This window comes from Methanobrevibacter thaueri, from assembly GCF_015062915.1.
GTDB lineage: Archaea > Methanobacteriota > Methanobacteria > Methanobacteriales > Methanobacteriaceae > Methanocatella > Methanocatella thaueri_B.
On the sequence record NZ_SUTJ01000004.1, the window covers coordinates 112,447 to 168,999 of the forward strand.

Sequence of the window (56,553 nt, forward strand, 5' to 3'; positions counted from 1 at the left end):
AAACAGGTTGAAGGAACTGACATCAAAGTCTACACCCACTCCGAAATGCTACCTGCACACGGATACCCTGGACTCAACAAATACGAAAACCTCGCAGGTCAACTCGGTGGAGCATGGCACGACCAAAGAACAGTCTTTAAAAAATACAATGCGGCAATTGTTGGAACCAGTAACTGTGTATTGCCAGCACTTGACTCCTACAAGGAAAGAATGTTCACAATGGATGTAGCAAAACTCGAAGGAGTAAAAACAGTAGAAGATTACGACTTCTCAGAAGTAATTGAATGTGCAAAATCATTAGGATCATTAGAACCAGAAGAATTAACCACAATCACAACCGGTTGGAGTGCAGGAGCTATTGTAGAGCATGCTGACAAAATCAAGGAATTAGTCTTAGACGGTAAAATCTCAAGATTCTTCGTAGTCGGCGGATGTGACAAAGCAGCAAAACACAACGACTACTACAGGGAATTCGTACAAAACTTACCTGAAGACACAGTCATCCTAACATTAGCATGTGGTAAATACAAATTCAACGACCTCGACTTAGGTGACATTGAAGGTATTCCAAGATTACTCGATGTAGGTCAATGTAACGACACCATCGTAGCAGTTGACGTTGCATTAGCATTATGCGAACTGTTCGACATGGAATTAAACGAATTGCCATTAACAATCGTTCTCTCCTGGATGGAACAAAAAGCAGCAGCAGTACTCTGGGCATTACTCTACCTCGGAAAAACCGACATGTGGATTGGACCAGTTCTCCCTGCATGGTGTAACGACGATATCTTAAATGTTTTAGTTGGAAACTATAATTTAACTCCTACTTCTGGCAATGCTCTTGTTGACATTAAAAGAATTATGGGAGAATAAGTTATGAGTGATTTAAAAGCAAAAGCATTAGATATACAAAAATTAGTTGAGTATCAAGATGATACAGTAGTCAGCCGTGAAGTAATCAAAAAAGAGTTAGGTACAGTAACATTCTTTGCCTTTGATCAAGGCCAAGGATTGTCTGAACACTCAGCTCCTTTTGATGCAATGGTTCAGGTAATTGACGGTGAGGCTGAAATTACCATTTCCGGTGAAAAGCACACCGTCAAGGCAGGTGAAATAATCATCATGCCAGCCAATGAGCCACATGCGCTTCAAGCTGAAAACAGTCCATATAAAATGATTTTAACCATGATAAAAAGTGATTAAATTCATTTTATCTTTTTTTTACTTTTTCCACCAGACCATTATCCAATCGGCCTTATCCTTGACGTTGAAGTATTTTCCATCCTCAAAGGTTAAAATCCTTTCAAGATAATCTCTTAACAATTCCTTTTCCTCATTGGAATACAAGTCAAGGCGGAACTTTCCATTGTCCATTGCCTCATCTATGCTTTCATATTCACGGTAATTGTTCAAGTCAAACCTTTCGACGTTTGCATAGATTCCCATGTTGAATAATATGTTAAAGAAGTAATTGTAATCCGGAAAATCCTCTGTCTTTATACCAAGTTCCTTATCGAAGTCCTTTTCGATTTTCTTGTTTTCCGGTCCGAAGATGGTTATGAAAACGTATTTGTTAGCTATTTTATCCAATTCAGCCAGAACATCTTCTATTGGGATGATTCCATTCAATGACCTTGAGCAGACCACCACGTCAACGTCTCCTATCTCCTCATAGGTGATTTCCTCAATAGGCTTTAAAACAGTTTCAATATTGGTGATGTTATTCTCATTTGCCCTTTTTTCAAGATATTCAAGCATTTTGGGGGATGAATCAAGGCCTATGACCTTTTTTACTCTCTTGGCCAGTGGTATTGTGACTGATCCCTCTCCGCAGCCGACATCAAGGACAACATCATTCTCATCCAAGATTAATTTATCAAATAATGCATCCTGGTAGTCATCCTTTCGGGTTCTTTTGAAAAATCCAGGTGCAGCCTTGTCCCAGTCCTTATTGACCTTGCCTTCCAGCCTTTCAGCCCAAAAGCCTGCCCAATCTATTTCATTAGGGTTTTCAATACATTGTTTCATATTATTGTCCTTCCTTCTAGAACGTTCATGTAATCTTCATAATTCTCTTTTAAAAGCTCAGGAATGTCCAGTTCATATGGACAATTGTCAACGCATGCGTAGCATTCAATGCAGTCCTTTGTCTTGTGCATGGTCTGTTGGGTTTTCTCATCCATGTTAGGCTCTGTCGGAAAACGCCTAATCCAAAGTGACATTCTAGCGCATAGGCTGATGTTGATTCCTTCAGGGCATGGCATGCAGTATCCGCATCCTCTGCAGAAATTGTCACCAAGCACTTTTTTATCCTCTTCAATATCCTTCTGCAGGCTTTCGTCCACAAGAAGGTCGCTTGGCAATGACAGGAACTCTTCAAGTTCGCTCATGTGCTGAACTCCCCAGATTGGAAGCACATTGTCGAATTGATTCATGTATGCGAAACTGGCCTTTGCGTTTTTGAGAAGTCCTCCGCCCATTGCCTTCATGGCAATGAAACCCACATCAAGATCCTTGCACTTTTGAACAATCTTTAACTCTTCCTCTCCACTTAAATAGGAGAATGGGTACTGCAGGGTTTCATAAAGTCCGCTGTCAAGGGCCTCATGAGCGATAGTGATTTTATGGGTTGTGATACCGATATGTTTGATTAATCCTTCCTCTTTTGCTTCAAGCATTGCATTTGCCATTTCATCACCCTCTTTTGGGCAGAATGAAATGTTGTGGTGCTGATACAGGTCAAGGTAATCAGTTCTTAACTCCTTAAGGGAGGTTTCAAGATCATTCCAAAAGTCCTCTGGAGCCTCGGCAGCAGTCTTTGATGCCAGATATATTTTGTCTCTGACATCCTCAAATGCCTTGCCCAGCTTTTCCTCACTGTCAGTGTAGAAACGTGCAGTATCGTAAAAGTCAATTCCTGATTCATATGCCCTATTCAATATCGCAAGTGAATCATCCATGTTTCTTCTTTGAATCGGCAGTGCGCCAAATCCAATCTTGTTCACTTCTAGATTAGTTTTTCCAAGTCTCACATTATCCATAACCGTTCATTTTTAAAATAACATATAAAATGATAATTATGATTAGGATTATGATTGATGTTCTTGCTGAGAAGAATTTTGTCTTTTTGAATTCCTTGTCCTTGACTTCTCCGGTTTTCATAATCCTTTCCTTTTCAAAGGAACATTTCTGATAAATCTTTTCAATGTCATTAGGCAATCTTCCATGCTCGTTCAGCATGTTGATGGTCTTGTTCAAGTATTTAACCGCTTCGCTGTCATCGCCCATGTTGACGCAGCAGAATGCCGCCTTATGGTTGAAGTTTGTGACCAGTTCCAAATCATCATCAATTTTTCCTTCATACTGGATGCAGTTCTTATAGCATTTCAGAGCTTCCTTATATTCCTTCAGTTCATATAACGCATCGCCTTTTGCATTGAATGCGATAATTGTGTCTTCCTGAAGCAATGCCTTGTCAAGATACTCTAGAGCTTCACGGTTTTCACCGTTTTTCTGAAGCATCTGGCCCATGTACAAGTCTGTCTTTTGATTTGAACCGAATTGACTTTCATACTGCTTGATGCTTTTCAAAGCTTCATCATAACGCTTTGCCTGAATCAATAATTCAATTCTGGCCATTATTACTTCTTTTTTTGACAATCGTGGCTTTTCAATGCTTGAATATGACTTGTACTTGTCCACTGCCTTATCCATATACTCAAGGGCTCCATCAACATCGCCCTTGTTGAACCTTGACATTGCCTTGTCGCACAATGCATTGATGGAGCGTGGCTGCTGTTCTAGATACTCGTCAAAGTACTTTTCGCCGTAATCCCCATTGTCATGAGTGGAATCGTAGTACTGATAGTACATTCCCTTCTCTTCAAGTGCAGGCAAATGTCCGTTTTCAATTAATAAGTCTAAAATAGCTATGTATGATTCAGCATCATCTTTCCCGTGTCTTTTCCTAGCTAATTTAAGAGCTTCTTTTTCATTTCCTTCGCTAATGTATTTCTTAGCGCTTTCAACATATTCGCTCATTATACCATCCTAATATTTAAGTAATTTTGATTGAACAACTACTCTCACTATATTTATATATTTTTAGTTAAATAAATAATAGTACTTATTTTTATTAATTTAAAACTGTGATGATTAAATGAATGATTTAGAAGAAATTATCTATAAGCATGCTTTACTCAATGCAGCCAAACATAAGGGTTCAGCAAATCCAGGTGCTGTAATGGGTTCAATCATGTCAAACGAACCTGAACTCAGAAGTAAGGCAAAAGAAATCGGTCCAATGTCCGGTAAGATTGTAGCAAAAGTAAATGCATTGTCTCCAGAAGAGCAACAGGCTGAAATGGAAAAGTTAGGTGTTGAAGTTCAAGACAAAAAACCTAAAGCAAAGGAAAAAGGCCTTCAGGAACTTCCTGGAACACATGAAAACATCGTATTGAGATTTGCTCCAAACCCAAGCGGACCGTTGCATATCGGACACTCACGTGCAGCAGTTCCTAACGCCGAATACGTTAAAAGACATAACGGTAAATTGATTTTAAGGATAGAGGACACTGACCCTAAAAGGGTATACGAACCTGCATATGAGATGATTCCAGAGGATTTGGAATGGCTTGGAGTCAATCCAGATGAAATAATCTATCAATCCGACAGGTTTGAAATATATTATGATTACGCACGTCAATTGATTGAAAAGGGTGCAGCTTACATGTGCACATGTGACGGAGGGGACTTCAAGGAATTGAAGGACAATTGCCAAGCATGCCCATGCCGTGACAACACTGTTGAGGAAAACCTTGAATTATGGGATAAATTCGACACCATGGAAGCAGGTGAAGCTGTGCTTCGTGTAAAAACAGACATCAAGCATAAAAACCCTGCAATCCGTGACTGGGTTGCAATGAGACTTGTTGATGAAACCCATCCAAGACTTGGCAACAAGTACAGAATCTATCCTATGATGAACTTCTCCGTAGCTGTGGATGACCATCTCATGGGACTCACACACGTTTTAAGGGGAAAAGACCATCTTGCAAACACTGAAAAGCAAAAATACCTCTATGACCATATGGGTTGGGACGTTCCTGAATACATCCACTATGGCCGTTTGAAAATGGAGGACATTGCACTCAGTACCTCAAAGGCAATGGCTGGAATTGAAGATGGAACATACTCAGGATGGGATGATCCAAGACTTGGAACACTCAGGGCTATTGCAAGACGTGGAATTGACCCAAGAACCATCTACAACCTGATTACTGAAATCGGTGTGAAAATGGCTGATTCAGCTATCAGCTGGAAAAAGATATATGGTTTGAACCGCAATTTCCTTGAACCAATCGCAAACAGATACTTCTTCTGTGAAGACCCTGTAAAGATTGAGGTTGAAGGATATGAAGACGGAAAAGTAGATATTGAAAGACCACTTCACGCAGACCACATGGACAGGGGCAACAGGCACTTGCCGTTTGACGGAACAGCATACCTTGCAAAATCCGATGTGAATGATGGCCTATTCAGGCTGATGGATGCAGTCAATGTTGACATTAACGGTGAGGATGTAACATACCACTCCACCTCATTTGAGGATGCACGTGAAGCAAAAGCCAGAATCATCCAATGGGTGCCAGTAGATGAGAATGTCAACGTTAAAATAGTGATGGATGACGCATCCCTCAAGACAGGGCTTGGTGAAAGCGCACTCAAGGGCTTGACAGTCGGTGATGTCGTACAATTCGAAAGGGTTGGATTTGCGCGTCTCGATGAAGTCACTGATGATGAAATGATATTCTACTACGCTCACAAATAGGTGAAACAATGACCATGTTTACAAACGGATATTCAACACTGCAGATGCCTGAAGGCTTTGAGGCAGTCAACACCAAGGATGAGTTCAATGAACTCTACCTTGTCAACACCAAGATTCCAATGTCCATCAAGTATTCAACAACACCTACACTCGTGGGGCTTCCAAACATAAAGGAGGACTTTGAAAAGAATATTGTCAACAATGACAGGATTGAACTAGTCAATTCAGATTTCATTGTCATAAACGATAACATTTACTATATGATTGTCTCCTCATTTTCCGACGGCGAGAATGAGCTTAGACGCAATGAGTTTTTGTATGTGGAGGACAGCAACCTTTACATATTTGAATTCACCTATCCTTACGCTGACAGGGAATTGGATGATTTCTATCTAAACATTATCCGATCTTTAAAAATCAGTGTTCCAAAATACATTGTTGAGGATGGTGGATACAGGTTGAATGAAATGGATTAAAAAAAAGAAAAGTTTTGTAAAAAGATATTTAATATATCTTTTTCACATCACTTGGTTTTATTGTAATATTTTGACGTCTGTACTTAACAGATATATCATCACCGTTAATGGCATAAACCTGACTTGAATAGGTTTCGCCTAAGTGATTGAAGATGATTTCATCTCCTTTTTTAAGAACGACCTCATTGTTGTTCAATTCTATTTTTATATTGTCTCTGGAAGGTTTGCTTTTTATTGCACCGACTTTTGGTCTTGCCAATTCTGGTTCCGGTGAATTTTTAGCCATGTTGAACACTCTTCTGGTGTTTGCTTGCCTTAACCTTTCGTCATTGTCCATTTGATGTAGCTGGTTGTAGTCAGCGTCAAAGTCAATGTGTCTTTCATTTATGATTGGTTCGTATGGGTCGTAGTCATTAACGTTTCTGATGAATGATTCCCCATCATCTTTTTGAGGGATTTCCTCATTTTCCTGAACGAGCTTGTCTTTAACTTCCTGGAATATTTTGGATCCTTTGATTTTGTTTGTGATTTTGTCCAGGTCTTTTCTGTAGTCAAGATCCATTGGGTCATCTTCAAATAGGTTAGCGTCATCAATTGAAGCACCCATTTTGTAATCTTTTTTATCATCAACTTTGCTTGGGGTCTTAAGTGCAGGCTCTTCGATTTCTTCACTTTCCTGTTTCAATAGGGTTTCAGTGATGTTGTCATCTTCGGAAATGCTTTCAATGGTCTTTTCGCTTTCTTCGGATGCGCTGCTGATTGCCTCATCAATATCCTTTTGTGATGCTACTGACGGTGCTTCACTGGATTTTGTATCTTTAATTATGTCGCTGATTTTTTCCTCTTTTTCCTCGTTGATGATTTCTTCAATGAGAGGTTCTTCAGTTTTGTTCTTGATGCTTTCCTTTATCTCTTCAAGTTCAGGGTCTTCGCCTTCTTTCTTGATTGTTTTGGATTCTTTTTCCCTCTCACTGTCTTTTCTTTTTGATTCTTTAATCAATTCATCAATTGTAAATAAGTCTTTTAATTCGGTTGTGTCCTTGTTATTTTGAGTCATAATATCCATCTGGCTTTGTTTAATTGGTTCTTGAAACTTTTCAACTGTATTATCATAATTAATAAGTACTTGATTTTGTGATTCATATTCGAAGTTGTTTAATGTAATAGGTTCAACTTCGGGAACAATATAGGCATCGTTTTTAGGGGATGCCGGTTCTGATTTTCTAAATAAGTTATGTGATTTTTGAGTCTGTTGGGTGTTCTGTGGGGATAAACTACGTCGTTGGTTGGAAGGCTTTTGTTCATTATTGTTGCCGCTGAGTGAATTGATTGTTTGCTTACCAGCGTTCAATGCGCTGTTTATGCTTTCACTGCTTGGCAGTATTGATCCTTCGTCATTTTCTAACTCATCGCCTCTATAGTGCAATTTGACTAAAATTATTGCGATAATAGCGATGAGGGCTATAGTTATCCAAAGTATTATGGTAATGTCATTCATAATTTCCCAACCCTTATTTAGTATATTTATATTTATGTTATATTCATTAATTTAAATATTGTTATAGTCAATGTAATTTTGATAAAAATGGTTTAAAATAAATTTTACATTCTGAATTATTTCCAATTCACCTATTGAAATAGTAAATAATAGTTAACATGTTTAAAATAACTGGTTTAAGATTATTCTAGTGTAACTTCATTATCAAAAAGTTTTAGGTTAAATCCAACATTCTCATAAATTATTTTTCAATCACTTAATTTATATATTGCGAAAATAAAATATAAATTAGATTAATATTTATGAGGATTAATCATGGTTGTTAAAATAAATGAAAACTATCTAAAATTGAAAAGCAGCTACCTCTTTGTAGAAGTGGCTAGAAGAGAAGCGGAATTCGCAAAAGCAAATCCTGATGCAGACATAATCAAAATGGGTATTGGGGACGTAACCAAGCCTTTAGTGCCTGCAGTAATCGATGCATTCAGAAAAGCAGTAGACGAAATGGCAGATGGTGAAACATTCATGGGATACGGTCCGGAACAAGGATACGGATTTTTAGCTGAAGCTATCATTAAAAACGATTACAACAAATATGGAATCGACCTTGACACCTCCGAAGTCTTCATTAGTGACGGAGCAAAATGTGACACAGGTAACATTCAGGAAATCTTCGGAATCGACAACAAGATCGCAGTGACTGACCCTGTTTACACAGTATATGTCGATACCAACGTAATGGCCGGAAGAACCGGTGAAATGGGTGACGACGGTATGTATGAAGGTTTAACATACCTCAAATGTAATGCTGAAAACGGTTTCGTTCCAGAACTTCCATCCGAACCTGTTGACATAATCTACTTATGTTACCCTAACAACCCTACAGGTACCACTTTAACCAAAGACCAGTTAAAAGTATTTGTAGAATACGCAAAAGAAAACAAGGCAATCATATTATTCGATGCAGCATATGAAGTGTTCATCAATGAAGACAATGTTCCTCACAGTATTTATGAAATTGAAGGAGCAAAAGAAGTGGCTATTGAATTCAAGAGTTTCTCAAAAACCGCAGGATTCACCGGTACCCGTTGCGCATACACTATTGTTCCTAAGGAATTGAAAGGATATGATTCCGAAGGAAATGAAGTGGAAATCAACCCATTATGGAATAGAAGACAAACCACAAAATTCAACGGTGCATCCTATCCTGTCCAAAGGGCTGCTGAAGCAACATACTCTCCTGAAGGCCAAAAACAAATCAGGGAAGTCGTTGACTACTACATGGAAAACGCAAAATTAATCCGTGAAAGCTTAACCGAAATCGGCCTTGAAGTCTACGGTGGAGTAAGCTCACCTTACATCTGGGTTAAAACCCCTAACGACATGGATTCCTGGGACTTCTTTGACATACTGTTAAAAGAAGCTAATGTTGTCGGAACTCCAGGTTCAGGATTCGGACCTAGCGGTGAAGGTTACTTAAGACTCACAGCATTCAACACATTGGAAAACACTAAAGAGGCAATGGATAGAATTTCAAAACTAGAATTTTAGGTGTTATAATTGAAAATAATAGAAAAACCAGTTCAGATTGAAGAAGGAGATTCATTTAAAATATTATTATCAAAATATGGTGCAATTGCACTCGACAAGCAAGAAAACTTATCAGAATTAATTGGAGATGAAGCTGGCGATTTGGACATCGAAAAAGGCACATTGACCTTTGGAGATATTGAGTTTCCCGTTCAGATTTTAGGATTTTACATGCAAGACTCACAACAATGGTCTTGGGCATGGGACAATGAGGACATCTTCGGTGGAGATTTAATCAAATCCGCAAATGAAATCAAGGCAATCGGAGAGGAATTCGAAATCAAGGAATTCACCTCCCCAATTCTCAATGCAGACTTTAATGATTGCCACACTTTGGCAATGACCGCTACAGGCATTTTGAAAATGGATGCTTATTATGGGGTTTCAGAAGAAGGATTGGACATCTTTGTGCTTATCAAATCAGATTTAATCGAAGAGATTAATTCCCCTAAAAAGTTCAGGGACACTTTCTACACTTTCCAAAAGAACTTCAACATCTACCCAAAAATAGCATTCGAATCATACACAAAACTTAAAGGTTATGGTTTCAAGCCACATGATGATTTCGCCCTTGCAAAAATCGGTGAAGCCCGTGTAATGGCAGGATATACCGAAAGGGGAAACGTTACAAGACTTTTAATCTTTGGTGACGATGAAAGGTGAGGATATGGGCCCGGATTTAGTTGAGGAAATAGACTATCTGATAGAATTGCTCACTAAATCAGGATTCTTTTCAGTTGGGGAAATCATAGAAATATTGGAAGACCAGTTCATAGAAGAGGAGATTGATTTTTCAAATCATGAAATCTCATTAAGAGATTCTTCTAATGAAAATTTCTCAAAATTGGAAAAGGCATTTAAAAAGTTGGCTAGCGAGAATATTGTAGCTATCCATAACTGTGGCTTTGACATTGAGGAAGGGGTCAGTGACGCATTTGAGCTTCAGGTTCACTTGCTCAACAACAAATTTGAGGCTAAAGGCTTTTGTTTTTACACCTTTGAGGATGTTGAGGATGCGGTGTTTGATGATAAGCTGAAAATCACCTTTGGAGATTTTGAAAACGATGAGGCAAAGGCCTTGGAAATAGGTAAGGCAGTTGCAAGAACCTTGAAGGATGAAGGATTCGCTATCGATTGGGATGAGACTGTTAACAACCAGATTGAGATTGATCCTTTTAATTGGGACAAATCCTATGATAGTGAAAAGGAATATGAAATTGAAGGAGCATATGAAGTGTTTACAACCAGTCAGGTGTTAGAATGAATGTAAGATCTTTAAAGTTAATCCGTGATGTAATTATCAATTCAGGCAAATGGGCATCAATAGAAATATCCCAGGACTCCATTTACATTGAGTTCAAGGATGTTGAGCTTGGAACTCCAAAGCATGACGAGGAGTTTTCATTGACCGTCAGGTTTGCAGGGGATTCATTTTTCACAGCATTCTACAATAACATCTGGGATATTGAATTCATGTCAGGATACAACTTCAAGCATCAGTTGCTGAGTGAGGAAGTGTATTTTGAAGTCAAGGATATCAAGTTCATTGATTTCGAGTATCTCAATACTTTCTTCTATAATTTCAAAAAGGAAAAGACCATTTCAAGCGTGGATGATTTTGACATTCACAACATCAGAAATGACTTTTTCATGCTTGTAGAAACAAAGGACATTGCCTTTGTCGTTGGCGGAAATCAAATGGATTTCTTCTCACCGTTCGAAAGGCTTGATGATGCTTCATTGAGAGAGTTGTCCAATCAGTGGATGCTTTACTTCCTGAATTATCATATGAAAAGAAACCTTATCAAGGACCCAATGTGTGAAAATCATCCGTTGAGATATACTAACAAATAACATCATATTGTTTTTAAGAATATCTGTTAGCAGATTAACTTAACGGATATTTTACTTAATTTATTTTTCATGCTCGTATTAATTATGAGCTCTCTTTTTAATTAAAACAATACTTTTTTCTTGCAATATTTTCCCATATTTTGAATGTTATTCAAAAAGCTTTTTAATTATAAATTATATAATATTATTGTTATGAAAATTTTACAAGATTTTCAACTATTAATGATTAAGGAGTTATTAAATGACTTGTAGTATTTTAGTTGGTGGAGCATGGGGTGATGAAGGTAAAGGAAAATGTATAACTTACCTTTGTGACAATGACAAACCAAGCATAATAGCTCGTGCAGGTGTTGGACCAAATGCAGGGCACTCCGTTGAATTCAATGGAGAAAAATACGGTTTAAGACTAACCCCATCAGGTTTCGTACATACCGGCGCTAAACTCATGATTGGTGCAGGAGTGTTAGTGAATCCGGATGTGCTGTTTAACGAATTTGAGAACTTGAAAAAATATAACGTAAAAGAAAGAATGTGTGTCGACCCAAGATGTGCAATCATTTCAAAAGAACATCTTGAAAGGGACGTTAAATCAGAGCATTTGGCTAAAAAGATCGGAAGTACTGGTTCAGGATGTGGACCTGCAAATTCAGACAGAGTATTGAGAACAATCGACCTTGCAAAAGACATTCCAGAACTTGAGGAATACATTACCGATGTGTCAGTTGCATGTAATGAGGCTATTGACAATGGTGAAGACGTATTCATTGAAGGTTCACAAGGTTTTGCTCTTTCACTTTACTACGGAACATACCCATTTGTAACAAGTAAAGACACCACTGCATCAACATTTGCAGCTGATGTGGGTGTCGGCCCAACTAAAGTTGATGAAGTCATTAATGTATTTAAATCTTACATTTCCCGTGTTGGTGAAGGACCATTCCCAACTGAAATGACTCAGGAAGAAGCTGAAAGCAAAGGTCTTGAGGAATACGGTGTTGTAACCGGAAGACGTAGAAGAATCGGATACTTTGACATGGAACTTGCAAAAGAATCATGCAGAATCAACGGTGCAACACAAATCGCTTTGACCTGTGTTGACAGATTATTTGACTGTGCACGTGTTCAAGACTATGATCAATTGTCCGCTGAAACCAAAGCGTTCATTGAAGACATTCAAACAGAAACAGGTGTGCCAGTAACCATCATTTCAACCGGGCCTGACTTAAAAGACACTATTGACTTAAGAAAAGAATTATTATAATTCTTTTTCACTATTTTTTTTTAATTTAATCCTTTGATAAAAAAAGAATTTTTTAGAATTAGAACTTATTTTTAGTATTTAAATATAAAAAAAGAAAAAGGGTTTTCGACATTTAGTCGTTAGCTAAATTGTCGAAGTATCCTTGGATGAATATGACTGGTGTTCCCTTATCACCGGAACCGCTGGTCAAATCACATAATGAACCGATTAAGTCGGTCAATACTCTTGGAGTTGTTCCTTCAGTAATCATTTGGCCGGTCAAGTCAGCATCCTTATGTTTGATTTCCTCTTTGATTGCTTCTTTAAGCTCATCGCCTTTCAAGTCAGCAAACTTGTTATCGGAAACGTATTTCAATTTGATTTCATTTGGATATCCAACTAATCCGCTGGTATGTGCAGGTGAAACGACAGGGTCAGCCAATTCCCAAATCTTTCCGACAGGGTCCTTGAATGCTCCGTCACCGTAAACCATTACTTCAATCTGTTTTCCGGTAATGTCAATCAATCTTTTTTGCACTTCATTTACCAGTTTGTCACCGGTTATTGGGAATAATTTTAATCTTTCTTCTGTAGCCTTGTTGGAACCGAGCAAACCGAAATTAGGGTTGTAACCTGAATCACCGATTGGTTCGCTTAAAACTTGATATAATCCGTATACGTTGGCACCTAAATCCCTAAGAAGTTTTGTTGATTTTTCCCTTGTGTGAATATCACAGGTCAATACGTCTTTGGTATAGTCAAGTATTGTTTTAATGTCGTTTGAAAAGACAAACTCTACTTCACAGTCTTCGCTTTCAATCAGTTCACGGTAAAAGTCAATCATGTTTATTCCGGTGAACGGATGTTTCCATGATCCGAAAGTTTCATTGTATTCATCTTCGGAAATCACGCTTGCTAAATTAAATTCACTTTCATCTAAAATGTCTTCATCTAATATTCCATTTCCAACTTCATCTGCAGGGAATGAGGTCAGTAATGTGATTTTGTCCATTCCTCTTGCAATACCTTTTAGAATTATTGAAAACCTGTTCCTACTTAAGATTGGATTTACAACTCCAATGCTTTTGGATGGGAACTTGTTTTGAAGGTCTTGTGCAACATCATCAACGGTCACATAGTTTCCTTCTGAAATTCCTACAACTGCTTCGGTAATTGCAACAATGTCCTTGTCCTTAAATTCAAATCCTTCACTTTCTTTTGCAGCCATCAATGAATCTACGACTATTGTGGCTAGATCATCGTTTTCCTTAATAATTGGTGTCCTTATTCCACGTACTACGGTACCAACACATCTCATTTTTTATTCTCCTTATAAGTGTTGGAATGAAAAATCCAACAACCCATATATTTTATATTTTTAATAATATTTATATTGAATGATTGAAATTATGATTGAAATCTTATGGCTCTGTTGATTTCATCCTGTTGAATATTGTTGAAAATATCAGAACAAGCACAATAAGTGTGATGTCAACCATCAGTTCGAATTGTTTGGCGTTCTTGAACCACCCCACCCTTAAGAGGGTGGGGATTCCTGAATTTTTTTTCATTTGATTGGTTAATTTTAATGTTTTTTCAGGCTATCCCCGTTGAACCAGCGGTTTAGTATATTAATTGCGGCGTTTATGTCTCTATCATGTGTTTTTCCGCAGTTTTGACATTTCCATTTGCGTGTTTTGACTTTTAACTCTTTTTTTATGTGTCCGCAGTGGTGACATGTTCTGCTTGTGTTATGGCTTTTTACGAATTGTACGCCGTCTGCTTTGGGTTTGTAGAGTTGAAATTTGTCTTTTAGTCTTTGTATGAATCTTGATAGTGGAAATATCATGTTCTGCTCTCCCCCGATTAAAATTTTGATATTTGCATAGTTTTTTTCAAAGACTATGGTGTCGTATTCTTGAACTAGTTTAAAGGTTAATTTTTCAATGTAGTCTTTTAATCGGTTTGTTCTTTTGTTGTACCATTTTAGTAGTCTTTTTTGTAGTTTTTTCCATCGTCTGCTTCCTTTTCTGCATTGTGACATTAATTTGTTGATGTGTTTGATCATTTGGTTTTCATGATCAACATCAAAAAATTCCTTCTGCATTTCGCTTGTGACTAACCATCCATTTTTATTGGAATTAATATCACACCCAATGTATTTTTCAGTTAATTCTAGATGTTCTGGTGGATTTGTTTCTATGTTGAATGATGCATAGTGATTTAATCCATCATAGTATACTGTTATGCTGTTGAATTTAGTGTCTGGGTGGTTTAGTAAATCCAGATATTCTATGCTTGTGCTGAATGTTACTTTTCCATGTTTTCTTAATGTTAGTGTGTTGTTTTCTACTGGTCTTTTATCTTTTCGCACGGTTTGTCTGAAGCTAGGTCGTGTTTTCTTTTTAGAATGATAAACTGGAGGATTATGCCTTTTGCTTTTATGACAATTTTTAAAAGATTTATGCAAATCATCACGTGCCTGCTGAAGACTGGTGGACTCTGTATCGTTTAGGTAGGGTAATTCTTTTTTAGTTTCTTTTAAGAATTGATTTAATTCTTTTTGAGTTGGAATTTCAGTAGAATCCTCACCATGTTCGGCTTTGTATTTGCTTAAAAGTTCATTATATGTTTTACGAGTACAACCATAGTTCTTTTTAAATTCTACTTCTTGTTCGGGAGTTACATGAAGTTTAACAATCAATCCTCGAATAAAATCACCCATAAAAAAATCCACATCCTCTTCTCAGTTTTACATTTATTGATTATTCATGATCTAAAAAAAAGATGAAACTAAAAGAAATTTTTTTCTTTTTGACTCTTTTTTTAAACCCACAATTAATATTGCACAACATATCCTTTGTAAATTAATTCTATATAAAAAAAGAGCAAGAGCATTTGGACAATAATCAAATAACATACTCAGAACAATTTTTCACACCCAAAACAATATTACAATCAACATGAAAAAAAATGCATACTGAAAAAAAATCATGTAAAAAAAAATAACATCTATAAAAACACAAAATAAATAAAAATAAAAGTTATTAAAAAAGATAGTACACACAACAGTGCAATTCATTCACGACCTAAAGAGGTTGTGGTATTCTTGCATTATAAAGATAAATCAATACGATAGCTATTGAAAAAATCATTATCCATCCGATATATTCGAATTTCGGATTTATCGACTTAAAGATTTCAGAAAAAGACCGCTTGAACGAAAATCCTATACCATATTCAAGTATTAAAAAAGGAATTCCCATAATTGCTATTGCAATAAAGTATGGAATGAAAAAGGAGCCTCCACCATTGGAATATACTATATAGCTGAATCTCCATATGTTCCCAAGACCTATTGCTACTCCAATCATTGCAAAAATGAATGTTAATGTTGAATCCCATTGTCCATATTCACTCATGGGTTATTATATATACAATAATGTATAAAAAGTATTCATTTCATTGAATATTCTTCATAACTTTTAAACATTTTTCATGTCTAAATGTAATATATTTTTTGCTAACTTTTATTAAATCCTGTTTTCAATATAATACCATGTACCAGGATATGATAATCATTAGAGGAGCAAGGGTTCACAATCTCAAAAACGTAGATGTTGACATTCCCCTTGGAAAAATCGTTGCAATCAGCGGAGTCTCAGGAAGCGGAAAATCATCATTGGCATTGGGTGTGTTGTATTCGGAAGGTTCAAGAAGGTATCTGGATGCACTATCCACATACACTCGAAGAAGAATTTCCCAGTCCAAAAAGGCCAGTGTCGACTTGATCCAGTATGTTCCCGCAGCACTGGCGCTTCACCAGAGGCCCAACATTCCTAACATCAGATCCACTTTTGGAACATCAACAGAACTTCTCAGCTCCCTTAGATTATTGTATTCAAGATGTGGAAACTATACCTGTCCGAACGGACACCTGCTTGAACCTACTTTAAGCGTTGCCCGTGAAATGCCTATAGTGTGTCCTGAATGCGGTGAGGAATTCTATGGTCTTGGTGCTGAGGAATATGCATTCAACTCCGATGGGGCATGCCCAACATGCAGCGGAACAGGTTTCATACGTGACGTTGACGATACAACATTGGTAATGGATGAATCCAAGACATTAGAAGAGGGTGCAGTGGATGCATGGAACCAGTTTGGAATTTCCTGGATGTATCATGTTGCAGGAGAGCTTGGAGTAAGGCTTGATGTTCCATTCAGGGACTTGACAGATGAGGAAAAGGACATTGTCTATAACGGTCCTGCCGTCAAGAAATACATTAACATCCCATCAAAAAACGGAAAGCTATTCGAATTGAATGCTGAGTACAGGAACGCTCATAAGGCTATTGTGGAGGCTTTGAAAAACGCCAAGACTGAAAAGGGTTTGACCAAAATCAGCAAATTCCTCACCACAAAGGTCTGCAGTGACTGTGAAGGAACAAGGCTAAACGCCAGAGCCAGACAAACCCTTCTTGGAGGTAAAACCCTTCCTGAAGCATGCAGGATGAACCTTAAGGAACTGGTATTGTGGATTCCTGAAGTCATTAAGGGATTGCCTGATGAGATGAAGGACATGGCAAAAGCCATCTCTGAAGAGTTCATGAACGATGCTAAAATACTTCTTGACTTGGGATTAAGCTACATTTCACTTGACAGGCCTTCAAACACCCTATCCACAGGAGAACTGCAAAGAGTGCAATTGGCAAAGACATTAAGAAACCGTACAACCGGAGTGCTTTATGTATTGGACGAACCTTCAATAGGGCTGCATCCAGATAACGTCAACGGCCTAATCAGCGTCATAAGAAAACTGGTTGAGGATGGAAACTCAATCATTCTTGTTGACCATGACGTCAAAATCCTTTCCATTGCAGATTACATGGTTGAAATGGGTCCTCAAGCAGGAGCCGACGGCGGAAACATCATCGCTCAGGGAACATTAAAGGAGATTGAAAGCAATGATGCATCACAAATCGCACCATTCCTTACAAACTCAGAGAACATTATCATCAGGGACAAGTCAGGTGAAATTTTTGAAAAAGGCCACATTAACATTAAGACTGATGAGATTCACAATGTAAAAGGTATGGATATTGACATTCCAAAAGGCAAGCTTACAGTTGTAACTGGAGTTTCCGGAAGTGGAAAGACCACTCTTCTTTTAGAGGCATTATATCCTGCAGTGAAAGCCACAATTGATGGTAAAGAATTGCCTGAAGGAGTATTAGACATTGACTGTGAAGGAATCAAGAAAATTGACCTGATTGACAGTGTTCCAATAGGAAAGAATGTTAGAAGCACTGTTGCAACATACTCTAAGGTGCTTGACGATTTAAGAAGAGAATTTGCCAAGCTCACTGATGAGTATAAGATGGCTGACTTTTCATACAACACTGGAAAATTGAGATGCGAAACATGCAATGGTACCGGTAGAGTATCAATGGATGTTCAATTCCTTCCTGACGTTGAAATAACTTGTCCTGAATGTGACGGACTTAGATATGATAAAAAGGTTGATGAGATAAGGTATAATGGTCTTTCAATTGCTGATATTATGGGACTGACAATCGACGAGGCTCTTGAGGAACTTTTCGGCCTTGACAAGGTCACAAAGAAATTGCAGAAACTTTCCGATTTGGGTTTAGGATATCTGACATTAGGCGAAGCCACACCTAGCCTTTCCGGAGGGGAGGCACAAAGGCTGAAGCTTGCATCTGAAATAGGCAAGTCACAAAAGAACTCCATTTTCATATTCGATGAGCCTACAATAGGTCTTCATCCATTGGATGTGAAACGGTTGATTGATGTGTTTGACCATCTAATCGATAGGGGAGCAACAGTCATTGTCATTGAACACGATTTGGACTTGATTGCCAATGCAGACTACATTATTGATATTGGAATTGATGATGAATACTGTGGTGGAGACATTCTTGCAAACGGAAGTTTGAATGATGTAATCAACTCTAAAACTAGTCTGACAGGAAAATACTTGGCTGAAAAAGATTTGATTTAGGTTTATTGGGTTTACTCGAATAACTTCAATATTTTTTTTAAAATATAAATATAACAATTGTTAATATTTATTATTGGAGTTGAGAAAAAATGGATTTCATAAGACAGACTGAAGTGATTCAATGGAAAGACGGTGAATATAACGCAATCAAGGAAAATAGTGTTGATGATGAATACACATATTTGTTCATTGATTATTTGCCTCCAAGGAAGTTTTCAACATATCCTAAGGATTTAAAAGACTTTGCAATTGGATATTGTCTTGGAGAAGGCCTTATAAAGGATTATTCAGATATTGAATCTATAAAATTGGATGGAACAAATGTGCTTGTGACAACAAAGCTATCACATGATCCTGAAGAGGACCTTGAGCAGGAGGGAATTGTTCAGGAAAGAAAGGGAAACTGCGAACATGCATGTGTATGCAGACTTTTGGAATATCAAGGGGTAAACTCCGATAATGCAGGAGGAATACGTTCAGAATTGAAGACAATTGAACCCATCACTTCCGATTTGACAATTGATGCAACACAAATCATAGCTGACATCAAGCACTTGACCGATGAGGCTAAAATCTGGCAGAAGACCGCTGGAGTTCATGTGGCGCAACTTAAATACGAGGATAAAATAATAATTCGAGAAGATGTAAGTCGTCATGTGGCGGTTGACAAGGTGATTGGGGCAGCGTCAAAAGAGGGTTATGACTTTTCAAGATGCTACATTTCTTATAGTGGAAGAATGCCTGCAGACATGCTCATTAAAGTGATACGTGTTGGCATTCCAATAATAATCTCAAATGCTGCGCCTGCATCATCAGGTATTGATGTGGCTGAAGCGGGAAACATCACAATGGTTGGTTTTGTGCGTGACAACAGATTTACTGTCTTCACCGCTCCTGAACGGGTGAATCTAAAAAAATAAGAAAAGTTAAAGTTCATCCATAAAGAATGAACTTAAGTCTAATAAGTCAAAAGTCAATATTTTTGGAGCTACGGTGACTTTACCTACTCCTGTTATAATTTTATAGGCTTCCATCGCTTCAAGACAACCTATCAGGTTAGGTGTTGGTCCGATTACTGGTGGAACGCCTGATGTTACATTTTTCAAATCATCAATTGTTTCTTCATTCAATTCCTTGCCTAGGGATGGGAGGTTGAACATTTCCTCATAGCTTTTTTCACTGTTTGGCAGGAATACTGTAATTTGGCCTAATGTTCCGTGAATTGCACCGTGAATGTATGGAATTCCTTTTTCCTTTGCCTTTCTGGATACGATGACTCTTGTAAGGACATTGTCAAGGGCGTCAATGACAATATCTGAGTCTCCAATGATCTTGTCGATATTGCTTTGGTCTACATGCTCATTATAGGAGGTGACTTTAACGTATGGATTGATTAGTCTGACCTTTTCTGCTGCAACGGCATTTTTATCAAGACCCAAATCAGCTATTGAGGCTAATGTCTGTCTGTTCAGGTTTGACAGGTCAAATGCATCCTCATCAACAAGAACCAATTCGCCGATTCCCATTCTTGCAAGCATTTCAATGGTTTCGCCTCCAATTCCTCCACAGCCGATTACTGTGATTTTGGCATCTTTGAATCTTTCCTGTTCACTTCTAGTTACTATACTCATTTGACGGGAAGCTATTTCCCAGTATCCGTCTCCTATGTATCTTGTTGGCATGTTATTCACCTATATTTCGTCTAATAATTTTTAAGATGTCCATGAACTTGTCTAAAGCATCTTCATAACTATCAAAATCATTTCCGCTTATCAATCCATTCTGATTAATAGCAATGTTTTCTAGTTCTATTTTATTTTCGCTTTCATTAATAATTTTGTCCTTGATTTGTTCTTTTGTATTCTCAAGGTTTATAGTAAAGGGCAATTCATATGAAAATGAGCCGTCATCATAATCTATCACAATCTCTTCGTCATCATCAATTTCGGTTAAATTCAATTCGACGTTTTCAAAACCCTGTAGGGTTAGCTCGTCAGTGATCTGTTTAAACTTATCCTCATTTTGAATTTCGAAGATGTTGTCCACTTCAATCATTGCAGTCTCTCCCCTGTCTCTGACCTTGACAATTTCACAGCCTGTGTTGGATAGGATGTAATCCTCACAATGGCTTATTCTGTTGATCTTTTCGCTTGTTGTCCTTGTGCCTGTTGGGATTCTTGTTGCAAGACAAGTGGTTGATCTGGAATAGGGAATGTCATTTTCCAGCAGGTATTCATGAATTTCCCTTGAAGTCAGTTTGGCTTCAATCAAGGGGGTCTTGAATTCCTTTTCATATGTTACAAGAATGCCTGGTCTGTCGTTAACCAGGTCGCTGATGTTGTTTCCATCGCAAATGAAGTCAAATCCCTTTTCGCTTGCAAGCCTTTTGATTTCACCATACATCAGGCTGCGGCAAGTGAAGCATCTTTTTGAGTCATTTGAAAGGAAGTATTCATCTTCATAAAAATTAATATCAATTATTTCATGTGTGATTCCAAATGATTCTGCAGCGTTTTTGACGTTTTCAACAAAGCCGGTTGGGAACAGATGGTTGTCTATGGTGATTGCCAATGTGTCCTTGGCCACTTTTGATGCCAGATAGGCTATCAGTGTGGAATCCGCACCGCCGGAAAAGCCAATCGCTACTTTTTCATCTTCCAGGATATTTTCAACAATATTAATTTTCTCTTCTAAATTCATTCTATCACATTAGTATCTGTAATTGAAAATTTAAATAGTTAAGAGCATCGGGAGAGAGATGCTCTTTAGATTAATGGGTTATATGGGAACGTTTTTTATAAGATATGTTTTAAGGAGTTAATAACCCATTAGTCATGTATAACTTGGTATTTTTGGAGATTATTGAATTGATTTATTTGAAGTTCGATATTACTGTTTTGTCAAGTTATTTTTTCTTAATATTGCCCGAGATTATGGAAAAAAGTAGAATATAAACTATATAACAATAGTTATTTTTTTCCACAACATTAAGTTAGTCATATTACTATATAAATATTTTGAATTTTCAATTAGTTGCGTTAAACGTTGGTAAATTATTTTTAACGGGCATTGCATTGTATGCCGAAATATTTAAAAGAAATAAGAATTATATAACAATTGTTAATATAATTGGAAAAAAGGTGATTCAATGGATTTCAATTTAAGATATAAGAAACTCAATGAAACAAGGCCGTTGGAAGAAAACTACACAATAAAAAACCTGTTGGATGATTTGGAGCTATCTTCCCAAACAACAGTCGCTAAACAGAATGGCGATCTGACCATCGAGGAGAGTGTCATTAATGATGGTGATGAAATTCAACTCGTTCAAATAATATACGGTGGTTAGAGTTACTTTTGAGCAATAACCACTAATATATAATCATTTTCCTTAACGTAACTTTCAACACTTTTAAAACCGGCATCAAGCAAATACCTTTCAAGTTCGGGCGAGGTATAAACGCTCATGCCCTCAACTGTCGCCAGCCATTTCTCATCATCCGGATGGTTACCGTCTGTCCCCTGAGCAATCATGAATCTGCCATTAGGCTTGATGACTCTTGAAACCTCCTTGAAGGTCTCCTGAATTTCTGGCCAGAAATATATGGTTTCAAATGCGGTTGCAAGGTCATATCTTTCATCCTCAATTGGCATGTCGCTGACATCCGCCTGAATGACGGTGCATCTTCCATTGTCAACCGCATCCTTGTTTTGTTTAATTGATGAGGCTACAGACACTTCGGAGTAGTCAAGCCCGTCAACATTATTTGAGGTCAATTTCAGGAACTTTTCAATGTTGACCCCGCCTCCGCAGCCAATGTCAAGTATCCTTTCATCCCCATTGACATCAATGCATTCAAATGCAAACTCGGAAATCTCCCTGTGGTTTTCATTCATGTTTTCAATAGTCTCTAAACCCTCTTCTCCATGGGGCTTCATGCATTGGGTAATCTTTTCGCCAACCATAATCAAAACCTTTATAATAATTTTTTAAATATATAATATTGGTGATAATATGGATAATAAAATTATCGCAATAATTATAGCAATCATTGTGATTGCAGTTGGCGCATACTTCGTTTTGGGAGGTGGCGGTGAGGAAGTGACTATCGGTTACTTACCATCCGACCATGATGCGGCATTGTTTGTCGCTGATGCGCAAGGTAAATTTGCAGAAAACGGAATTAACACCAAATTGGTGCAGTTCAATAATGGTGGGGACTTGATGACTGCCATGGCAAGCGGGGACGTTGATGTGGGATATGTAGGTATCACACCGGTATTGTCATCCATTGCAAATGGAGTTCCGGTCAAGGTAATCTCAGCAGCACAGACAGAAGGGTCTGGAATAGTTGTGGCCAAAGACTCAGGAATCAATTCAGTTTCTGATTTGGCAGGCAAAAAGATAGCAACACCTGGTGAAGCATCAATTCAGCACATGCTTCTTACATACTATCTGGAGCAGAATGGAATGTCCATTAAGGATTTGAAGGTTTCAGCAATGAAGGTTCCTTCAATGAATGATGCACTCAAAACCAACAAGATTGACGGTATGATCACATTTGAACCGTACGTATCAATTGCAGAAAAGAACGGCGCTAAGGTTTTAGCAGGTTCACAGGACATTCTGCCGGACCATCCATGCTGTGTTGTGGTTGCATCTGACAAGTTCATTGAGAACAATCCGAATGAAACACAAAAGATTGTGGATATCCATAAGAATGCAACCGATTTCATCAACAACAACACTGATGAGGCTGCAGCATTGCTGCCTAGCGATATCGTAAGTGATGTTGAAGTTGAGAAAGTGTCTATGGCAAGTTTCCCATTCATTTCCGGTCTGGACGACTCCTATAAGCAGGACGTCATGGACTTCATGGATTTGGAGGTTGACCTTGGCATATTGAAAAAACCGCTTTCTGAAGATAAAATTTTTTGGGAAGGTAGTTAGATTCTAATTACCTTTTCTCTTTTTTTTTAGCAAAATTTTTATATACTATAATTCATATAACATATGTTATTGCAATATAACAATTGTGATAAACCAATTATAGGAGGAGAAAATATGTGCGAGATTTTTTGTTTTAATTCAGATACGCCAAAACAGATAAACGAATGCTTGGAATGTTTTTATAATCACTCAGAAGAACATCCCCACGGTTGGGGATTAGCAACTATGCAATCAAATGAATTTGTTATTACAAAAGAACCTATAAAAGCAACATGCAGTCAGCATCTAAAGGACATATTATCAAATCCTGTAGTTGGAAAGAATGTGTTCGCTCACATCAGGTTAGCTACGGTTGGTGAAATAATATCTCCCAATTGCCACCCATTTACCGAAGCAGATGATAACAACAGATCATGGATGTTAATTCATAATGGAACCATTTTTGATTATCCAGAACTTGACAAATACAAAGATAAGGAGAATGGGGACACTGATTCTGAGCGAATACTCTTATACATTATAGATAAAGTGAATGAATTTGAAAGCGCAAAGGGCGCACCTTCAACCATAAAGGAACGCTTCAACTTATTGACCGGAATAATATCAGACTTGTCAAAAAACAACAAGCTCAACATAATGATTTACGATGGGGACTTGACCTACATCCACTCCAACATGAAGGAATCGTTGTACTACCTTAAAAACGATGAGGGATTTTTGGTGGCCTCAACCCCAGTAAATGACGATGATAATTGGAAGGAAGTTGAGATGAACAAGCTGTTCGGTTTGATTGACGGTAATATAGTGTTTGAAAGCGAGGAGCATGACAATGAATTCATTTTCACAGAATTTCATGAAAAGGCAATAGAAGAATTTTTGAAAACAGTTAATCAGGATGGTAATGATGATTAATAAAGAGATGGTTAGAAATAAATTGTATGAAGAGTTTATAAAACCAACCAATCAGAACAAGAATTTCATAGGCATTGAAATTGAAATTCCAATTATTAATCTTGATAAAAAAGCGGTTGATTTCAATGTTGTACATGAAATAACAGGCAAGTTCCAAAAGCAGTTCGCTGACTTCAAAGCCGATGGCGTCGATTATGACGGCAACATATTTGCCCTGAAAAATCATTTGAATGATGATATAGTCTGCTATGACTGTTCCTACAACAACATTGAATTCGCAATGGGTCGTGAAAGGGATCTGTTCTCAATCAATGAGAGATTCAGCGAATATTACTCATTTGTAAAGGAATCCTTTGAAGAGCATAACCACACATTGACAGGAATGGGAATCAACCCATACAGGAAATACAATCTCAATGAGCCGATTCCATCAGAAAGATACCTGATGCTTTATCATCATCTGAAATCATTCAGGAATTACGCCAATATTCCAATGCATTTCCACAAATACCCGGAATATGGAATGTTTTCATCAGCATCCCAGGTTCAGCTTGACGTTACAAAAGAAAACCTGGTAAAGACAATCAATGTATTCTCAAAAATCGAGCCGATTAAGGCGTTGCTATTTTCAAATTCAGTATTATACGGTGAAGATAACCGATTTACTTGCTTTAGGGATGCACTGTGGGAGTACTCAACCCATGGTGTAAATCCTCATAATATTGGAGTCTATGACGTTGACTTCAAGGACTTGAATGACCTTCAATCATATCTGGAATCATTAAATATCTATTGCGTGATGCGTGATGGTGCATATATCAACTTCCCGTCTATGAATCTTTTGGAATACTTTGCACAGGATTACGTTTCAGGTGAAATCTATTGCAATGGAATGTATCGCCAGATTGACATCAAGCCATGCATCAACGATATTAAGTACTTAAGGCCGTTCAAGTTTATCAATCTTACATTCAGGGGAACCGTTGAATTCAGAAGCATATGCACACAGCCGATACGGGATTCAATGTGCGTAGCTGCATTCCACTTGGGACTTAAGGATAAACTGGATGAGCTGGAAGACATCATAACCAATGATACCGTATTGTATCACAGGGGATACACTGCAGGGGAACTTAGAAAGCTCCTGATTCAGGAAAAACTTCCCGAATTCATTAATAAAAATGATTTGTGCCGTTTATCAAAGGACATTGTTGATCTCTCCTCCGATGGACTAAAGGAAAGAGCCATAGGTGAGGAGATATTTCTAAAACCATTGTATGATAGAATTAAAAAACATTCAAATCCTGGAAAAGATTTAATTCATTTGACAAAAAATGGAATGGATATTGAAAAAATCATCAGGGATTATGGAAAATTAGACATAATTATATAAGTTAATTAAATACAAATTTAATCTTTAAGTGAGGATGTAAATGATTTTAAAGAATTTAGCTAAAATACCCTCAGATGAAATTTTGGAAGGTTCATTTGGAATAGAATGGGAAAGCCTGCGCGCCAATGCGGATGGTAAGTTGTCCCTAACACCGCATCCAGCTATTTTTGGTGATAAATTAACAAATCCTCTGGTCACTACTGATTTTTCAGAAAGTCAAATCGAAATTATCACTCCCACATTCGACACCATTGAGGAGGCGTTTTCCACATTTTCCCTATTGTCTGACCTGGTAAATTCATCTCTTCCAGATGATGAATACCTGTGGTTTCAGTCAATCCCATGTATCCTGCCGTATTGGGACCAGATTCCAATAGCCCAATACTCTGAGGAGGGGGAGGCCTCTCAAAAGTACCGTGAGGAATTGGCTAAAAAATATGGTGTTAAAAAGCAGATGATTTCAGGAGTGCATTTCAACTTCTCATTTACAGACAGCTTTTTAAAGAAATTGCACTCAATTGAAAACTCCAAATTATCATTCAAGGAGTTTAAAAATCAAGTTTACCTAAAGATAGCCAGAAACTACCTTAGATATTGCTGGCTGATTATTTATTTGACCGGTTGTTCAATAGGATCTCATAAGACTTTTTCCAACGACTGCATTCACCTGATGGATGCCCAGGATGAGCACGGCAGCTATTATTCAACAAGGGGGCCGTCATTTAGAAATGCATCCTGCGGATATAAGAACCTGAAGGAATTATGTCCGTCATATGATACTGTTGAGGATTTTACAGCTGATATTCAGCAATTCATCGATGACGGCGACTTGTCAGAGGCCAAGGAGCTCTACACCCAAATCAGGTTGAAGCCTAAAAATCCTAAGGACATGCTCAAGTCATTGAACAGGGATGGAATAGAATACATTGAGATAAGGACATTAGACATCAATCCGTTCTATAAGTGCGGCCTTGTACTGCACGACATGAATTTCTTGCATCTCTTTTTGATTTACATGTATGTCAAGGAAGAGTCAGACTATCCTCTCTGGCAAAAGGAAGCCAAGATAAATGAGGAGAATGTTGCTGAAAAGGCCTATGTAGATTCAATGAGGCTATTAAGAGATGGTGAAGAGGTAACCCTAAGGGAATGGGCGGCTGAGATTATCAATGAGATGTATGGAATGTGTGAGGTGCTGGGCATTGACCAGGATAGCACATTGAATCTGATGCTTACCCGTATTGCAAATCCTGAGTTCACCTATGGAAAGAGACTTTTGAGGCTCATTGAAAAGGACGGTTACATCAACGCTCATATGAAATTGTCCAAGAACAACAAGAACATAAGCATTCTCAATTTGAAAAATATAGGGAATGTCAACTGCTCAAAGTATGAAAAATATGTCAATATAGCGCTTGTTGGCAAATAATCATAAAAAACTTTAAATATTATTTTTTTAAATATTACAAATAGGGATTCAAATATAACAATTGTTAATTATAGTTAAATAATTGCTTGTCTGTTAACTTTAAAGCAAGATATATATAATATACAAGTTAAATAAATTACTGTAATTTAATATTAGAATTAAATGGTGAAAAACATGAATAAAAAGATTACATTTATTTTTGTGTTAGCACTCGCTGCACTTCTCGTAATGGGTTCAGCTAGTGCAGGTCTCTTCGACTTTTTGGGTGGAGGAGATGACACAGTAAAGATCGGTTACTTACCGTCCGATCACGACGCCGCATTATTCGTGGCTGACGCACAAGACTTATACAAACAAAAAAACATTTCCACTGAACTTGTTCAATTTAACAACGGTGGAGATTTAATGACTGCTATGGCCAGTGGTGACGTGGATGTAGGTTATGTTGGAATCTCACCTGTATTGTCCTCAATATCCTCAGGGGTTCCTGTAAAAGTTATCTCATCCGCTCAAACTGAAGGTAGTGGAATCATTGTAACTTCCGATTCTGGAATTGCAGATGCTAAGGATTTAGCTGGAAAAACTATTGCAACTCCTGGTGAAGCATCCATTCAACATGTATTACTTGCATCTTACTTGAAAACTAATGGAATGTCCTTGGATGACATTAACGAATCTGCTATGAAAGTTCCTTCCATTAACGATGCTTTAAAAACAGGTAACCTTCCTGCAGCAATCACTTTCCAACCTTACGTAAGTTTAGGTGAAACTGACGATAACATTACAGAATTCGTTGACTCTTCTGAAATCATGCCAGGACACCCATGCTGTGTTGTTGTTGCTTCAGATGACTTCATCAAAAACCATGAAGACACTGCAAAAGATATTGTGGCAATTCATGAAAATGCAACCAAATACATCAATGAACAAATCAAAGCAGGTAAAACTGATGAAATAGTCAAATTATTACCTGACGACATTGTTGCAGATCCTGCAGCAGAAGCTGATTCCTTAGAAAGCTTCCCATTCATCTATGGATTAGATGACGCTTACAAAGCAAATGTGGATACATTCCAACAATTAGAAGTTGATTTAGGAATCTTAAACCAAACAATTTCCCAAGATGATTTATATTGGGAAGCATAGTTAATTTAACTATGCTTTAATTTTCTTTTTTTTTAAAAATCAGTACTTTTCATATTCTGATTTCAAATCGACCATGGCCTTTTTTGTCTTTTCATCTGAAACCTTTTCAATGATTCTTTGATTTTCAATCAGAATATCCAGATACTCTTTTCTTTTCTCCTCATCAACGATTTTATATCTTCCGAAGTTGACCAGACTCTCAATCAGCTCAGACAGGCCTCTGTTGAACGCTTGAGCATTATCATCGTTAATGACGAAATCCCTGATTTTTCCGGTTATGAAATAGATGTCGTTATCCGCTTTGATTGGGAAATTTTCAGGGGTCTTGATGTCAATGTCTTCAACATCAACAATAATGTAAGCTGGGGTGTCTTTAATGATGGCAATGTCAGTATCATCAGTATAATATTCATCGCCCAAGCAATCTAATGTGGCATATGTGAAAACCAGTGGATCTTGTGTGATGTTAACTACATACTCCCTGCTTTCCAGAATGTTTTTCAATGTTTTTGACCCTTCAAATATGTGGCAGTGGACCATGTCCTCGCCCAGGTACTTGAATGCAAAAGCGCCAGCATTTTTAACACCATCGCCGCTGATTGTTGTGATAATGCATTCATACTGCAAGTCCTTTTCAATTCCAACTTTACCTAAATCGTAATCCATATTATTATCCCTTAAATGCGTCAGCTATCTTGTTGAGGTTTCTAAAGACATTGATCAATTTCATGACAACATCATTAATCTCGCTGTTTTCAATATTTCCTAAAATTTCAATGTATTGTGGAAATGTCTGCTTTCCGTTTTGGAAAAACAGATAGTACTCGTTCACATTGATTTCATCCTGATTCAAGTCATCAACGATATCTTTATATAGCTTTTCCAATTCGGCATGGCTTTCTTCAAGCAGATTCCTGATTTCATTAATTTCTCCATTATCCTCCAGTTTCTGAAGGGCAGTGTTTAATCGGATAATTGAGAGTGTATATGATTCCAAATCGATTTCACCATACATAATATCACCATGTATGTAAGAAAAAAATAAAAAAAGAGAGAATTTCTCAGTTGAGAAATTATAATTTGATTTTAATATCGAGTGCGGATGAACCTTCTTCGTAAACGAAGATTGGGTTAATGTCCAGCTCGGATATTTCTGGGAAGTCTAAGGTCAATCTAGCTACTCTCTTGATAGCTTCTTTGACTTCTTCAACATCGCAAGGTGCTTCTCCACGGTATCCTTCAAGCAGTTTGGATACTTTGGTTGAAGCGATTTGCTCTTCGATTTCCTGTGAGCTCATTCCTTTAGCCAGGTTGAATGATACGTCCTCAATGAGGTTTACGTAGATTCCACCCATACCGAATGCAATCATAGGACCGAATTGCTTGTCACGAATCATACCTACAATGACTTCCTCACCGGAATCCATCATCTTTTGCACTTCTACACCGTCAGGTATGATGTCTGGGTGAGCTGCTTTAGCGTTAGCGATGATTTCCTCATAGGTTGCTTTTGCCTCTTCAGCACTGCTGATTCCAACTTTTACACCGCCGATGTCGGACTTGTGTAAAATCTTGTCGGATGCGATTTTAAGCACAACTGGGAATTCCATTTCTTCAGCAAGTTCTGCAGCTTCATCAGCACTGGTTGACAGTTTGATTGGTGCTGCTGAAATTCCATAGGCTTCAGCCACTGCGTATGCTTCACTACCGAGCAATGTGTCCCTTCCGTCAGCTTTAACTTTATCGAATATTGCTTGAACTGCGTCCTTGTCGACATCATCGATTTTTTCAATAACGTCATCGTATTCACGATCTTCCAGTCTTGCGAATTTAACCATTGCTTCAAGTGCGGTTACTGCAGTTTCAGGGAATACGTATGTTGGAATACCGTTTTCTCTTAATGCATCGTTTGCATCTTCGAATGATGGTCCTCCCATGTTAACTACGATGACAGGTTTGTCGAATTTGTTTTTCTCTTCGATGATTGCTTCTGCAATTCCGTCAGGGTCAGCGGATGCTGTTGGACAAACCATTACGATTAGACTGTCAACGTCTTCATAGCCGAGAACGAGTTCTAATGATTCTTTGTATCTGATTACTGGTGCGTCACCTAATACGTCAATAGGGTTTTTGGCACTTCCTTCTTCAGTTACGCATTCTTTAAGTTTTGCGGTGGTTTCCTCATCGAATTGAACGAGGTTTAAACCGGCTTTTTCCATAGCGTCTACGGTTAATACTCCTCCACCACCTGCGTTTGTGATAATTGCCACATTGTCACCTTTTGGAAGTGGTGCTTTTGAGAATGCTAAACCGAGGTCGAAGAGTTCTGCCATGGTTTCAACACGCATGATTCCGGATTGGTGGAATGCTGTGTCGAATGCAAGGTCACTTCCTGCCAATGCACCTGTGTGTGAGGATGCAGCTGCTGCTCCTGCACTACTTGAACCGGATTTGAGCACGATAATAGGTTTTTTATGTGCGGTTTCCCTCATGGTTCTTACAAAGTCATCGTCATCAGAAATGGATTCTAGGTAACAGATGATTACATTGGTTTCATCGTCTTCTGCTAAGTATTGTAATAATTCTATTTCACTTACTCCAGCCTTGTTTCCTAGACTGATTACTTTACTGAATCCGATACCTGAGGTTACACTCCAATCGATGATAGCTACCATCATTGCTCCACTTTGGGAGATGAATGCCATGTTTCCTTTTGGTGGCATCATTTGTGAGAATGATCCGTTTAATGGAGTGTGGGAATCTGTTATTCCTAAACTGTTAGGTCCAATAATGTTTATTCCGTATTCTTCACCAAGTGCGGTTAATTCAGCTTCTAGTTTTGCCCCTTCTTCGCCCACTTCTTTAAATCCTGCGGTAATGACTACCATGTTTTCAATACCGACTTCACCACATTCTTTAACAGCAGTGTTTACAAATGGAGAAGGAATAGTAATGATTACTAAATCAACTTTTCCAGGCACGTCTTTAATGTTTGCGTAAGCGGTTTTTCCGAGGATTTCACCGCCTTTTGGGTTTACTGGATATATTTCGCCTTCAAAACCATCGTTAATGAGATTGTCCACGATGATGTATCCTACTTTTCCAGGTGTATTGGATGCTCCAATAACTGCCACAGATTCAGGTTTAAACATCTTATTGAGATCTTTCATTAGTTTCTCTCCTGTTGTTTTTATATTTTCATGTTATATTATCATGATAAATAATTAACAATTAATATAATAATATTTATGTCATGTTATTATTTAAAGATATTGTTTAAACATTCAAAAATCCGAATAATTTTGTTTTGACTGTTTTAATTGTTTTAAATAATTTTTAAAAGGATTAATATAATTGTTTTTTCTAACTAATTTCATTAAACTATATAATGTATGATAATTATAATTATATATAAATAATAAAAGATTGATATTTTAAAATTTTTTTTTTAAAATAAAAATATCAAATTAGGAGATATTATGAGCTTAATTATCGCTTATGTTGGAAAAAAAGGATGTGTAATGGCGAGTGATAAAAGAAAGATAGGATATTTTGGTGATAGAGAAAATTTAAAGTTACTAGAAAGTGAATTGTATGATGGACGCATTTCCAATGATGAGGATTTCCTGAAAAGAGCTAAAGAGCTGGGAATTTCAACAAAGATTACCGACGATGCCAATAAGCTGAAAATTATAGGAAAGACCATTCGTGGAGAGGTAAGTACTAAAGGAACATTTGAAACAAGAAGAAGGCGTATTTACGGAACCACCTACGGTTATCAGATGGTGGAGCTATTGGGATCAGACACTGAATCCCGTAAGGCAGGTAAAAGCGGAATAATCATTTTTGGAAATGACTTTGCAAAGCGTATGGCTGAAACATTACTCAAAAGGGAATGGAAAGCTTCCCTAAGCTTAAGATATATGGGTGAGATTTTCCAGGCCATTATAGAGGAGGTTGCATCCAAGACACCGACTGTTGGAAAGAAAGTGGATGTGCTGATACAGCAGCCTAAATTCAACGAGCAGGAAGCCCAAAGGCATTTGAACATTACAATCGACCATGACATTAAAGTGTTGACAAAATTCAGACAGGAACTGACAGAACAAATCGTTCAGCAGCAAATAGAAATAGACATGGTCAATAAGATAATTGACAAGGGTGAAGTCGGCAAGGTCGTCAATATAGATGACAACATGGTTTACGTCCAGTTGAACAAGGATGTTCAGGCTGTCGACGGAAACTGGAAACAGCTTGCAGCCCCAGGCCAGAACGTATTGATGTTTACCGAAAGTGATAATGTAAAATTAGGAGATAAAGTTGTCATTGAAAACGAGGATTTATGCCTTAAAAAAGATAAGTCTTCTCTTAAATGTGATGTAATTTTATGCTCATTGTAAATGGGGATTTTAAATGAAACTTACGTTTTTAGGAAGTGGTGGAGGAAGATTTTCCGCCATAAGCCAGCGAAGAATGACTGGCGGGTTCAGAATTGACAACTTGGGAGGCAAGAACTATCATGTCGACCCGGGTCCTGGCGCATTGATTCGTACATATCAGTTCGGCTTTGATCCGCGTAACCTGAGCGGTGTCATCGTTTCACATTCCCACACTGACCACTACAATGATGCTGAAATCCTTATTGAGGCAATGACCAAGGGAATGACCAAAAGGACAGGTGCAATCATAGGTAGTGAAAGTGTCCTGAAGGGATATGAGAAATGGGGTCCGTGCATCTCAAATTATCACAAGTCAAAATCAGACAAGTTGATTCTAAAGCCTGGCTATACTAATAAGCTGGACAACATTACAATAAAAGGTACCAGAACCTCACACGGCGATCCAACCGGTGCAGGATTTCAGATAGACTACAACGGCTTTAAATTGTCATACACTTCAGACACAGGCTACTTTGACGGACTGGCTGAGGACCATAAGGGTGCTGACATTCTTATCGCTAGTGTCTTAAGGCCGGGAAACAAGTCAATAAGCGGCCACATGTGCACACGCAACTTCATTGACCTTATTAATGAGGTTAACCCTAAGGTTGCCGTCATGACACACTTGGGTTTAAAGATGATTTCAAGCAATCCTGTAACTGAAGCCAAAAAGGTATCCAAGGCTACAGGAGTCAAGACTATTGCTGCATTCGATGGTTTATCCTTCAATGTGAATTACAACAATCCTAAAAGGTTCCGCTTGATTTCACTCAAGGATGTCCAGTCATCAGTGCACAGCACAAGCCACAACCTGTATGACAGTGAAAAAAGAAATTCTTACCAATTGGCCTTCAAGCATCAGGAATTTGATGAGTTGGCAATGGTTAAGAATAGTAAAAATCAGCATTCCAAGTTTGACGGATGAATGAATCCTGAGCGAATCATATGGTCTGCAAGAATGATTGCAGTGCTTGATTCAGCTACAACTGTCACTCTAGGACAGATGCAAGGGTCATGTCGTCCCTTAATTTCTATTTTTTTATTTTCCATTTCTTTCAAGTTAATTGTATCCTGACATTTTGAAATGGATGGAGTAGGTTTAACTGCAATTCTTGAAACAATAGGCATTCCATTGCTCATTCCACCGATTATTCCACCTGAATTGTTTGTTTTAGTGTTAACTTTACCGTCGATGATTTCATATGCATCGTTTATTTCAGAACCGGTGTGTGTTGCAACGTCAAATCCAAGGCCAATCTCAACACCCTTGACGGCTCCGATATTCATCAATATTCTTGCAAGATCTCCGTCAAGCCTTTCAAAAACAGGTTCTCCAAGCCCTGCAGGCACATTTACTGCAATGGTTTCAACAATTCCTCCAATGGAATCTCCTTCCTGTTTTTTGGCTAAAATAAGTTCTTCCATTTCACTTGCAGCTTCAAGGTCTGCACAGCGAACGGGATTTTTCTCAATGTTTTCTTTAATGGTATTTAAGTCTTGAGGTTCTGCTTTAATGTCTCCGATTTGAGTGACGTGTGAAACGATTTCAATGCCTTGAGTTTTCAACAGCTTTTTAGCTATTGCTCCGCCAATCACATGTCCGATGGTGACTCTTCCGCTTCCACGGCCTCCACCGTTGTAGTCGTAGTTTCCGTATTTCATCATCCAGCCGTAATCCCCATGGGATGGGCGTGGAGTGTCCTTGAACATGGAGTAATCTTTTGATTTTTGATTTTTATTGAAAACAACTCCTGTAATTGGTGTTCCATCTGTTTTGCCATTGAAAATACCGGATAAGATTTGAACCTCGTCATCTTCCTTTCTTGGAGTGGTTACACTACTGGTTCCTGGTTTTCTCTTGTTTAATTCCTTTTGAATGTCTTCCTTTGTTAATTCTAAGTTTGCAGGGCATCCATCAATAATGGCTCCGACTGCCGGGCCGTGGCTTGCTCCAAAACTTGTTACTTGAAATTTTTCTCCAATTGAATTTGACATAATTGACCTCTTTGAATTATTTATTTTTTTAATATTATAAAAATTTTAAATAATTCTAAATCAAAATAATTAACTAAGTGATTATTATGGTATTTCCAATTACAAGAATGAGAAGACTTAGAAAAAATGCTAAAATAAGAAATATTGTTCGTGAAACCAAGCTTGAAAAGGATGACTTGATTTATCCAATCTATTTCAAGGAAGAGTTAACCGGTGATGAAAAGGAAGAGATATCATCACTTCCTGGCGAATACAGGTACTCCTTGGACAGTGGAGTGGAATTTGCAAAACAGCTTGAAGCAAAAGGACTTAAATCAATCATCGTATTTGGAATTCCAAAGGAAGATACCAAGGATGAAATCGCAACTCCCGATTATTCCGCAACAGGAATCGTTCAAAAGGCTGTAAGAAGACTTAAAAAGGAAACAGGCCTTGTAGTCATAACAGACGTGTGCCTGTGCCAGTACACTTCACACGGCCATTGCGGAATGATAGTTGAAAATGATGACACAGATGACGGAATTGAAATCTTAAACGACGAGTCATTGCCATATATTGCAAAGGTCGCATTGTCCCATGCGGAAGCCGGAGCTGATATCGTGGCACCTTCCGACATGATGGATGGAAGAGTAGGGGCAATACGTGACATATTGGATGAAAACGGATTCTATAATGTAATGATCATGTCATATTCAGCAAAATACGCTTCAGCATTCTATGAACCGTTCAGGGTTGCGGCATGCTCATCACCTCATGCAGGTGACAGGAAATCCTATCAGATGGATCCTGCAAATGCAGTTGAGGCCATAAGGGAATGCGAGCTTGACGTGATTGAAGGCTGTGACTTTTTAATGGTCAAGCCGGCACTGCCATACCTTGACGTTGTCCGCATGGTTCGTGACGAGTTCATGTTGCCTTTAGTGGCATATAACGTAAGTGGAGAATATGCAATGCTCATGGCAGCTATCGAGAAAGGATTTTTAACAGAGCGTGCAATAACAGAATCATTGCTCTCAATTAAAAGGGCTGGAGCAGACCTAATAATCACTAACTTTGCACCATACCTGCTTTTAAATGATGTGATAGAATGAATGCAAATGAAATCGCAAAAATCGCCCAGATTGCATCTGGACTTGAAGTGAGTGGATATCCAAAGCCTGGAAACGTTCACCGTACACGTGACTATGACGATATGGAATTTGAGGATTTCATCATCAGCGGAATTGTAATTGGTGACTCCATCCGTGAGGCATGCACTGACGTTGACGTTGAAAACCCAAGATTAGGCAAATACATCCTTCAGGCTGTGGCTGAAACAGACAGGTGGATTAAGAACAACACCAACCTTGGAATTGTCATGATGACAACACCTATAGCTGTTGCAGCATCCATAAGCGATTCATTCGATGATATAAGGGAAAACATCAAATTGTTAATGTCAAACACTTCTGTTGATGATGCATGTGACCTTTATGATGCAATCAACATTGCCGATGCCGGTGGAATGGGTGACCAGGATGAGTATGACGTTGCAAGCGACAATGCAAAACAGGAACTCAGGGAAAACAACCAGACAATGTATGACGTGTTGAAAATCTCAGCCCCTTGGGACATGCTTGCACGTGAAATGACCAGTGACATGCCTGCAGTGTTTGAGATAGGCTATCCGAAATACCATGAGCTTAAGGAAAGCAAAACCAAAAATGAGGCTTGTCTTTTAACATTCCTTACAATACTCTCACATGTTCCCGACACATTGATTTCAAGGAAATACGGTGATGATGAGGCACTTAAAATCTCCATGATGACCAGGGACCTGCTTAAAATGAAGGATTCACCTGATTTCATGGAAACAGTTGCCCAATTTGATGATTATCTATATGAAAATAAGTATAATCCTGGAACAACCGCTGATTTGACAGCAGCATCTATTTTTGTAAGCTATTTGAAATCCAATTTCAAATAATCTTTTTATTTTTTTATAATTTTTAAACTAACAATCGTTAGTTTTATATCCTATAACTAACAACTGTTAGTATAATGAAGGTCAACAATAAGGAAAAAATATTCAATGTTTCAATAGACCTGTTTTCCCAGCATGGCTATGATGGTGTTTCCATTCGCCAAATAGCTTCTGAAGTGGGAATAAAGGAAAGTTCAATATATAATCACTACAAAAGCAAGGAATCGATTTTAGATTCTATTCTCGAGTTTTACATTGCCCAAATGCTGTCTCAAGACATTCCCCTGGAGGATGCAAGTGCAAATCTTGATGTGGGTTTCGATTTTTTCTATCAATCAGGTCTTGAATCCTTTGCAACACATCTCAAAGACGATAAGATGTCAAAGATAACAAGGATAATCCTGATTGAATCCTATCACAACGAAAAGATAAATGCATTTCTCAAAAAGAGAATAATCGATGATGCAATTAAGGGATGGGTCAAGCTATTCGACCTTATGAAGTTCAAGGAACTGATTCGTGAGGATGTTGACTCAAGGCAGCTTGCCGAATCATTCTACAAGTACGGCATGTTCCTTTTATATGAGCATTATATTGTCAATTACCCTGAGGATGACAATGAATTTGTCGAGACACTGTGTGAAAAGTCAAGAAATCATATCGAACTGATCTATAATTCCGTCAGGAGGTAAAATCATGGAAATTAGGCTGGAAAATGAAAATGACTATTTGGAAGTTGAGGAACTTGTAAGGGACTCATTTTGGAATGTGTATCGTCCTGGCGCTTTTGAGCATTACATTGTGCATCACCTGCGAGATGATGAAAGCCTTATCAGGAGCTTGGCATATGTGGTTGAAAAGGACAATAAAATCATTGCTCACATCAATTATTCGACAGGATTTATCGATTACGGGGAAGAAGAAATTGATGCTGTTGTATTGGGGCCGGTTTCAGTTGATAAGAACCATCAAAATCAGGGTGTCGGATCAAAACTGATTAGCTTCACCTTAAGCCTTGCGGAAAATAAAAAAATTCCATTTGTTCTTGTAATAGGTGATGAAAATTATTATCACAGGTTCGGATTTGAATCAGCATCAGACTACGGCATATTCCTGGAGGGAACAGACACCGATGATGAATGTCCGTTTTTTATGGTTAAGATATTTGATGAAAGCGTATTGAGAAATGAATTGGGAATTTTCCACAATCCCAAAGTGTTTGACGTGGATGAAAAGAAAGTGGATGAATTTGACAGAAAGTTTGAATTTAAGGAAAAGCTAGTTTTGGACACTCAGCTTAAGGAGTTATGATTATGAAATATGTTATTATAAACGGTTCACCAAGGCGCAAGAACACCTGGAAAATGGTCGAGCAGGCCAAAAAGAATTTGAATGGGGAGTTTGAGGAAATCCATTTGATGAAGGAAAAGATTCCATTATGCAACGGATGCTTCAAATGCATCGTTGAGGGCGAGGAGAGATGCCCTCATAGGGACATCATTCAGCCGATAGTGGATAAGCTGAAAAGTGCCGATGGAATAATCATGGCATGTCCTGTATATGCAATGAACGTCACTGCACTTTTGAAGAATTTCCTTGACCACACGGCCTATTTTTATCACAGGCCAGAGTTTTTCACCAAAAAGGCACTGGTTGTTGTCTCCACTGCCGGTGCGGGCCAGAAGGATGTTGCAAAATACATTGATGAGACTTTGAGGCATTGGGGAGTCAACAAGGTATACAAGATTACTTATGCCTGCGGGGGAAAGGATTCACTAGACGTTAAAAACATTGATGATGTTTCACAAAAGTTTGCTCGTGATGTCGAGTCAGGAAAGCTCCACAATCCAAAATTCGGGGACATTGTATTTTATGATGTGTGGAAGGCAATGGCACTTTCAAATGATCCGATTCCCGCTGATAGGGAATTCTGGTTCAATCGGGATTTGGTAAGTCATGACTTCGCCCCTGAAGTCAACTTGAACATTGCTAAAAAGCTATTTTCAAAATTGATGTTCTTCATCTTGAAAAGGGTTATGAAATGATTAAGACTATCTATAACAGAGGATAAACAAGATACTATGACTAATACTTTCGGAAGAGTGGATGACTTATTCTCACTTTGCGGTTTGAATTGCAGTTTATGCCCGTTGTTCATAAGGGAAAACTGTCCGGGTTGCCGTGCGGGAAGTCCATGCGCTGAAGTCTGTGAATTTGCACCGTGCAGTGTGGAGCATGGTGATTTGACATACTGTTATGAGTGTGAGGAGTATCCCTGCCCAAAATATGACGGTGTTGACGAGCATGACTCATTGATGTCTCACAGAAACCAAAAGACAGACATGATAAAGGCCAAGACAATGGGTATTGAAAAGTACCATGAGGAGCAATTGGCCAAAAAGGAAATCCTTGACTGTCTTTTAAGGGAGTATGATAACGGCAGAAGGGATGTGTTTTTCTGTATGACAGTCAACCTGTTGGATCTTGAGGATTTAAAGATTATCATCGAAAAAGCTGATGGGTCAACAGCTGAAATGGAATTGGATGATAAGTCAGATTATATGAAGAGTCTATTGATTGAATGTGGTCAAAAGAGAAATATTGAGCTTAAGTTAAGACGAGATGGTTATTATGGATGAAAAAGTTGCATTAGCACCATGCAATGGCATGAGTGCAAACGGTTTGGTGTCACGTGTTGCCGTGGGGGACTGCAGAAAACAGAACGGTAATGTAATATCAATCTGCATGGGTTCAACTTCAGCAGATTTTGAGGGAAAAAACAATGGGATGCTTAAGAAGTACCCTATAGTTGCCGTCAACGGTTGTCCAAACGGTTGCGTCAACAAGATTTTAAAAAACAAGGGAATTGATGTAGCTGACACAGTTGCAGTTAATGAAGTTCTTGAGGACTATGAAGTATCTGCAAAAGACCCTTTCAGATTAGATAGTGAAGCTGAAGAATGTGTCAAAATAATCACTGAGAAATTAAATAAATTGATTGGTGATTTAATCTAATTTTTTTTAATGCGGCTGGTCACACAGTCGCACATGTGCTTTTGTGCAAAATCGCACTTAAACAAGTTTTATACCTTTTTGAAAACACATATTGATTATCCAATAATTAAAAGGTGTGAAACATGGAAGAACAAGTGGAAAAGCAAGAAAAAGCAGTATTTTATGATGTAGATGAATTATCTGCTCAGGGCAAATTGCAGGAGGCATTGCTGCTTCTGGATTTGATACCTGAAGACAGTCCCAATTTCTCAATGGCACTATTTTTAAAGTCAATGTTTCTTGGAATAATTGGTGATGAAGAGGAATCATTTGAACTGTTCAAGAAATCATTAGCGGAAGAACTTGGAGAGGATGCTGTTGATATGGAAGAGAAATATGTGCCAATTGACATGAACGACCCAAATGACCTTTTTAATTGCGGCTTGACTAATTTCTATTTTGGAGATTATGAAAAGGCTATTGAAAACTTTGACATGTCATTAGAAAAGCTTCCAAAGCAGAGTGAAGTGATATACTACAAGGCACTCTCCCTTGCATCATTGGGGAATTATAAAAAAGCAATCCGTACAATCAACAAGGCCATTGACATCAATCCGGACAACAGCAGCTACTGGAACGACAAGGGGGCATTTCACTCAGAGCTCAACCATGTCGCAAAGGCTCATAAGTGCTTCAACAAGTCAATCAAGCTTAAATCCACATCATACAACTGGTCAAACAAGGGTGTGCTGTACCATAAGTGCGGTGAGCTTGAAAAGGCAATGGAATGCTATGACAATGCCATCAAGCTTGACTCTGAGGATGTATATCCTGTTGTTGGCAAGGCTAAGGTCTATATGGAACTGGATGATTTTGAATCAGCAGAGGAGTGTTTCGAATTGGCTGCAGAAATTGACGATTGCGACCTTGAATATCTCATCGAGAGAGGAAAATACATGATTTTCACCGAGGAGTATGAGAAGGCCGTAAGCTATTTTGACAGGTGCTTGAAGTTCAATGATGGTCTGGCGTATGTCTGGATGTTCAAGTCAATGGCATTGAATGAATTGAGAAAGTACAGGCAGGCGAATGAGTGTGTTGTAAGAGCCCTTGAAATTGACCCTGAAATCCTTGTCACTTTCGATGAGATTTTTTAAATAGGATGACTTATAAAGTTTACACATTATAATTTTGAAGATTATTCAAAAAATGTTTGAAATAAATTACAAAATTCTTTTCAATTTTTTTTTCGCAACTTTTTCAAAATCAGCATCATATTTATAAATCATTTTAAACATATATTATCATATTATTAATCTATAAATTATGGTGTTTAAATGAGTGAGGATATTAAAAAAACCATTAGAGAATTACATATTTACGAAAAGAAACTTTTAAAGGAACTTGAAGCTAATCCCAAAGCAACTCCTGACCAAATTGCTGATAATTCCGGCATGGATATCAAGTCAGTAATGAGTGCTGCAGGATCACTTGCTTCAAAGGACATTATTGAAGTGGACAAGGAAGTGCAAAAGACATACTCCCTGACCGAGGACGGTCTTGAATATGCTGAGCACGGACTTCCTGAACGTAAGATACTTAATGCCCTTGCCACCAAAAAGCAAATCGCAATGAAGGATTTGGCCAAAGAAGCGGGCATTGACAAGAAGGAAACCGGAATTGCACTTGGCTGGTTGCGTCAAAAGGACTGGGCCCAAATCGATAAGGGTGTAATCAACATCACTGAAATGGGTAAGGAGTTTGCGGACAAGGCAGGAGTTGACGAAAAGGTACTGGAGTATCTTAAACTCAATGCAGATGGAGTTAAACTTTTCACTGATGATTTGATGGATGGATTTAAAAAGTTAACCGGTAGGAAGAATATTCTAAATGTTAAAAAGGAAACCTCACACTCATTTAAAATCTTGCCTAAAGGGGAAGAAATCCTTAAGGTCGGATTCACCATTAAAGAACAAGCTACCCAATTGACTCATGAGCATCTAAAAGACGGTGAATGGAAAAGCCTCGAATACCGTCCATATGACATTAACGCAGAAGCACCACTTGTGTTTGCAGGTAAAAAACACCCATTAAGAGAAATCATCGATGAGATTAGGGAAATCTTTTTAAACATGGGATTTGTCGAGGACAATGGCGAATATGTTGAATCAGCATTCTGGAACTTCGATTCTCTTTTCCAGCCACAGGACCACGCTGCCCGTGAAATGCAGGACACATTCTACCTTAAAAATCCATTGACCTGTGACTTGCCTGATGATGATCTTGTCAAGCTCACTGCTGAAACCCACGAAACCGGTGCAGATACCGGTTCAATCGGTTGGCAATACGACTGGAGTGAAGACATTGCACGCCAAAGCGTATTGAGAACCCACACCACAGGAATATCCACAAAACACCTGTACGAACATGAAGAACCAATGAAAATGTTTTCAGTTGGAAGAGTGTTCAGAAGGGAAACCTTCGACTACAAGCACTTACCTGAATTCCATCAAGTGGAGGGATTGGTCTGCGGTGACGGAATCAGCTATCAAAACCTCTTAGGTACCTTGAAGGAGTTCTATAAGAAACTCGGATTTGAAGTAAGGTTCAGACCAGCATACTTCCCATACACATACCTATCCACAGAATCCGAAATCTACCTTGAAGAGAAAGGAAGCTGGATTGAACTCGGTGGAGCTGGAATGTTCAGGCCTGAAGTATTGAAACCTTTAGGAATTGACAAGCCTGCTCTTGCATTCGGTATGGGTATTGAAAGGCTTGCAATGATCAGATACGACGTTGAAGACATTCGTATGCTCTACAAGAGTGACATCAAATGGCTTCGTGAAGTCCCACTTGACAAAGGGGTCAGGTTATAATGTCCATCAAGCTGGTTTCTTGGAATGTTAACGGTATCAGGGCAGTCTCCAAAAAGGATGAGTTCTGGGACTGGTTTGACAATACCGATGCAGATATTATCAACTTTCAGGAAGTAAGAGCAACACAAGATAAGATTCCAAAGAAATTGGCTGACATTGACGGATTCCACCAGTCATTCAATGAGGCGGAAAAGAAAGGATACAGTGGTGTTGGAACATACTCCAAAATAGAGCCTGTTGAAGTCGTCAAGGGCCTTGGCATTGAAGAGCTCGACAGCGAAGGCAGGGTCTTGAGAATAGAATATCCAGACTTTTTCCTATATAACATTTACTTCCCGAACAGCGGCATGAACGCAAAAAGGCTCGACTTTAAGGTTGCATTCTGCGATGCATTGCTTGAACAGTTATTGGAGCTTAAAAACGAAGGCAAGAACGTCATCATCACTGGTGATTATAACATTGCCCACAACCCTATTGATGTTTACAATCCTAAAAACTGTGAGGGAAAATCCGGATACCTGCCGGAAGAGCGCGCATGGCTCGACCAACTTGAGGAAGCAGGTTTTGTTGACACTTTCAGAATGTTTGATGAGGGTGAAAACAATTTTACCTGGTGGAGCTACCGTACCCGTGCACGTGAAAGAAACGCCGGGTGGAGACTTGACTATTTCTATGTAAACGAGGAAATGAAAAATAATGTTAAGTCCGCCGAGATACTGGCTGATGTATACGGTTCCGATCACTGTCCGGTAACCTTAGAAATAGAATTTTAAAAAAGTGATGATTATAATATGGTGTCCACATCACCAATATCATCAACTATTGTAATATCTAGTTTTTCTTTTTTAATGTAATCCCTGTCCTCTTCGGTAACGTCAGAGTTTACAAGAATTGCTCTCATTCCAGCATTGACAGCACCCAGTGCGTCAGGCTTGAACTTGTTACCAATCATCACGGACCTTTCAGGGTTTCCTTTCATTTTTCTGAGTGCAACGTCAAAAATGAGTTTGTTTGGTTTTTCCTTACCGACCTCTTCGGAGGTAATCACTGCATCGAAAAATGAATGGACATTAAGCCTTACAAGTTTTTCCCATTGCTTGATTGTTATTCCGTTTGATATGACTGCTAAACGGTATCCCTGACTTTTAAGATAAATTAATGTGTCAATTGTTTCAGGGAATGGTCTTAAAAGCGCCATCTTAACGTTATGGTATGTTATCATTCCAAGAGCAACAAGCATAGGGTCCTCATGACCCAATACGACTTGTGTCAATACGTTGAAGTGCTTCCCATAATTGGATCCCTTTTCACGGATGATTGTCTTTAAAAGTCCATATGCCTCATCCTTGTCCAGTGGCAATCCGTTATCCACCATAAGTCCTATTGCTGCTTTTCTTGCTGTTTCTGCAAAATCAGTTGTGTCAAGCAATGTTCCATCGATATCGAAAAAGACTACTCGGTCATCATCATTTTGAATCATATGATGTTTATATATATTTTAAAAATATTTAAATTTTTAGAAAAATGCGTCAAGGCTCTGCTGAACTTCACCGACTGCCATGTCCTGCAGGTCCTTTTTTGTGTATCCGAATGAGTACATGATCCGCTCGACCGCAGGTATGAGCTGGTTGTTTATGTAGTAATCCTTGTCGTATTCGTATCCTTCGCTGTACTCGTAGGGGACTGCCCTTTGGCTTATTGAGCCTTTTCCCTTAACGATAATGTATTGTATGATGGTTCCACGGCTGACCCTTATTCCATGCTCCTCAATCTTTTGAGCGGCAACAACATGGGGTCCAACCTGCTTGTATTGGCTTAATGGCTTGGTTATTTGAGTGTGGATGATGAGTTCCTTTCTCTCGACATCCCCTTTTCTAAGTCTTTTCAACACTTTCTTGACTTCCTTAATGGCCTTGTCCGCATCCCCCTCTTTGAGGATTGCCATAAGTATTGCTTCCTGTGTTTTCTTGACGATAGGTGCCCAGTCCCTTCTCACCAGTTCCAATCCTTTGGCTATGATTTCTCCGTCTTCAATTACGGCATATCTTTTTTTGCTGACAAAAAACCCTCTTCTGTAGAATCCCTCATATTCCAATTCCATGCTTTCCGGCAGTGTTGAATTGAGATACTTCAGGAATTTCTGGGCCTGCTGCTTGATTTCGGCTTCAAGGGCCAATTGCTCTTTTGTCTCTTCAACCATTGTGACACCTAATTTAACTATATTTGATGTTGTTATAATATTTTACTAATCAAACATTATTGCCCTTAAAGTGGAATATTTATCCTAAAAATTCCTCTCATTACTGTTCAAATGCTCTTGGACTTTGGTTATATGTAAAATCTGATATAGTATATGTGAGGTTGATATTATGAAGAAAAGATTGATTTCAAGCTATGATGAGGAAAATGACACCTTTGTCGGAAAGGTTGATGATGAGAAAGGATACAAGGCAGATTACGGAATAAGTGATGGGATTTTTCTTGGAATAAACAATTCCAACTTGCCAACATCAGTTTTCATTTCAAACGCATCTGAAGTTCTCAACACTTCAAAAAGCATCCTTGAAAGCGCTGACGTTAAAATCAGAATCGACTGCGATGAGGCATTCCTCACATTCAGGATGTGCATTGAGGATTTGCTGATCTTTTCAGCCAAATGCAAAAAGCATTTTCCCATTCCTGAAATGGAATATGAGATAGATAGTAACATGTAGTTGCTATCTATTAACGTTTAAATATGAGTTTATCAATATTATAATTGAAGTGATAAAATGGATGACGAAAAAATCAATATTAATTCTGCAGATGAAATAGTTATAGTCGTACCTGAAGAAGCTATTAAGGATGGAGAGCTTGAAATAGACTTGGATGAATTAGGAATTGATGTTGAATCATTAGGTGATGACGTCAATATCGTTATTCAAGTTGAAGGAGCTGAAGATCTTGAAGACGATATCTCAGATGATGATGACGAGGATTTCATCGAGGAGCCTAATGAATGGCATTTTGATGACGACCCATACAACGTGGTCTATTATGAATTTCCGGATGAGGACGAAGAGGAATGAGTGATGTCAAAAGAAATCCCGTACTACACTCTTGATGAGGAAGGAAACACTGATGTTGTTGCATCCGGCGGTGAAGCATACATTGATGACGGCGAGTTAAAGGAAATGCTTCTTCAATTGCTTGGCGATGACGTTCCAGAAAGTGAAATTCAAAAGATTCTTGAAGCGGCCTCCGATGAGAATCTCACTGAAGAGGAATTCGACAAGCTTCTTGATGAATTTATTTTAAAAAATAAAAATTAAATTTCCTATTTTTGGCCTTAAAAATAAAACATTTATATATAATGATAAAGTAATATTTAATTATCATTATTCTTTAAGGCTCTTTTTTGCTCTCAATAATCGGGCTGTTAATAATCTTGCAAACGGCTTGATTGAAAAGAGGCTTACAGACTGCGATTATTATATTACAGATTATATTTATTTAGGTGAAATAATGGCAATTTCTCAAGGAAAATCAACAAGAAGTCCATCCGGTGCAAGAAATGTTGCAAACCGTGGAAAAAGGAAATCAGAATTAGGAAGAGACCCAGCTGAAACTAGGTTAGATGAAAAAAGATTAAGAAAAATCAGAACCCGTGGAGGAAACGAAAAACTCAGATTATCCACTGGTAATAAAATCAACGTTACCGACGCAAACGGTAAAACCAAAGTCGTTGACATCCTCGGTGTAGTTGAAAACAGTGCAAACCCAAACTACGTAAGAAGGAACATCATTACCAAAGGTGCTATCGTAGAAACCCCTGAAGGTAATGCTAAAGTAACATCCAGACCTGGTCAAGACGGTGTTATTAACGGAATTTTAATTTAAAGATATTTTCTTTAAATTCTCTTTTTTTTAACTTTTTTTCATAATTTTAATATACTTGTTTTTACAAATATCATTTCATTAATTATTATTTAATTAGGAGATAAAATGTCAGAAGATAAAATTAATATGAATCATGGTGCTGGCGGAGAAGTAATGGCTAATCTGATATCCAGCACAATTTTGGATAATATCACTAAAAAAAGCGTTAACGGTGGTATTAGCTTGGATGCCTTAGATGATGGGGCTTCCATCCCAATGGGAGATTATGAAATTGTAATGACCACTGATGGTCACACAATCGATCCGCTATTCTTCCCAGGTGGAGACATCGGAAGAATCTCTGCTGCAGGAACAATCAACGACGTTTCAGTAATGGGCGCTAAACCGTTAGCTATTTCAAATGCAATCATCATGCAGGAAGGTTTCCCGATAGAAGATTTGGATAAAATCATGAAATCATTGAATGAAACCTGTGAAGAGGTTGATGTTGCAGTTATTACCGGAGACACCAAGGTAATGCCTCAAGACAAGCTTGACGGTATCGTAATGGTGACAACAGGTATAGGAATAGCCAAGAAAGGTGGAGTTGTTCGTGATTCAGGTCTTGAAGTCGGTGACAAGATCATCGTTACCGGAAGCTTAGGGGACCATGGAATGAGTCTGATGTCCTTTAGGGAAGGTTTTGGTTTTGAAACTGATTTGAAATCTGATGTTGCTCCTATGTGGAACATAATTAAAAAAGCTTTGGATATCGGTGGAGTTACAGCCATGAAAGACCCTACCCGTGGAGGATTTGCAAATGCCATCAACGAAATGGCTTCAAAAGCAGGTGTTGGTGTTGTTCTTGAACAGGAAGCTATTCCAATACGTGAAGAGGTTCATGCTGTATCTGAAATGCTGGGTATTGACCCGTTCGAAGTAGCCAATGAGGGTAAAGTCGTCATGGGAGTTAAGGCTGACAAGGCTGAAGCTATCCTTGAGGCTATCAAGGGTGAAAAGTACGGTGAAAATGCAGCAATAATCGGTGAGGTTGTTGAAGGGGATTATGTTGTCGTCAACACACCAATCGGCGGTGAAAGAATCCTTGAAGCACCGATAGCAGATCCGGTTCCAAGAGTTTGTTAAGGTGATAGAATGGCTAGTATATTTTCAAGAAGAGTTGTATCATATGTTCTTGATTTCATTGTGGTTTCAGCGATAATGTGGATTTTATCCTATTTGTTCTTCTTAGTAATGGGTTCCAGTAACGTTTATATTGTATATCAATATTTACCTTATATTGTTCCATTCCTCATTTGGATTTACTTCATTTTAACTGAAAAGTTCAAAGGTGCAAGTGTCGGCAAGGCCATAATGAATCTGGAAGTGAGATCAAACAATGGTGCTAAAATTTCATGGCCGCAAGCTATTGTACGTAATATAACTAAAATCTACTGGATTCCAATTATATTTGATTGGCTTGTTGGCAAACTTTTGAAAACAGACAGAATATTAAACAACATTACAAGAACAGTGGTAATTAACGCACGTTAATTGCCTTTCACTATTTTTTTTTTGATTTTTATGATTAAGAAGGTTCAGGTTCTATGGTATTTGAACAAGGAGGACTTGGAGAACTATTGCATTGATTTTAAGGAGTACAAGTCCCACAAGCTTGACGGATATGAGATAGTTGATGTGGATGAGGATTTAATCTATGACTTGTGCGACCGTGACCCTGACAGGCTGGAGCCTTTAGGTTATTTTCAAAACGTCAAGGAACTTGAAAACTATCTGACAGACACCATTACCAACAATGAACTGGATTTGGAGCTTGACTCTCCCGAACTTAACGGAAAGATTCAAAAGGCTATTGATTCAGTTGACTTTACCGGTAAGGATTACTATATTTCAATCGGTGACGGTCTTGGTGAGGATGGCAATGTGATCGCCAGCTGGTTCGATTCACTTAGGCGTGAGTACAATTCATCATCAAAGGATAATGTGTGGGTTTTGGCGGTTACAGGCTATGACCCTTATGACTTGTCACTGACAGGAAAGACATTGTCCTTCATTTTGGCGGATATCCTCAATATCAATGAGTCATCACTTGACAAGATGATACCGAACAAGGGCCATATAACTGTTGATGAATGGAATGAGATATTGGATAAAGTGTATAAGAAAAACAAAATCCATCTCGGTTTGAACAGAGTTGTTTAGCTACACTTCTCCCTTTTTGAATTCGCTTGGCTCAAAGTAGGACACTTTTGCCAGGTCATTGTCTATCAGTGCCCTGTTTATGTCGCAATTGTCAGTGTAGACTATTGCAAGCACCCTTTCATAGTTGTCCGTTGGCTTTTCATCGTCAACGTCAAGGTATACTGTTTTTCCAAGGCATTTGTCATTGACGAACTTTGTTGCCTGTGCAGTTGGTGAGCCCACCTGTGTCAATTGCACCTTTCCGACTCCATAGACTTGAATGGTGTTTCCGTCAATCACTTCCACGCATTTTCCTGATTTTTCATAGTTCACGGTCTTGTTTCCAACGGTTATTGTTCCGGTCTGGTTTTCAATTGCAGTATCATTGCTCATGAAAGTGTTTGCCACGGTGAATACTATTGTTACCAGAAATACTATAAGTAGGATTACTGAAATTGTCTTCTTGTTCATAATGCGTGCTCACAGTCCTTATTGAATCTGCATGACCTGCATTTTTTAGGGTTTTTAGTAGGGACAAAAGGCCTTGTGCCGTTAATCAATCCTTGCACACGGTCTATTGTGAACTTGATTTCCTTTTCAACTTCCGGAGTGAAAATCTCTATCCAGAAGAGGTTTTCTGTTCCGCGTTCCCTCAGTGCTGCCTTTATTTTCCTTTCATCGTCTGTCATGTCCTTGTATGCAAGACAATACGCTCTTACCTGATTCATTGTTGACTGGTATGGTGTTCTTCCAGGCTTGTCGTCGATTATCACAATTTCGTCAGGCTTCATCCAGATTTCATCAATGTCTCCCCTGATACCGTATTCCGGTGAAATAACTGTAACTTCCCTTGACATTGATGCCTCGGTTTTTGATGCCTCAACCGCATCCTCGAATTTTGCGGGGGTTGCATCCTGCTTGAAAATGTCCTCGAGCTGGTGGTGAATCTGGCTGCCGTGTGTCATTGCAGAGGTAGGTTGTGTTTTTACACCTTCCATGTTCTCGAGATATAGCTGGTACTCACAATATCCTTGTTGGTTTAACCAGCTAATTGGGAAATTGTTTTTACCTTCGATAATCTTAACACCTTTTACTGAAGGATGGTCTTTAATTTCATATTCCTTTTCGTATTCGGTAATGTTTTTTTGTTGCATAATTTAATATCTGTTTATTTTAATATAAGGTACTTTTTATAATATGAGAAGTATAATAAATGTATGCATTACGTCAAGGCAAAGGGCATCTTCACATCAGATTATGGAATCAACCTTTACAGGGGCTGCACCCACGGTTGCATATATTGCGATTCGAGAAGTGCAGTGTATAACATAAACCACAAGTTTGAAGACATTGAGGTGAAGGAGAATGCCGTTGAACTGCTTAAAAAGGAACTCATCAAGCGCAAGCCCTGCATGATTGGGACAGGAGCCATGACCGACCCTTATATTCCTCTTGAAAAGAGATTGGAGTATGTTAGAAAATCCCTGAAACTTGTTTATAGGTATGGTTTCGGATGGGCATGCATCACCAAATCCGATCTGGTTTTAAGGGACATTGACCTTTTAAAGAAAATCAATGAAAAGACAAAGGCAGTGGTTCAAATCACATTAACAACCGCCGATGACGACTTATGCAGAATGATTGAACCGAATGTCTGCGCAACCTCCCGTAGGGTGGAGGTTCTTCAAAGATTGAAGGAGGAAAACATCCCCACAGTCGTTTGGCTGTGTCCGCTTTTGCCTCACATTAACGCCACTGAGGAAAACATCAATGCATTGCTTGACTTTTGCATAGATGCTGAGGTGAAGGGGGTCTTGAACATGGGCATGGGACTGTCCTTGCGTGAAGGCAACCGTGAATATTTCTACGAGCAATTGGATAAGAGTTTTCCAGGCCTTAAGGAAAGATATATTGAGGAGTATGGGGACAGCTATTTCATCCACAGCAGGGATGACAGGAGATTGAGAAAGATTCTTAGGAACAGATGCGATGAGCATGGGATAATGCACAATCAGGATGAGATATTCTCTTATCTTCATGAGTTTCCGGAAAAATCAGTTCAATCAAAATTATTATAATGCTTGTTTTTAAAATATAATATTAATGAATTTCAATGATTTAAACATTTCAAATGAGATAAAAGATTCCATTGAGAAAATGGGCTTTTCCAAACTGACTCCAATCCAAAATCAGGCGATACCTCCTGCACTAAAAGGTTTGGACATAATCGGTCAGGCACAGACAGGTTCTGGAAAGACCCTGGCCTTTGGAATACCTGTTCTTTCAAAAATATTCCTTCCCGACAAATCACCTCAGGCAATCATCCTATGCCCTACAAGGGAGCTGTGCATGCAGGTTGCCGGCGAGATTGAAAAGCTCGGATCCAAAATGAAAAAATTCAAGGTGCTTGCGGTTTACGGCGGCCAGCCAATCGGAAAGCAGACAAGAGTCTTGAAAAAGGGCGTTCATGTTGTTGTCGGAACACCTGGTCGTGTGATTGACCATATCGAAAGGGGCAATCTTGACCTCATCGGCATTGAAAGCGTTGTTCTTGACGAGGCCGATGAGATGCTTGAAATGGGATTTCGCGAAGACATTGAAAAAATCCTTGCAGGAACACCAGTGCAGAGACAGACTCTGCTCTTTTCAGCCACAATGCCTGATGAGATAAGGCACATTGCCGAGAAATACCAGAAAAATCCCAAATTCATAAAAATTGCAGATAAGAAAAGGAACATCCCAAAAATCACCCAATATGCATTCAAGTGCAATATAAAGGAGAAGTTCGACGGATTGACAAGACTGATTGAGGCATATGATGTTAATCTGGCATTGATATTCTGCAATACCAAAAAGAGTGTGGATTATGTTGCAAAACACTTGAAAAAGATGGAGTTTTCAGTGGACAGCCTTCACGGGGACATGACCCAAAAGACACGTGACAAGGTAATGAACAAGTTCAAAAACGGAAACATCAATATTCTCGTGGCAACCGATGTTGCTGCACGTGGACTGGACATTGATGATGTTGATGTAATCATTAACTATGATGTTCCGCAAAACCATGACGATTACGTTCACAGGATTGGCAGAACCGCACGGGCGGGAAAAACAGGCCTTGCAATCATGCTGGTTTCAAGGGATGAAACCTCCCGTTTTATTAATATTCAAAAGGTGAACAATGTTAAAATCATTGAAAGGGAATTGCCCACGCATGCAGAAATAAGCACTATTAAAAACAGGGAAATCCTAAAAAAAGCCACAAATATTGTTAAAAATGAGAATTTGGAAGAATATCTTAATAGTGTAAGAGAATATTCCTCAAATGAGAGTTACCTAGAGATAACTGCTGCATTATTGAAAATGATGAGGGAAAAGTAGTTATTTTCCACCATCAATAATGTTGAATTTGATTTTTTCCTTTTCAAGCTCACGGGTGAAAGCCTTGCTCATGTCGCCGACACAAATTGCAAGAACATTCAATCCTTTACGGGCAGCATTTGCGCTTGCCTGTGGTGCTGCAAATTCGATGCCAATATCTAATCCGAGCTTTTGCACAACGGCACGTGAAACAGTACCTGCAACTGCAATCTTGTTGAATTCCTCGCCGCTGTTTGTTCCTTTTTCATAAACGTTTTTAATCAAGTCGAAATCGCAGTTCTTGGATCCTCCATCCTTGATGGTTGGAACGTTGATGACTGTAACCTCACCGACTTTCATGTCAATGATTCCTGTTAGGTTGGTTAAGGAAACGTCCATCATTGCTTCTGCATCGTCTAGAACAACACCTGTTGCGTTTTCCTCTTTCTTGTGTGCGTATAAAACACCATTTTCCATGAACAATCCTACAATGTCGTCCTTTTTAAGTTCTTCTTTTGCGATTGCCGGCCAGATGGTCTTGTAGTGATTCATTGTTTCAAGCACTGAATCGGAGTATTTCCTAAGACTTATTGCGTCCTTTTTAACCTTGTCAATACCTGATTGTGTAATCTTATATGGTGATCTTCCGTCCTTGGAAGTAATATAACCTAATTCGGTTAATGTTTTGATATTTTCTGATACTGCTTGAATTGTGATTCCTAATTTTTTAGCCAAATCTTTTTGTTTGAGATGAGGGTCTTGTTTGGATATTTCACTTAATATTTGGAAATGTGTTAACGCTCCTCTCTTTTTAAATGCCTTCATCATTTTCATTCCTCAATTGTAATTGATTAATTACTATTTTTAATTTTATAGTATATAAATTTAATTTCTCAATTTACCATTAAGTTCATTGTTAAATCTGTTGAGGAATTCTTCTTTTTTGTCAATAGGGATGTAGGCTCCGCAAGCCATTGAATGGCCCCCTCCTGTGCCTCCGACTTCACTTGACACTTGACGAATTATATTACCGAAGTGTATTCCGTCGTAGGATAGAAGTCTAGAACATCTGAGAGAAACTTTCAATCCGTCTTTTTCAGTTTGGGTAAATCCTATATTTGGTTTTTTCCAATTGCAGTATCCGAGTATCATTCCGGTTATGGTACCGACTATTTCTGGTTTGATGCCGGTTCCATCGAAATATTGGAGGTTTTCAAGTTCAATTATACTTGACTCTCCACTTTCAGTTACTTTCTCAATTGCTTGGGCGAGGTTTCTTCTGTGGTCACGGCTTACGCTCTCAAGTTGGTCAAGTTGAACGAATCTGTCTCCTTTAAGAACTTCCATTGCTATCTGTTCTTCATGGTTCCTTCCACAAGCGTTCATTGCAGTTGAAAATTCAGATGCGTCCCTTAAGAAACTGGTTGGGTCTTCCTTTAGGAATGTATAGGAGTCTCCGAGCAACAGTCTTGGTATGTACTTGACGTATTCGCTTGGAACAACCTTTGCAATCATTCCTGAAAGGTATTGATAAAGCTTGCCCTTGTCTTCCATGGTCAATTGGTTCAGGGTTTTACGGTTGTGCTTCTCATCAATTCCAAGCTCTTCAAGAACTGCCATTGTCTCATTGGTGTTGTTTGTAATCGGTAGTTTTACATCGCTGAAATATGATAATGCCATAAAGAGCGGACGGGTGTTCCTGCCGTAGATGTTGAGGTCGTTTTTTGTAACCTCAAGGTATCCTCCGTCAATTGCATCCTGCTGGATTATCTCATTCAATCCTTCAAAATGGCCTGTACGGGTGTTTTGCATGTCACCAATTGCTGATAAAAGCCCAATCCAGCTCAAGTCATCATATCCATATTCCTTTGCAAGGAAATAGCACAGTCCTCCGCCACACACGTAATATGATCCGTCAATGCCATAATGGTTAGGATTGATCTCAAGATAAGTGTAGTCCTTTCCATCCTTATAGCTCAGGTCCCTCAATGGTGGGTGGTGGTCAAGGATGATGATCTTTTGGCCTTTCTTGGCCTTTCCGTCAACTCTTTGACCTGAACCCAAATCTGAAAAGATTGTAAGCTCATGGGTCAGTTCGATGTCATCGAGAACGTCAAGGTTGACGAACTCTATTTCATGTTTCTTGTTTTGTCTGTCTAGTATGGTTGATAGTATTGCGCCTGAACAAATTCCGTCACAGTCGATATGGGAATATATCTTGATATCCTCCGCTGAGGCGATGATTTCCTGTGCTTGCTTGTATTGTTCAGACATTTGTTGTGGTATTTGCATAATAATCAATTTCTCATATTTTTAATTTCTAAACTAATTGTACGTATAAGTTCAAGTTTGGTTCCTTCCCATTCAACAAGCACCCTTCCGGATTTCTCGTACCATTTTCCAGGGTATGAGCTTTCCTTTTGAATGCTGTGAGGGAGGTTTAGCCTTTTAAGTGCCCTTTCAATGTCATTTATTGTAGGGTCCTTGACACAGTCTTCCTTTGAAATCTTACGGCCTTCATTGAGTGTCAGGTTCTTGTTTAGGTATTGTGGCCAAATTGCAATCATAATAATCACCTTATTTCGTTTTCAAATATTTCCAATGCATCCTTTACAACCAAATCCATATTGTAGTATTTGTATTTTGCTAATCTGCCTGCAAAGATGACATTTTCCTCTTTTTCCATTTCCGCTTCGTATAGCTTGAACTTGTCAAGGTATTCCTGGGTTGGATATGGATAGCATTTCTCTCCGTTGAATCCAGGATATTCCTTCATGATAGCGGTCTTTCCATCCACTTCCTGGCCGGTGAGTTTCTTAAACTCGGTTATACGGGTATAGTACGGATGGTTTGGATGGTTCACTACTCCTATTTCCTGATATGAGTCCACATCAAGGATTTCATAAACGAAGTTCAGACATCTGTATAAAAGCTCTCCGTACTTGTAATCATAGAAGTAATCGATAGGGCCTGTGTAAATCAGGGTTTCATATTTAATCTTGTCGATGTAGTCCTTGTAGTCTGCTTTAAGGCCCACATGGATTTTGTCGGATTTGATCATGTTCTTGCACATCTGGGTGAAGCCTTCCTTAGGCATTCCCTGATACGGGTCGTCAAAGTAGCGTGTGTCATGATTGAAACGGAAAGGTATTCTTGAAATCACTGTAGGGCTCAAATTAGCTGCTGATGTACCCCACTGCTTTTCAGTGTAGTTCTTAAAGAGCTTCTCATAAATGTCCCTTCCGGCATTTTTCAGAACAACATCCTCTGAGCTTTTAACCTCATCAATGTCTTCCTTGTGCTCATCAATCCATTCGCGCATTGAGTTTTCATCCAAGTCAAGGTCATAGAGCTTGTTCAATGTGTCTATGCAGATTGGCATAGGGACAAGCTTTCCGTCAACATAGCTCAATACCTTGTGCTCATAATCAATCCATTCTGTGAATTGTGAAAGGTAATCGTGAACCTTCTTCTCCTTTGTATGGTAAATGTGAGGTCCGTACTTTTGAATCAGCAAATCATCCTTGTAAAAGTCATAGACGTTTCCACCGATGTGGTCACGCTTTTCAATAATCAGAACTTCTTCATCCAGCTCGTTTGCAATTCTTTCAGCAATTGTAAGGCCGGATAATCCTGCTCCAACTATAACGTATTTAAATTCCTTCATATAATCATCCGTTAAGCTTTTCAAATAAGAGTTCCATCATGTCCGGAACAGTGTAAGTGTCAGGGTAAATGTGGTCAATGTCGTATTTCTCAAGGACTCTTGCGGTAATAGGGCCGATGCTGACAGTCAAAAGATTATCATTCAACAGTTTAGCCAGCTTTTCCTTGTCATCGGCAACTTCAAAGAAGTTTTCAACGGTCAATGGGCTTGTGAATGTTATCGCATCGATTTCATGATTTTCAATTTTTGAAATCAGTTCCCTGACTTTTTTCTCATCCATCGGAAAGAGTGATTTGTATGCTTCAGCGAGTATCACTGTGTTTCCAAGTTCCTCCAATCCTTCAGGTAGTGTGGATCTTGCAGATGCGGTTCTTGGAATTCCAATGGTTTTTCCTGTGATTTGTCTTTTCTTAAACTCTGCCACCAGGCCCTCTGCGGTAAAGTCATCAGGCATCAAATCAACACTGATTCCCTGCTTTTCAGCCAGCTTTCCGGTCTTGTTTCCGATAACTGCCAGCTTGCAGCTTAAACTTTCAATGAATCCTGGGTAGAACTTGTTGAGTGAAACTATTGTGGTGGGGGATGTGAAAACTATCCAGTCAAGCTCATCCTTTCTTGCCACCAGTTCCTTTAATGAGTCGGTATTCACCGGCTTCAGGTCAAGGGTTGGGGCGAGGAAAGCTTCACCACCCAATTCTTCAACGATTTCACAGGCTTTTTGCGCTCTGTCAATAGGTCTTGTTATTGCAACGACAGGTTTTGACATTTTTCATTACCTTCACTAATTTAATAATGTAATATATTATCTTTCAGGTTGTTTATATTATTTTTTAAAATTGTTGTGAATGTAAA

General features: G+C 38.6%; 61 protein-coding genes and 1 pseudogene (1 of these 62 only partly in view). 38 read left to right on the forward strand and 24 right to left on the reverse strand.

Going from position 1 to position 56,553, the window contains the following annotated elements:
• Together hcp and E7Z78_RS04275 are read left to right on the forward strand one after the other, a co-directional pair.
• Positions 1–876, forward strand: partial view of a hydroxylamine reductase gene (gene hcp, locus E7Z78_RS04270; RefSeq protein ID WP_303723937.1) — the 3' portion only. Its footprint begins 432 nt before the window's first position; only the last 876 of its 1,308 coding nucleotides appear in the window; the start codon falls outside the window, past its left edge; its stop codon occupies positions 874–876.
• 3 nt (positions 877–879) lie between these two features.
• Positions 880–1,206, forward strand: a complete 327-nt coding sequence (locus tag E7Z78_RS04275) for a cupin domain-containing protein (protein WP_303723938.1) — start codon at positions 880–882, stop codon at positions 1,204–1,206.
• An 18-nt stretch (positions 1,207–1,224) separates the two neighbouring features.
• Here the strand turns inward: E7Z78_RS04275 and E7Z78_RS04280 are convergent, their stop codons facing one another.
• The 3 genes from E7Z78_RS04280 to E7Z78_RS04290 are packed head-to-tail and all read right to left on the reverse strand — an operon-like array spanning position 1,225 to position 4,044.
• Positions 1,225–2,031: a class I SAM-dependent methyltransferase gene (locus E7Z78_RS04280; RefSeq protein ID WP_303723939.1), complete on the reverse strand. Its 807-nt coding sequence runs from the start codon at positions 2,029–2,031 to the stop codon at positions 1,225–1,227.
• On the reverse strand, positions 2,028–3,044 hold the full coding sequence (locus E7Z78_RS04285; RefSeq protein ID WP_303723940.1) for an aldo/keto reductase: 1,017 nt from the start codon (positions 3,042–3,044) through the stop codon (positions 2,028–2,030). Before E7Z78_RS04285 ends, E7Z78_RS04280 begins: the two co-directional genes overlap by 4 nt.
• Positions 3,037–4,044 carry a tetratricopeptide repeat protein gene (locus E7Z78_RS04290; protein ID WP_303723941.1) on the reverse strand — a complete coding sequence of 336 codons (1,008 nt, stop codon included), beginning with the start codon at positions 4,042–4,044 and terminating at the stop codon, positions 3,037–3,039. Before E7Z78_RS04290 ends, E7Z78_RS04285 begins: the two co-directional genes overlap by 8 nt.
• A 118-nt stretch (positions 4,045–4,162) precedes the next feature.
• Between E7Z78_RS04290 and E7Z78_RS04295 the strand changes: the two genes are divergently transcribed.
• Both E7Z78_RS04295 and E7Z78_RS04300 read left to right on the forward strand, forming a co-directional pair.
• Complete coding sequence (locus E7Z78_RS04295; RefSeq protein ID WP_303723942.1) at positions 4,163–5,833, forward strand: glutamate--tRNA ligase; 1,671 nt, start codon at positions 4,163–4,165, stop codon at positions 5,831–5,833.
• An 8-nt stretch (positions 5,834–5,841) separates the two neighbouring features.
• Complete coding sequence (locus tag E7Z78_RS04300; RefSeq protein WP_303723943.1) at positions 5,842–6,309, forward strand: hypothetical protein; 468 nt, start codon at positions 5,842–5,844, stop codon at positions 6,307–6,309.
• A 28-nt stretch (positions 6,310–6,337) separates the two neighbouring features.
• On the opposite strand, the gene E7Z78_RS04305 is transcribed toward E7Z78_RS04300, so the two are convergent.
• A complete protein-coding gene (locus E7Z78_RS04305) occupies positions 6,338–7,807 on the reverse strand; it encodes an ATPase (protein WP_303723944.1) in 1,470 nt (489 codons plus the stop codon).
• Between the two features lie 315 nt (positions 7,808–8,122).
• On the opposite strand from E7Z78_RS04305, the gene E7Z78_RS04310 reads away from it, so the two are divergent.
• From E7Z78_RS04310 to E7Z78_RS04330, 5 genes are all read left to right on the forward strand, one after another.
• Positions 8,123–9,358 carry an LL-diaminopimelate aminotransferase gene (locus E7Z78_RS04310; RefSeq protein ID WP_303723945.1) on the forward strand — a complete coding sequence of 412 codons (1,236 nt, stop codon included), beginning with the start codon at positions 8,123–8,125 and terminating at the stop codon, positions 9,356–9,358.
• 9 nt (positions 9,359–9,367) lie between these two features.
• Positions 9,368–10,060 carry a DUF6882 domain-containing protein gene (locus E7Z78_RS04315; protein WP_303723946.1) on the forward strand — a complete coding sequence of 231 codons (693 nt, stop codon included), beginning with the start codon at positions 9,368–9,370 and terminating at the stop codon, positions 10,058–10,060.
• A 4-nt stretch (positions 10,061–10,064) separates the two neighbouring features.
• Positions 10,065–10,661, forward strand: coding sequence for a DUF6891 domain-containing protein (locus E7Z78_RS04320; RefSeq protein WP_303723947.1), 597 nt, complete (start codon positions 10,065–10,067; stop codon positions 10,659–10,661).
• Positions 10,658–11,251, forward strand: a complete 594-nt coding sequence (locus E7Z78_RS04325; RefSeq protein ID WP_303723948.1) for a hypothetical protein — start codon at positions 10,658–10,660, stop codon at positions 11,249–11,251. The genes E7Z78_RS04320 and E7Z78_RS04325 overlap by 4 nt, the downstream gene beginning before the upstream one ends.
• Before the next feature lie 241 nt (positions 11,252–11,492).
• Complete coding sequence (locus E7Z78_RS04330; RefSeq protein WP_303723949.1) at positions 11,493–12,512, forward strand: adenylosuccinate synthetase; 1,020 nt, start codon at positions 11,493–11,495, stop codon at positions 12,510–12,512.
• 112 nt (positions 12,513–12,624) lie between these two features.
• Here the strand turns inward: E7Z78_RS04330 and E7Z78_RS04335 are convergent, their stop codons facing one another.
• From E7Z78_RS04335 to E7Z78_RS04350, 4 genes and pseudogenes are all read right to left on the reverse strand, one after another.
• Entirely contained in the window at positions 12,625–13,809 is a 1,185-nt protein-coding gene (locus E7Z78_RS04335; RefSeq protein WP_303723950.1) for a coenzyme F420-0:L-glutamate ligase, read from the reverse strand.
• Between the two features lie 103 nt (positions 13,810–13,912).
• Positions 13,913–14,062 (reverse strand): hypothetical protein, encoded by a 150-nt coding sequence (locus E7Z78_RS04340; protein ID WP_303723951.1) that lies wholly within the window; start codon positions 14,060–14,062, stop codon positions 13,913–13,915.
• Between the two features lie 14 nt (positions 14,063–14,076).
• Positions 14,077–15,216, reverse strand: a complete 1,140-nt coding sequence (locus tag E7Z78_RS04345; RefSeq protein ID WP_303723952.1) for a transposase — start codon at positions 15,214–15,216, stop codon at positions 14,077–14,079.
• Between the two features lie 394 nt (positions 15,217–15,610).
• Positions 15,611–15,913, reverse strand: a pseudogene (locus E7Z78_RS04350) (sodium-dependent transporter); the annotation flags it as partial.
• A gap of 149 nt (positions 15,914–16,062) precedes the next feature.
• On the opposite strand from E7Z78_RS04350, the gene E7Z78_RS04355 reads away from it, so the two are divergent.
• Together E7Z78_RS04355 and fdhD are read left to right on the forward strand one after the other, a co-directional pair.
• Positions 16,063–18,513, forward strand: a complete 2,451-nt coding sequence (locus E7Z78_RS04355; RefSeq protein ID WP_303723953.1) for an ATP-binding cassette domain-containing protein — start codon at positions 16,063–16,065, stop codon at positions 18,511–18,513.
• 89 nt (positions 18,514–18,602) lie between these two features.
• Positions 18,603–19,433 (forward strand): formate dehydrogenase accessory sulfurtransferase FdhD, encoded by an 831-nt coding sequence (gene fdhD, locus E7Z78_RS04360; RefSeq protein WP_303723954.1) that lies wholly within the window; start codon positions 18,603–18,605, stop codon positions 19,431–19,433.
• Positions 19,434–19,439: 6 nt separating this feature from the next.
• Here fdhD and E7Z78_RS04365 read toward each other — a convergent pair whose 3' ends face one another.
• Together E7Z78_RS04365 and E7Z78_RS04370 are read right to left on the reverse strand one after the other, a co-directional pair.
• Positions 19,440–20,195, reverse strand: coding sequence for a HesA/MoeB/ThiF family protein (locus E7Z78_RS04365; RefSeq protein ID WP_303723955.1), 756 nt, complete (start codon positions 20,193–20,195; stop codon positions 19,440–19,442).
• A 1-nt stretch (position 20,196) separates the two neighbouring features.
• Positions 20,197–21,213 (reverse strand): 7-cyano-7-deazaguanine synthase, encoded by a 1,017-nt coding sequence (locus E7Z78_RS04370; RefSeq protein WP_303723956.1) that lies wholly within the window; start codon positions 21,211–21,213, stop codon positions 20,197–20,199.
• Positions 21,214–21,661: 448 nt separating this feature from the next.
• Between E7Z78_RS04370 and E7Z78_RS04375 the strand changes: the two genes are divergently transcribed.
• A complete protein-coding gene (locus E7Z78_RS04375; RefSeq protein WP_303723957.1) occupies positions 21,662–21,862 on the forward strand; it encodes a MoaD/ThiS family protein in 201 nt (66 codons plus the stop codon).
• Positions 21,863–21,864: 2 nt separating this feature from the next.
• Here the strand turns inward: E7Z78_RS04375 and E7Z78_RS04380 are convergent, their stop codons facing one another.
• A complete protein-coding gene (locus E7Z78_RS04380; protein WP_303723958.1) occupies positions 21,865–22,479 on the reverse strand; it encodes a class I SAM-dependent methyltransferase in 615 nt (204 codons plus the stop codon).
• A 49-nt stretch (positions 22,480–22,528) separates the two neighbouring features.
• On the opposite strand from E7Z78_RS04380, the gene E7Z78_RS04385 reads away from it, so the two are divergent.
• From E7Z78_RS04385 to E7Z78_RS04405, 5 genes are all read left to right on the forward strand, one after another.
• Positions 22,529–23,464, forward strand: a complete 936-nt coding sequence (locus E7Z78_RS04385) for an ABC transporter substrate-binding protein (RefSeq protein WP_303723959.1) — start codon at positions 22,529–22,531, stop codon at positions 23,462–23,464.
• Positions 23,465–23,578: 114 nt separating this feature from the next.
• Positions 23,579–24,376, forward strand: coding sequence for a class II glutamine amidotransferase (locus E7Z78_RS04390; RefSeq protein WP_303723960.1), 798 nt, complete (start codon positions 23,579–23,581; stop codon positions 24,374–24,376).
• A complete protein-coding gene (locus E7Z78_RS04395; protein ID WP_303723961.1) occupies positions 24,369–25,769 on the forward strand; it encodes a hypothetical protein in 1,401 nt (466 codons plus the stop codon). The genes E7Z78_RS04390 and E7Z78_RS04395 overlap by 8 nt, the downstream gene beginning before the upstream one ends.
• A gap of 40 nt (positions 25,770–25,809) precedes the next feature.
• Complete coding sequence (locus tag E7Z78_RS04400; RefSeq protein WP_303723962.1) at positions 25,810–27,198, forward strand: glutamate--cysteine ligase; 1,389 nt, start codon at positions 25,810–25,812, stop codon at positions 27,196–27,198.
• Positions 27,199–27,372: 174 nt separating this feature from the next.
• Complete coding sequence (locus E7Z78_RS04405) at positions 27,373–28,344, forward strand: ABC transporter substrate-binding protein (protein ID WP_303723963.1); 972 nt, start codon at positions 27,373–27,375, stop codon at positions 28,342–28,344.
• Positions 28,345–28,383: 39 nt separating this feature from the next.
• Here E7Z78_RS04405 and E7Z78_RS04410 read toward each other — a convergent pair whose 3' ends face one another.
• Genes E7Z78_RS04410 through acs form a run of 3 tightly spaced genes read right to left on the reverse strand, consistent with a single transcriptional unit; the run spans position 28,384 to position 31,514 of the window.
• A complete protein-coding gene (locus E7Z78_RS04410; RefSeq protein WP_303723964.1) occupies positions 28,384–29,010 on the reverse strand; it encodes a DUF447 domain-containing protein in 627 nt (208 codons plus the stop codon).
• A gap of 4 nt (positions 29,011–29,014) precedes the next feature.
• Positions 29,015–29,359 (reverse strand): hypothetical protein, encoded by a 345-nt coding sequence (locus E7Z78_RS04415; RefSeq protein WP_303723965.1) that lies wholly within the window; start codon positions 29,357–29,359, stop codon positions 29,015–29,017.
• Between the two features lie 58 nt (positions 29,360–29,417).
• Positions 29,418–31,514, reverse strand: a complete 2,097-nt coding sequence (gene acs, locus E7Z78_RS04420) for an acetate--CoA ligase alpha subunit (protein WP_303723966.1) — start codon at positions 31,512–31,514, stop codon at positions 29,418–29,420.
• A gap of 309 nt (positions 31,515–31,823) precedes the next feature.
• Between acs and E7Z78_RS04425 the strand changes: the two genes are divergently transcribed.
• Both E7Z78_RS04425 and E7Z78_RS04430 read left to right on the forward strand, forming a co-directional pair.
• Positions 31,824–32,744, forward strand: coding sequence for a DUF2121 domain-containing protein (locus E7Z78_RS04425; protein ID WP_303723967.1), 921 nt, complete (start codon positions 31,824–31,826; stop codon positions 32,742–32,744).
• A 13-nt stretch (positions 32,745–32,757) separates the two neighbouring features.
• Positions 32,758–33,708, forward strand: a complete 951-nt coding sequence (locus E7Z78_RS04430) for an MBL fold metallo-hydrolase (RefSeq protein ID WP_303723968.1) — start codon at positions 32,758–32,760, stop codon at positions 33,706–33,708.
• Here E7Z78_RS04430 and aroC read toward each other — a convergent pair.
• A complete protein-coding gene (gene aroC, locus E7Z78_RS04435) occupies positions 33,684–34,778 on the reverse strand; it encodes a chorismate synthase (RefSeq protein ID WP_303723969.1) in 1,095 nt (364 codons plus the stop codon). The two genes, E7Z78_RS04430 and aroC, sit on opposite strands and share 25 nt — an antisense overlap.
• Before the next feature lie 86 nt (positions 34,779–34,864).
• On the opposite strand from aroC, the gene hemB reads away from it, so the two are divergent.
• The 10 genes from hemB (at position 34,865) to E7Z78_RS04485 (ending at position 43,387) form a co-directional block, all read left to right on the forward strand.
• Positions 34,865–35,869 carry a porphobilinogen synthase gene (hemB, locus tag E7Z78_RS04440; protein WP_303723970.1) on the forward strand — a complete coding sequence of 335 codons (1,005 nt, stop codon included), beginning with the start codon at positions 34,865–34,867 and terminating at the stop codon, positions 35,867–35,869.
• Positions 35,866–36,744, forward strand: a complete 879-nt coding sequence (locus E7Z78_RS04445) for a triphosphoribosyl-dephospho-CoA synthase (RefSeq protein WP_303723971.1) — start codon at positions 35,866–35,868, stop codon at positions 36,742–36,744. The genes hemB and E7Z78_RS04445 overlap by 4 nt, the downstream gene beginning before the upstream one ends.
• A gap of 74 nt (positions 36,745–36,818) precedes the next feature.
• Positions 36,819–37,433, forward strand: coding sequence for a TetR/AcrR family transcriptional regulator (locus E7Z78_RS04450; RefSeq protein WP_303723972.1), 615 nt, complete (start codon positions 36,819–36,821; stop codon positions 37,431–37,433).
• Positions 37,434–37,437: 4 nt separating this feature from the next.
• Positions 37,438–38,052, forward strand: coding sequence for a GNAT family N-acetyltransferase (locus E7Z78_RS04455; RefSeq protein WP_303723973.1), 615 nt, complete (start codon positions 37,438–37,440; stop codon positions 38,050–38,052).
• A gap of 2 nt (positions 38,053–38,054) precedes the next feature.
• A complete protein-coding gene (locus E7Z78_RS04460; RefSeq protein WP_303723974.1) occupies positions 38,055–38,786 on the forward strand; it encodes a flavodoxin family protein in 732 nt (243 codons plus the stop codon).
• A 36-nt stretch (positions 38,787–38,822) separates the two neighbouring features.
• A complete protein-coding gene (locus tag E7Z78_RS04465) occupies positions 38,823–39,380 on the forward strand; it encodes a DUF3795 domain-containing protein (RefSeq protein WP_303723975.1) in 558 nt (185 codons plus the stop codon).
• Positions 39,373–39,756 carry a putative zinc-binding protein gene (locus E7Z78_RS04470; protein ID WP_303723976.1) on the forward strand — a complete coding sequence of 128 codons (384 nt, stop codon included), beginning with the start codon at positions 39,373–39,375 and terminating at the stop codon, positions 39,754–39,756. The genes E7Z78_RS04465 and E7Z78_RS04470 overlap by 8 nt, the downstream gene beginning before the upstream one ends.
• A 122-nt stretch (positions 39,757–39,878) precedes the next feature.
• Positions 39,879–40,892 carry a tetratricopeptide repeat protein gene (locus E7Z78_RS04475; RefSeq protein WP_303723977.1) on the forward strand — a complete coding sequence of 338 codons (1,014 nt, stop codon included), beginning with the start codon at positions 39,879–39,881 and terminating at the stop codon, positions 40,890–40,892.
• A gap of 180 nt (positions 40,893–41,072) precedes the next feature.
• Complete coding sequence (locus E7Z78_RS04480) at positions 41,073–42,614, forward strand: phenylalanine--tRNA ligase subunit alpha (RefSeq protein WP_303723978.1); 1,542 nt, start codon at positions 41,073–41,075, stop codon at positions 42,612–42,614.
• Positions 42,614–43,387, forward strand: coding sequence for an exodeoxyribonuclease III (locus E7Z78_RS04485; protein ID WP_303723979.1), 774 nt, complete (start codon positions 42,614–42,616; stop codon positions 43,385–43,387). The genes E7Z78_RS04480 and E7Z78_RS04485 overlap by 1 nt, the downstream gene beginning before the upstream one ends.
• Before the next feature lie 11 nt (positions 43,388–43,398).
• Here the strand turns inward: E7Z78_RS04485 and E7Z78_RS04490 are convergent, their stop codons facing one another.
• Positions 43,399–44,094, reverse strand: a complete 696-nt coding sequence (locus tag E7Z78_RS04490) for a TIGR02253 family HAD-type hydrolase (RefSeq protein WP_303723980.1) — start codon at positions 44,092–44,094, stop codon at positions 43,399–43,401.
• A 36-nt stretch (positions 44,095–44,130) separates the two neighbouring features.
• On the reverse strand, positions 44,131–44,814 hold the full coding sequence (locus tag E7Z78_RS04495) for a DNA polymerase domain-containing protein (protein WP_303723981.1): 684 nt from the start codon (positions 44,812–44,814) through the stop codon (positions 44,131–44,133).
• A 169-nt stretch (positions 44,815–44,983) separates the two neighbouring features.
• On the opposite strand from E7Z78_RS04495, the gene E7Z78_RS04500 reads away from it, so the two are divergent.
• The 7 genes from E7Z78_RS04500 to E7Z78_RS04530 all read left to right on the forward strand — a co-directional run bounded on the left by E7Z78_RS04500 (position 44,984) and on the right by E7Z78_RS04530 (position 48,695).
• A complete protein-coding gene (locus E7Z78_RS04500; RefSeq protein WP_303723982.1) occupies positions 44,984–45,328 on the forward strand; it encodes a hypothetical protein in 345 nt (114 codons plus the stop codon).
• Between the two features lie 57 nt (positions 45,329–45,385).
• Positions 45,386–45,682, forward strand: a complete 297-nt coding sequence (locus tag E7Z78_RS04505) for a hypothetical protein (RefSeq protein WP_303723983.1) — start codon at positions 45,386–45,388, stop codon at positions 45,680–45,682.
• A 3-nt stretch (positions 45,683–45,685) separates the two neighbouring features.
• Positions 45,686–45,925, forward strand: a complete 240-nt coding sequence (locus E7Z78_RS04510; RefSeq protein ID WP_303723984.1) for a hypothetical protein — start codon at positions 45,686–45,688, stop codon at positions 45,923–45,925.
• Positions 45,926–46,118: 193 nt separating this feature from the next.
• Complete coding sequence (locus E7Z78_RS04515; RefSeq protein WP_303723985.1) at positions 46,119–46,493, forward strand: 30S ribosomal protein S8e; 375 nt, start codon at positions 46,119–46,121, stop codon at positions 46,491–46,493.
• Positions 46,494–46,598: 105 nt separating this feature from the next.
• On the forward strand, positions 46,599–47,618 hold the full coding sequence (hypE, locus tag E7Z78_RS04520) for a hydrogenase expression/formation protein HypE (protein ID WP_303723986.1): 1,020 nt from the start codon (positions 46,599–46,601) through the stop codon (positions 47,616–47,618).
• Between the two features lie 9 nt (positions 47,619–47,627).
• Positions 47,628–48,026 (forward strand): RDD family protein, encoded by a 399-nt coding sequence (locus E7Z78_RS04525; RefSeq protein WP_303723987.1) that lies wholly within the window; start codon positions 47,628–47,630, stop codon positions 48,024–48,026.
• A gap of 30 nt (positions 48,027–48,056) precedes the next feature.
• The gene (locus tag E7Z78_RS04530) at positions 48,057–48,695 is read left to right on the forward strand and encodes a hypothetical protein (protein WP_303723988.1); all 639 of its coding nucleotides are present in this window, start codon (positions 48,057–48,059) and stop codon (positions 48,693–48,695) included.
• Here E7Z78_RS04530 and E7Z78_RS04535 read toward each other — a convergent pair whose 3' ends face one another.
• Together E7Z78_RS04535 and cas4 are read right to left on the reverse strand one after the other, a co-directional pair.
• Positions 48,696–49,145, reverse strand: coding sequence for a thermonuclease family protein (locus E7Z78_RS04535; protein WP_303723989.1), 450 nt, complete (start codon positions 49,143–49,145; stop codon positions 48,696–48,698).
• Positions 49,142–49,828, reverse strand: a complete 687-nt coding sequence (gene cas4 / locus E7Z78_RS04540; protein WP_303723990.1) for a CRISPR-associated protein Cas4 — start codon at positions 49,826–49,828, stop codon at positions 49,142–49,144. Before cas4 ends, E7Z78_RS04535 begins: the two co-directional genes overlap by 4 nt.
• A gap of 63 nt (positions 49,829–49,891) precedes the next feature.
• Between cas4 and E7Z78_RS04545 the strand changes: the two genes are divergently transcribed.
• Positions 49,892–50,752: a radical SAM protein gene (locus E7Z78_RS04545; RefSeq protein WP_303723991.1), complete on the forward strand. Its 861-nt coding sequence runs from the start codon at positions 49,892–49,894 to the stop codon at positions 50,750–50,752.
• A gap of 25 nt (positions 50,753–50,777) precedes the next feature.
• Positions 50,778–52,055, forward strand: a complete 1,278-nt coding sequence (locus E7Z78_RS04550; protein ID WP_303723992.1) for a DEAD/DEAH box helicase — start codon at positions 50,778–50,780, stop codon at positions 52,053–52,055.
• Here E7Z78_RS04550 and E7Z78_RS04555 read toward each other — a convergent pair whose 3' ends face one another.
• The 5 genes from E7Z78_RS04555 to E7Z78_RS04575 are packed head-to-tail and all read right to left on the reverse strand — an operon-like array spanning position 52,056 to position 56,467.
• Positions 52,056–52,859, reverse strand: a complete 804-nt coding sequence (locus E7Z78_RS04555) for a winged helix-turn-helix transcriptional regulator (RefSeq protein ID WP_303724002.1) — start codon at positions 52,857–52,859, stop codon at positions 52,056–52,058.
• 60 nt (positions 52,860–52,919) lie between these two features.
• Complete coding sequence (gene recJ / locus E7Z78_RS04560; RefSeq protein ID WP_303724003.1) at positions 52,920–54,329, reverse strand: single-stranded-DNA-specific exonuclease RecJ; 1,410 nt, start codon at positions 54,327–54,329, stop codon at positions 52,920–52,922.
• 2 nt (positions 54,330–54,331) lie between these two features.
• Positions 54,332–54,601, reverse strand: a complete 270-nt coding sequence (locus E7Z78_RS04565) for a signal recognition particle subunit SRP19/SEC65 family protein (protein WP_303723993.1) — start codon at positions 54,599–54,601, stop codon at positions 54,332–54,334.
• Between the two features lie 5 nt (positions 54,602–54,606).
• On the reverse strand, positions 54,607–55,701 hold the full coding sequence (gene glf / locus E7Z78_RS04570; RefSeq protein WP_303723994.1) for a UDP-galactopyranose mutase: 1,095 nt from the start codon (positions 55,699–55,701) through the stop codon (positions 54,607–54,609).
• A gap of 4 nt (positions 55,702–55,705) precedes the next feature.
• Positions 55,706–56,467: a uroporphyrinogen-III synthase gene (locus E7Z78_RS04575; protein ID WP_303723995.1), complete on the reverse strand. Its 762-nt coding sequence runs from the start codon at positions 56,465–56,467 to the stop codon at positions 55,706–55,708.
• Positions 56,468–56,553 lie beyond the last annotated feature (86 nt).

Bases quoted from the DNA above. Each gene is read 5' to 3' on its own strand.
- E7Z78_RS04405 (WP_303723963.1), top strand. From the start codon at position 27,373: ATGAATAAAAAGATTACATTTATTTTTGTGTTAGCACTCGCTGCACTT.
- E7Z78_RS04460 (WP_303723974.1), top strand. From the start codon at position 38,055: ATGAAATATGTTATTATAAACGGTTCACCAAGGCGCAAGAACACCTGG.
- glf (WP_303723994.1), bottom strand. From the start codon at position 55,701: ATGAAGGAATTTAAATACGTTATAGTTGGAGCAGGATTATCCGGCCTT.
- E7Z78_RS04320 (WP_303723947.1), top strand. From the start codon at position 10,065: ATGGGCCCGGATTTAGTTGAGGAAATAGACTATCTGATAGAATTGCTC.
- E7Z78_RS04445 (WP_303723971.1), top strand. From the start codon at position 35,866: ATGAATGCAAATGAAATCGCAAAAATCGCCCAGATTGCATCTGGACTT.
- E7Z78_RS04500 (WP_303723982.1), top strand. From the start codon at position 44,984: ATGAAGAAAAGATTGATTTCAAGCTATGATGAGGAAAATGACACCTTT.
- E7Z78_RS04370 (WP_303723956.1), bottom strand. From the start codon at position 21,213: ATGAATTTAGAAGAGAAAATTAATATTGTTGAAAATATCCTGGAAGAT.
- E7Z78_RS04395 (WP_303723961.1), top strand. From the start codon at position 24,369: ATGATTAATAAAGAGATGGTTAGAAATAAATTGTATGAAGAGTTTATA.
- cas4 (WP_303723990.1), bottom strand. From the start codon at position 49,828: ATGCAACAAAAAAACATTACCGAATACGAAAAGGAATATGAAATTAAA.
- aroC (WP_303723969.1), bottom strand. From the start codon at position 34,778: ATGTCAAATTCAATTGGAGAAAAATTTCAAGTAACAAGTTTTGGAGCA.
- E7Z78_RS04510 (WP_303723984.1), top strand. From the start codon at position 45,686: ATGTCAAAAGAAATCCCGTACTACACTCTTGATGAGGAAGGAAACACT.
- E7Z78_RS04550 (WP_303723992.1), top strand. From the start codon at position 50,778: ATGAATTTCAATGATTTAAACATTTCAAATGAGATAAAAGATTCCATT.
- E7Z78_RS04515 (WP_303723985.1), top strand. From the start codon at position 46,119: ATGGCAATTTCTCAAGGAAAATCAACAAGAAGTCCATCCGGTGCAAGA.
- hypE (WP_303723986.1), top strand. From the start codon at position 46,599: ATGTCAGAAGATAAAATTAATATGAATCATGGTGCTGGCGGAGAAGTA.
- E7Z78_RS04390 (WP_303723960.1), top strand. From the start codon at position 23,579: ATGTGCGAGATTTTTTGTTTTAATTCAGATACGCCAAAACAGATAAAC.
- E7Z78_RS04525 (WP_303723987.1), top strand. From the start codon at position 47,628: ATGGCTAGTATATTTTCAAGAAGAGTTGTATCATATGTTCTTGATTTC.
- E7Z78_RS04290 (WP_303723941.1), bottom strand. From the start codon at position 4,044: ATGAGCGAATATGTTGAAAGCGCTAAGAAATACATTAGCGAAGGAAAT.
- E7Z78_RS04495 (WP_303723981.1), bottom strand. From the start codon at position 44,814: ATGGTTGAAGAGACAAAAGAGCAATTGGCCCTTGAAGCCGAAATCAAG.
- E7Z78_RS04530 (WP_303723988.1), top strand. From the start codon at position 48,057: ATGATTAAGAAGGTTCAGGTTCTATGGTATTTGAACAAGGAGGACTTG.
- E7Z78_RS04385 (WP_303723959.1), top strand. From the start codon at position 22,529: ATGGATAATAAAATTATCGCAATAATTATAGCAATCATTGTGATTGCA.
- E7Z78_RS04310 (WP_303723945.1), top strand. From the start codon at position 8,123: ATGGTTGTTAAAATAAATGAAAACTATCTAAAATTGAAAAGCAGCTAC.
- E7Z78_RS04330 (WP_303723949.1), top strand. From the start codon at position 11,493: ATGACTTGTAGTATTTTAGTTGGTGGAGCATGGGGTGATGAAGGTAAA.
- E7Z78_RS04575 (WP_303723995.1), bottom strand. From the start codon at position 56,467: ATGTCAAAACCTGTCGTTGCAATAACAAGACCTATTGACAGAGCGCAA.
- E7Z78_RS04535 (WP_303723989.1), bottom strand. From the start codon at position 49,145: ATGAACAAGAAGACAATTTCAGTAATCCTACTTATAGTATTTCTGGTA.
- E7Z78_RS04305 (WP_303723944.1), bottom strand. From the start codon at position 7,807: ATGAATGACATTACCATAATACTTTGGATAACTATAGCCCTCATCGCT.
- E7Z78_RS04430 (WP_303723968.1), top strand. From the start codon at position 32,758: ATGAAACTTACGTTTTTAGGAAGTGGTGGAGGAAGATTTTCCGCCATA.
- E7Z78_RS04450 (WP_303723972.1), top strand. From the start codon at position 36,819: ATGAAGGTCAACAATAAGGAAAAAATATTCAATGTTTCAATAGACCTG.
- E7Z78_RS04285 (WP_303723940.1), bottom strand. From the start codon at position 3,044: ATGGATAATGTGAGACTTGGAAAAACTAATCTAGAAGTGAACAAGATT.
- E7Z78_RS04465 (WP_303723975.1), top strand. From the start codon at position 38,823: ATGACTAATACTTTCGGAAGAGTGGATGACTTATTCTCACTTTGCGGT.
- E7Z78_RS04410 (WP_303723964.1), bottom strand. From the start codon at position 29,010: ATGGATTACGATTTAGGTAAAGTTGGAATTGAAAAGGACTTGCAGTAT.
- E7Z78_RS04325 (WP_303723948.1), top strand. From the start codon at position 10,658: ATGAATGTAAGATCTTTAAAGTTAATCCGTGATGTAATTATCAATTCA.
- E7Z78_RS04490 (WP_303723980.1), bottom strand. From the start codon at position 44,094: ATGATTCAAAATGATGATGACCGAGTAGTCTTTTTCGATATCGATGGA.
- E7Z78_RS04300 (WP_303723943.1), top strand. From the start codon at position 5,842: ATGACCATGTTTACAAACGGATATTCAACACTGCAGATGCCTGAAGGC.
- E7Z78_RS04355 (WP_303723953.1), top strand. From the start codon at position 16,063: ATGATAATCATTAGAGGAGCAAGGGTTCACAATCTCAAAAACGTAGAT.
- E7Z78_RS04425 (WP_303723967.1), top strand. From the start codon at position 31,824: ATGAGCTTAATTATCGCTTATGTTGGAAAAAAAGGATGTGTAATGGCG.
- E7Z78_RS04470 (WP_303723976.1), top strand. From the start codon at position 39,373: ATGGATGAAAAAGTTGCATTAGCACCATGCAATGGCATGAGTGCAAAC.
- E7Z78_RS04485 (WP_303723979.1), top strand. From the start codon at position 42,614: ATGTCCATCAAGCTGGTTTCTTGGAATGTTAACGGTATCAGGGCAGTC.
- fdhD (WP_303723954.1), top strand. From the start codon at position 18,603: ATGGATTTCATAAGACAGACTGAAGTGATTCAATGGAAAGACGGTGAA.
- E7Z78_RS04415 (WP_303723965.1), bottom strand. From the start codon at position 29,359: ATGTATGGTGAAATCGATTTGGAATCATATACACTCTCAATTATCCGA.
- E7Z78_RS04335 (WP_303723950.1), bottom strand. From the start codon at position 13,809: ATGAGATGTGTTGGTACCGTAGTACGTGGAATAAGGACACCAATTATT.
- E7Z78_RS04475 (WP_303723977.1), top strand. From the start codon at position 39,879: ATGGAAGAACAAGTGGAAAAGCAAGAAAAAGCAGTATTTTATGATGTA.
- E7Z78_RS04280 (WP_303723939.1), bottom strand. From the start codon at position 2,031: ATGAAACAATGTATTGAAAACCCTAATGAAATAGATTGGGCAGGCTTT.
- E7Z78_RS04455 (WP_303723973.1), top strand. From the start codon at position 37,438: ATGGAAATTAGGCTGGAAAATGAAAATGACTATTTGGAAGTTGAGGAA.
- E7Z78_RS04480 (WP_303723978.1), top strand. From the start codon at position 41,073: ATGAGTGAGGATATTAAAAAAACCATTAGAGAATTACATATTTACGAA.
- E7Z78_RS04545 (WP_303723991.1), top strand. From the start codon at position 49,892: ATGCATTACGTCAAGGCAAAGGGCATCTTCACATCAGATTATGGAATC.
- E7Z78_RS04340 (WP_303723951.1), bottom strand. From the start codon at position 14,062: ATGAAAAAAAATTCAGGAATCCCCACCCTCTTAAGGGTGGGGTGGTTC.
- E7Z78_RS04275 (WP_303723938.1), top strand. From the start codon at position 880: ATGAGTGATTTAAAAGCAAAAGCATTAGATATACAAAAATTAGTTGAG.
- E7Z78_RS04555 (WP_303724002.1), bottom strand. From the start codon at position 52,859: ATGAAGGCATTTAAAAAGAGAGGAGCGTTAACACATTTCCAAATATTA.
- E7Z78_RS04365 (WP_303723955.1), bottom strand. From the start codon at position 20,195: ATGCCAACAAGATACATAGGAGACGGATACTGGGAAATAGCTTCCCGT.
- E7Z78_RS04380 (WP_303723958.1), bottom strand. From the start codon at position 22,479: ATGGTTGGCGAAAAGATTACCCAATGCATGAAGCCCCATGGAGAAGAG.
- E7Z78_RS04295 (WP_303723942.1), top strand. From the start codon at position 4,163: ATGAATGATTTAGAAGAAATTATCTATAAGCATGCTTTACTCAATGCA.
- acs (WP_303723966.1), bottom strand. From the start codon at position 31,514: ATGAAAGATCTCAATAAGATGTTTAAACCTGAATCTGTGGCAGTTATT.
- E7Z78_RS04375 (WP_303723957.1), top strand. From the start codon at position 21,662: ATGGATTTCAATTTAAGATATAAGAAACTCAATGAAACAAGGCCGTTG.
- E7Z78_RS04400 (WP_303723962.1), top strand. From the start codon at position 25,810: ATGATTTTAAAGAATTTAGCTAAAATACCCTCAGATGAAATTTTGGAA.
- E7Z78_RS04345 (WP_303723952.1), bottom strand. From the start codon at position 15,216: ATGGGTGATTTTATTCGAGGATTGATTGTTAAACTTCATGTAACTCCC.
- hemB (WP_303723970.1), top strand. From the start codon at position 34,865: ATGGTATTTCCAATTACAAGAATGAGAAGACTTAGAAAAAATGCTAAA.
- E7Z78_RS04505 (WP_303723983.1), top strand. From the start codon at position 45,386: ATGGATGACGAAAAAATCAATATTAATTCTGCAGATGAAATAGTTATA.
- E7Z78_RS04565 (WP_303723993.1), bottom strand. From the start codon at position 54,601: ATGATTGCAATTTGGCCACAATACCTAAACAAGAACCTGACACTCAAT.